General features: G+C 48.7%; 56 protein-coding genes (1 of these 56 running past the window's edge). 31 read left to right on the plus strand and 25 right to left on the minus strand.

The annotated features are described in order from the left end of the window. Positions 1–703: peroxidase family protein (locus tag ACI955_RS13125; protein ID WP_415244196.1), on the plus strand; the 703-nt coding region annotated here is incomplete at its 5' end. 156 nt (positions 704–859) lie between these two features. Here ACI955_RS13125 and ACI955_RS13130 read toward each other — a convergent pair. Both ACI955_RS13130 and ACI955_RS13135 read right to left on the minus strand, forming a co-directional pair. Further along, positions 860–1,243: a hypothetical protein gene (locus ACI955_RS13130; RefSeq protein WP_415244197.1), complete on the minus strand. Its 384-nt coding sequence runs from the start codon at positions 1,241–1,243 to the stop codon at positions 860–862. Between the two features lie 683 nt (positions 1,244–1,926). Continuing rightward, complete coding sequence (locus ACI955_RS13135) at positions 1,927–2,142, minus strand: TIGR02450 family Trp-rich protein (protein WP_415244198.1); 216 nt, start codon at positions 2,140–2,142, stop codon at positions 1,927–1,929. 187 nt (positions 2,143–2,329) lie between these two features. Between ACI955_RS13135 and ACI955_RS13140 the strand changes: the two genes are divergently transcribed. Beyond that, a complete protein-coding gene (locus ACI955_RS13140) occupies positions 2,330–3,214 on the plus strand; it encodes an AEC family transporter (RefSeq protein WP_415244199.1) in 885 nt (294 codons plus the stop codon). Positions 3,215–3,275: 61 nt separating this feature from the next. On the opposite strand, the gene ACI955_RS13145 is transcribed toward ACI955_RS13140, so the two are convergent. Continuing rightward, on the minus strand, positions 3,276–3,761 hold the full coding sequence (locus ACI955_RS13145) for a DUF3806 domain-containing protein (RefSeq protein WP_415244200.1): 486 nt from the start codon (positions 3,759–3,761) through the stop codon (positions 3,276–3,278). Positions 3,762–3,941: 180 nt separating this feature from the next. Here ACI955_RS13145 and dapA point away from each other — a divergent pair, with 180 nt between their 5' ends. From dapA to hrpB, 10 genes are all read left to right on the plus strand, one after another. Beyond that, complete coding sequence (gene dapA / locus ACI955_RS13150; protein WP_415244201.1) at positions 3,942–4,820, plus strand: 4-hydroxy-tetrahydrodipicolinate synthase; 879 nt, start codon at positions 3,942–3,944, stop codon at positions 4,818–4,820. Further along, the gene (gene bamC / locus ACI955_RS13155) at positions 4,821–5,858 is read left to right on the plus strand and encodes an outer membrane protein assembly factor BamC (protein ID WP_415244202.1); all 1,038 of its coding nucleotides are present in this window, start codon (positions 4,821–4,823) and stop codon (positions 5,856–5,858) included. Next, the gene (locus tag ACI955_RS13160) at positions 5,858–6,616 is read left to right on the plus strand and encodes an MBL fold metallo-hydrolase (RefSeq protein ID WP_368376593.1); all 759 of its coding nucleotides are present in this window, start codon (positions 5,858–5,860) and stop codon (positions 6,614–6,616) included. Before bamC ends, ACI955_RS13160 begins: the two co-directional genes overlap by 1 nt. A gap of 25 nt (positions 6,617–6,641) precedes the next feature. Further along, positions 6,642–7,361, plus strand: coding sequence for a phosphoribosylaminoimidazolesuccinocarboxamide synthase (gene purC, locus ACI955_RS13165; RefSeq protein ID WP_415244203.1), 720 nt, complete (start codon positions 6,642–6,644; stop codon positions 7,359–7,361). A gap of 99 nt (positions 7,362–7,460) precedes the next feature. Further along, positions 7,461–7,751 (plus strand): hypothetical protein, encoded by a 291-nt coding sequence (locus ACI955_RS13170; RefSeq protein ID WP_415244204.1) that lies wholly within the window; start codon positions 7,461–7,463, stop codon positions 7,749–7,751. 194 nt (positions 7,752–7,945) lie between these two features. Continuing rightward, positions 7,946–10,018 carry a TonB-dependent receptor gene (locus ACI955_RS13175; RefSeq protein ID WP_415244205.1) on the plus strand — a complete coding sequence of 691 codons (2,073 nt, stop codon included), beginning with the start codon at positions 7,946–7,948 and terminating at the stop codon, positions 10,016–10,018. 242 nt (positions 10,019–10,260) lie between these two features. Continuing rightward, positions 10,261–10,464: a CsbD family protein gene (locus tag ACI955_RS13180; protein ID WP_415244206.1), complete on the plus strand. Its 204-nt coding sequence runs from the start codon at positions 10,261–10,263 to the stop codon at positions 10,462–10,464. Beyond that, a complete protein-coding gene (locus tag ACI955_RS13185; protein ID WP_415244207.1) occupies positions 10,461–10,679 on the plus strand; it encodes a hypothetical protein in 219 nt (72 codons plus the stop codon). The genes ACI955_RS13180 and ACI955_RS13185 overlap by 4 nt, the downstream gene beginning before the upstream one ends. A gap of 167 nt (positions 10,680–10,846) precedes the next feature. Beyond that, the gene (locus ACI955_RS13190; RefSeq protein WP_415244208.1) at positions 10,847–11,554 is read left to right on the plus strand and encodes a 16S rRNA pseudouridine(516) synthase; all 708 of its coding nucleotides are present in this window, start codon (positions 10,847–10,849) and stop codon (positions 11,552–11,554) included. A 123-nt stretch (positions 11,555–11,677) separates the two neighbouring features. Next, complete coding sequence (gene hrpB / locus ACI955_RS13195) at positions 11,678–14,212, plus strand: ATP-dependent helicase HrpB (RefSeq protein WP_415244209.1); 2,535 nt, start codon at positions 11,678–11,680, stop codon at positions 14,210–14,212. A 104-nt stretch (positions 14,213–14,316) separates the two neighbouring features. On the opposite strand, the gene ACI955_RS13200 is transcribed toward hrpB, so the two are convergent. The 5 genes from ACI955_RS13200 to ACI955_RS13220 all read right to left on the minus strand — a co-directional run bounded on the left by ACI955_RS13200 (position 14,317) and on the right by ACI955_RS13220 (position 17,850). After that, positions 14,317–15,114 (minus strand): putative porin, encoded by a 798-nt coding sequence (locus ACI955_RS13200; protein WP_415244210.1) that lies wholly within the window; start codon positions 15,112–15,114, stop codon positions 14,317–14,319. A gap of 223 nt (positions 15,115–15,337) precedes the next feature. Further along, on the minus strand, positions 15,338–15,985 hold the full coding sequence (locus ACI955_RS13205) for a class II aldolase/adducin family protein (protein ID WP_415244211.1): 648 nt from the start codon (positions 15,983–15,985) through the stop codon (positions 15,338–15,340). After that, positions 15,985–16,869: a protease HtpX gene (gene htpX, locus ACI955_RS13210; RefSeq protein WP_415244212.1), complete on the minus strand. Its 885-nt coding sequence runs from the start codon at positions 16,867–16,869 to the stop codon at positions 15,985–15,987. Before htpX ends, ACI955_RS13205 begins: the two co-directional genes overlap by 1 nt. A gap of 66 nt (positions 16,870–16,935) precedes the next feature. Then, positions 16,936–17,289, minus strand: coding sequence for a hypothetical protein (locus ACI955_RS13215; RefSeq protein WP_415244213.1), 354 nt, complete (start codon positions 17,287–17,289; stop codon positions 16,936–16,938). Between the two features lie 78 nt (positions 17,290–17,367). After that, positions 17,368–17,850 carry a J domain-containing protein gene (locus tag ACI955_RS13220; RefSeq protein WP_415244214.1) on the minus strand — a complete coding sequence of 161 codons (483 nt, stop codon included), beginning with the start codon at positions 17,848–17,850 and terminating at the stop codon, positions 17,368–17,370. Positions 17,851–18,192: 342 nt separating this feature from the next. On the opposite strand from ACI955_RS13220, the gene ACI955_RS13225 reads away from it, so the two are divergent. Both ACI955_RS13225 and ACI955_RS13230 read left to right on the plus strand, forming a co-directional pair. Next, positions 18,193–18,315: a hypothetical protein gene (locus tag ACI955_RS13225; protein WP_415244215.1), complete on the plus strand. Its 123-nt coding sequence runs from the start codon at positions 18,193–18,195 to the stop codon at positions 18,313–18,315. Positions 18,316–18,330: 15 nt separating this feature from the next. Next, a complete protein-coding gene (locus tag ACI955_RS13230) occupies positions 18,331–18,687 on the plus strand; it encodes a hypothetical protein (protein WP_415244216.1) in 357 nt (118 codons plus the stop codon). Between the two features lie 85 nt (positions 18,688–18,772). On the opposite strand, the gene ACI955_RS13235 is transcribed toward ACI955_RS13230, so the two are convergent. From ACI955_RS13235 to speD, 7 genes are all read right to left on the minus strand, one after another. Further along, positions 18,773–19,834 carry a glycerophosphodiester phosphodiesterase gene (locus tag ACI955_RS13235; protein ID WP_415244217.1) on the minus strand — a complete coding sequence of 354 codons (1,062 nt, stop codon included), beginning with the start codon at positions 19,832–19,834 and terminating at the stop codon, positions 18,773–18,775. 86 nt (positions 19,835–19,920) lie between these two features. Then, positions 19,921–20,100, minus strand: a complete 180-nt coding sequence (locus ACI955_RS13240; RefSeq protein WP_415244218.1) for a hypothetical protein — start codon at positions 20,098–20,100, stop codon at positions 19,921–19,923. Positions 20,101–20,637: 537 nt separating this feature from the next. Next, positions 20,638–22,314, minus strand: coding sequence for a ShlB/FhaC/HecB family hemolysin secretion/activation protein (locus ACI955_RS13245; RefSeq protein ID WP_415244219.1), 1,677 nt, complete (start codon positions 22,312–22,314; stop codon positions 20,638–20,640). A 60-nt stretch (positions 22,315–22,374) separates the two neighbouring features. Next, on the minus strand, positions 22,375–25,047 hold the full coding sequence (locus ACI955_RS13250) for an OmpA family protein (RefSeq protein WP_415244260.1): 2,673 nt from the start codon (positions 25,045–25,047) through the stop codon (positions 22,375–22,377). A 359-nt stretch (positions 25,048–25,406) separates the two neighbouring features. After that, positions 25,407–27,662, minus strand: a complete 2,256-nt coding sequence (locus ACI955_RS13255) for an Orn/Lys/Arg decarboxylase N-terminal domain-containing protein (RefSeq protein WP_415244220.1) — start codon at positions 27,660–27,662, stop codon at positions 25,407–25,409. A 302-nt stretch (positions 27,663–27,964) separates the two neighbouring features. Next, positions 27,965–28,813 carry a polyamine aminopropyltransferase gene (gene speE, locus ACI955_RS13260; protein WP_415244221.1) on the minus strand — a complete coding sequence of 283 codons (849 nt, stop codon included), beginning with the start codon at positions 28,811–28,813 and terminating at the stop codon, positions 27,965–27,967. Then, positions 28,806–29,261 (minus strand): adenosylmethionine decarboxylase, encoded by a 456-nt coding sequence (gene speD / locus ACI955_RS13265; RefSeq protein WP_368376574.1) that lies wholly within the window; start codon positions 29,259–29,261, stop codon positions 28,806–28,808. Before speD ends, speE begins: the two co-directional genes overlap by 8 nt. A 213-nt stretch (positions 29,262–29,474) precedes the next feature. Here speD and msrA point away from each other — a divergent pair, with 213 nt between their 5' ends. Beyond that, positions 29,475–30,119: a peptide-methionine (S)-S-oxide reductase MsrA gene (gene msrA / locus ACI955_RS13270; RefSeq protein WP_415244222.1), complete on the plus strand. Its 645-nt coding sequence runs from the start codon at positions 29,475–29,477 to the stop codon at positions 30,117–30,119. Between the two features lie 80 nt (positions 30,120–30,199). Further along, positions 30,200–31,438 (plus strand): aromatic ring-hydroxylating oxygenase subunit alpha, encoded by a 1,239-nt coding sequence (locus tag ACI955_RS13275; protein WP_415244223.1) that lies wholly within the window; start codon positions 30,200–30,202, stop codon positions 31,436–31,438. A 360-nt stretch (positions 31,439–31,798) separates the two neighbouring features. Here the strand turns inward: ACI955_RS13275 and ACI955_RS13280 are convergent, their stop codons facing one another. The 3 genes from ACI955_RS13280 to acnA form a co-directional block, all read right to left on the minus strand. Then, on the minus strand, positions 31,799–33,385 hold the full coding sequence (locus ACI955_RS13280; protein WP_415244224.1) for a GNAT family N-acetyltransferase: 1,587 nt from the start codon (positions 33,383–33,385) through the stop codon (positions 31,799–31,801). A gap of 85 nt (positions 33,386–33,470) precedes the next feature. Next, complete coding sequence (locus ACI955_RS13285; RefSeq protein ID WP_415244225.1) at positions 33,471–33,818, minus strand: DUF6489 family protein; 348 nt, start codon at positions 33,816–33,818, stop codon at positions 33,471–33,473. A gap of 145 nt (positions 33,819–33,963) precedes the next feature. After that, positions 33,964–36,600, minus strand: coding sequence for an aconitate hydratase AcnA (acnA, locus tag ACI955_RS13290; RefSeq protein ID WP_415244226.1), 2,637 nt, complete (start codon positions 36,598–36,600; stop codon positions 33,964–33,966). A gap of 332 nt (positions 36,601–36,932) precedes the next feature. Here acnA and ACI955_RS13295 point away from each other — a divergent pair, with 332 nt between their 5' ends. The 4 genes from ACI955_RS13295 (at position 36,933) to gdhA (ending at position 43,149) form a co-directional block, all read left to right on the plus strand. Then, positions 36,933–38,714, plus strand: a complete 1,782-nt coding sequence (locus ACI955_RS13295) for an FAD-dependent oxidoreductase (protein WP_415244227.1) — start codon at positions 36,933–36,935, stop codon at positions 38,712–38,714. Position 38,715: 1 nt separating this feature from the next. After that, positions 38,716–40,575 carry a 2-oxoacid:acceptor oxidoreductase subunit alpha gene (locus tag ACI955_RS13300; RefSeq protein ID WP_415244228.1) on the plus strand — a complete coding sequence of 620 codons (1,860 nt, stop codon included), beginning with the start codon at positions 38,716–38,718 and terminating at the stop codon, positions 40,573–40,575. Continuing rightward, positions 40,575–41,627, plus strand: coding sequence for a 2-oxoacid:ferredoxin oxidoreductase subunit beta (locus ACI955_RS13305; RefSeq protein ID WP_415244229.1), 1,053 nt, complete (start codon positions 40,575–40,577; stop codon positions 41,625–41,627). The genes ACI955_RS13300 and ACI955_RS13305 overlap by 1 nt, the downstream gene beginning before the upstream one ends. A gap of 166 nt (positions 41,628–41,793) precedes the next feature. Further along, positions 41,794–43,149: an NADP-specific glutamate dehydrogenase gene (gdhA, locus tag ACI955_RS13310; RefSeq protein WP_415244230.1), complete on the plus strand. Its 1,356-nt coding sequence runs from the start codon at positions 41,794–41,796 to the stop codon at positions 43,147–43,149. Between the two features lie 237 nt (positions 43,150–43,386). Here gdhA and ACI955_RS13315 read toward each other — a convergent pair whose 3' ends face one another. After that, positions 43,387–44,262: a lysophospholipid acyltransferase family protein gene (locus ACI955_RS13315; protein ID WP_415244231.1), complete on the minus strand. Its 876-nt coding sequence runs from the start codon at positions 44,260–44,262 to the stop codon at positions 43,387–43,389. Positions 44,263–45,606: 1,344 nt separating this feature from the next. On the opposite strand from ACI955_RS13315, the gene ACI955_RS13320 reads away from it, so the two are divergent. Continuing rightward, positions 45,607–46,047: a CBS domain-containing protein gene (locus ACI955_RS13320; protein ID WP_415244232.1), complete on the plus strand. Its 441-nt coding sequence runs from the start codon at positions 45,607–45,609 to the stop codon at positions 46,045–46,047. Here the strand turns inward: ACI955_RS13320 and ACI955_RS13325 are convergent. Beyond that, positions 46,044–46,532, minus strand: a complete 489-nt coding sequence (locus tag ACI955_RS13325) for a winged helix-turn-helix transcriptional regulator (RefSeq protein ID WP_415244233.1) — start codon at positions 46,530–46,532, stop codon at positions 46,044–46,046. The genes ACI955_RS13320 and ACI955_RS13325 overlap by 4 nt on opposite strands. Before the next feature lie 104 nt (positions 46,533–46,636). On the opposite strand from ACI955_RS13325, the gene ACI955_RS13330 reads away from it, so the two are divergent. Together ACI955_RS13330 and ACI955_RS13335 are read left to right on the plus strand one after the other, a co-directional pair. Then, complete coding sequence (locus tag ACI955_RS13330) at positions 46,637–47,377, plus strand: SDR family oxidoreductase (protein ID WP_415244234.1); 741 nt, start codon at positions 46,637–46,639, stop codon at positions 47,375–47,377. Between the two features lie 13 nt (positions 47,378–47,390). Continuing rightward, on the plus strand, positions 47,391–47,975 hold the full coding sequence (locus ACI955_RS13335) for a 2-hydroxychromene-2-carboxylate isomerase (protein ID WP_415244235.1): 585 nt from the start codon (positions 47,391–47,393) through the stop codon (positions 47,973–47,975). A gap of 7 nt (positions 47,976–47,982) precedes the next feature. Here the strand turns inward: ACI955_RS13335 and ACI955_RS13340 are convergent, their stop codons facing one another. Next, entirely contained in the window at positions 47,983–48,705 is a 723-nt protein-coding gene (locus ACI955_RS13340) for a 16S rRNA (uracil(1498)-N(3))-methyltransferase (protein ID WP_415244236.1), read from the minus strand. After that, positions 48,705–50,030 carry a 30S ribosomal protein S12 methylthiotransferase RimO gene (gene rimO, locus ACI955_RS13345; protein ID WP_415244237.1) on the minus strand — a complete coding sequence of 442 codons (1,326 nt, stop codon included), beginning with the start codon at positions 50,028–50,030 and terminating at the stop codon, positions 48,705–48,707. The genes ACI955_RS13340 and rimO overlap by 1 nt, the downstream gene beginning before the upstream one ends. 394 nt (positions 50,031–50,424) lie before the next feature. Between rimO and ACI955_RS13350 the strand changes: the two genes are divergently transcribed. From ACI955_RS13350 to ACI955_RS13365, 4 genes are all read left to right on the plus strand, one after another. Further along, complete coding sequence (locus ACI955_RS13350; RefSeq protein ID WP_415244238.1) at positions 50,425–50,601, plus strand: hypothetical protein; 177 nt, start codon at positions 50,425–50,427, stop codon at positions 50,599–50,601. A 110-nt stretch (positions 50,602–50,711) separates the two neighbouring features. After that, the gene (locus ACI955_RS13355) at positions 50,712–50,915 is read left to right on the plus strand and encodes a hypothetical protein (protein ID WP_415244239.1); all 204 of its coding nucleotides are present in this window, start codon (positions 50,712–50,714) and stop codon (positions 50,913–50,915) included. Between the two features lie 167 nt (positions 50,916–51,082). Then, positions 51,083–51,625 (plus strand): SIMPL domain-containing protein, encoded by a 543-nt coding sequence (locus tag ACI955_RS13360; protein WP_415244240.1) that lies wholly within the window; start codon positions 51,083–51,085, stop codon positions 51,623–51,625. 24 nt (positions 51,626–51,649) lie between these two features. Beyond that, positions 51,650–52,468 carry a hypothetical protein gene (locus ACI955_RS13365; RefSeq protein ID WP_415244241.1) on the plus strand — a complete coding sequence of 273 codons (819 nt, stop codon included), beginning with the start codon at positions 51,650–51,652 and terminating at the stop codon, positions 52,466–52,468. 20 nt (positions 52,469–52,488) lie between these two features. Here the strand turns inward: ACI955_RS13365 and ACI955_RS13370 are convergent, their stop codons facing one another. Next, positions 52,489–52,992 carry a DUF2244 domain-containing protein gene (locus ACI955_RS13370; protein WP_415244242.1) on the minus strand — a complete coding sequence of 168 codons (504 nt, stop codon included), beginning with the start codon at positions 52,990–52,992 and terminating at the stop codon, positions 52,489–52,491. 523 nt (positions 52,993–53,515) lie between these two features. On the opposite strand from ACI955_RS13370, the gene ACI955_RS13375 reads away from it, so the two are divergent. After that, positions 53,516–53,920 carry a GreA/GreB family elongation factor gene (locus tag ACI955_RS13375; RefSeq protein WP_415244243.1) on the plus strand — a complete coding sequence of 135 codons (405 nt, stop codon included), beginning with the start codon at positions 53,516–53,518 and terminating at the stop codon, positions 53,918–53,920. Between the two features lie 21 nt (positions 53,921–53,941). Here ACI955_RS13375 and ACI955_RS13380 read toward each other — a convergent pair whose 3' ends face one another. Next, on the minus strand, positions 53,942–55,111 hold the full coding sequence (locus ACI955_RS13380) for an alpha/beta hydrolase (protein WP_415244244.1): 1,170 nt from the start codon (positions 55,109–55,111) through the stop codon (positions 53,942–53,944). 222 nt (positions 55,112–55,333) lie between these two features. Between ACI955_RS13380 and ACI955_RS13385 the strand changes: the two genes are divergently transcribed. Both ACI955_RS13385 and ACI955_RS13390 read left to right on the plus strand, forming a co-directional pair. Beyond that, a complete protein-coding gene (locus tag ACI955_RS13385; protein ID WP_415244245.1) occupies positions 55,334–55,786 on the plus strand; it encodes a MarR family winged helix-turn-helix transcriptional regulator in 453 nt (150 codons plus the stop codon). Positions 55,787–55,920: 134 nt separating this feature from the next. After that, the gene (locus ACI955_RS13390) at positions 55,921–56,589 is read left to right on the plus strand and encodes a YoaK family protein (protein WP_415244246.1); all 669 of its coding nucleotides are present in this window, start codon (positions 55,921–55,923) and stop codon (positions 56,587–56,589) included. 65 nt (positions 56,590–56,654) lie between these two features. On the opposite strand, the gene ACI955_RS13395 is transcribed toward ACI955_RS13390, so the two are convergent. After that, positions 56,655–57,218: a VOC family protein gene (locus ACI955_RS13395; protein ID WP_415244247.1), complete on the minus strand. Its 564-nt coding sequence runs from the start codon at positions 57,216–57,218 to the stop codon at positions 56,655–56,657. A gap of 151 nt (positions 57,219–57,369) precedes the next feature. On the opposite strand from ACI955_RS13395, the gene ACI955_RS13400 reads away from it, so the two are divergent. Further along, positions 57,370–57,671 carry the 5' portion of an acyl-CoA dehydrogenase family protein gene (locus ACI955_RS13400; protein ID WP_415244248.1) on the plus strand. 913 nt of this gene lie beyond the right edge of the window, so 302 of the gene's 1,215 nt are visible here — the first part of the coding sequence; the start codon lies at positions 57,370–57,372; the stop codon falls past the right edge of the window.

Here is a 57,671-nt window from a genome sequence, read left to right on the forward strand (position 1 = left end):
CAAAAGTGTATTGAATTCACTTGAAGATATTCAACAAGCATTCAATAACAGTGCAAGTGACAATAAGCTAATTTCAATGGCTGATTTAATTGTTTTAGCTGGCTGCGCTGCTATTGAAAAGGCAGCTGCTCAGGCTGGTGTTGACGTCGTTGTGCCTTTCGTAGCAGGGAGAATGGACGCTCTTGCAGAGCAAACCGATGAACATAATATATCTTTTCTTGAACCCTATGCAGACGGTTTTAGAAACTTTGTAAAGGGAAATTACGCGGTAGAAACAGAACGGATGTTGATCGACCGAGCACACCTTCTTGATTTATCAGCTCCCGAGATGACTGCACTTGTGGGTGGCCTTCGCGTTCTTGACACCAACTTTGATGGGTCAAAACACGGCGTATTTACACACCAGCCAGGCGTGTTAAGTAATGATTTCTTTGTCAATCTACTTGATATCAATACAAAGTGGGCACCCGTTGACGACGACAAGGAAATTTTTACAGGAACAGATACGGCAAGCGGCGAAACCAAGTGGTCAGCTACTCGTTGTGATCTTGTCTTTGGTTCAAACCTTCAGCTTAGAGCCATTTGTGAGGTGTATGGTTCCTCAACAGGGCATGTAAGGTTTGTAGAAGCGTTTGTAAAAGCGTGGCACAAAGTAATGATGCTTGACCGTTTTGAACTTAAAAATGAAATGTATCGTTCATAATATGCTTGCTTTACTGTTCGCGATACTGTGACAAACAAGTATCGCGGGCAGTAAAACATGTTTAGATAGCTATTAATTGCTGCTGATGAAAATATTACAATTGATGCACCAATTGATTTATTGCGATTTATTTAATGGGTAAAGTAAAAAGGTTTGTTATTGGTGAGAATCGCTCATTCTATCCATGGTTTTTGCAACAGACTCAATAGCTTCTGCATTTTTGAGATACCGTGGTGCTGACAAACGTAAAGAATTTTGTTCATATCCATAGGCACAGGAAAGTATCTGTGCGTCAGTATTTTTACCACCTATAAAAGACAAGCCACTTGAGATGCCATGAATAAGGCCCATAGGCACAGTGCCATGTGGATAACCAGCTCTAGCGGCATGCGAACCATATCCGGACCAGTCGTTGGGCCAAGCATCGCCATTGATGGGGTCGATTCTAGGCACCACCACACGTGAAGGCGTCACAAGCACTTGCGCATGGTATTGCTCCAGCAACTTTTCTATACCATCTTGCAATCTTGCTTTTGGCACCGTAGCGAGTGCCGATCACTATTGCTGGATTTCAAGTGTACCTAAGGCTTGTGAGGCTACGAGTATGCTTTGGTCAAACAAAGCTAGTTCAGTCTCTTTGTTTGCAAGATTGGAGTCTATCGGTTATTACAATGTACGGGTTGTCACCTGTTCGGCTGACGTAGACGCCAAGGAGACATTTAAACTATCTTTAAATTCATATTTAAGAATACCGTAACTCTTTTGACCAAAATTTTTCGGCGTGCTTGGGCTATTAAGCCAAACTGCTATGCTACTTTGTGTCTAAACGGGCTCGACCCGAGTTTTGGCATAGATAAGCCGCCAGTTGCTTTGACGAGGAATCCGCATTGATACTCGCCCTTTGCGGTATCAAGAATATACCCTGAATCTTTTTTTTGATGGAGAGTATTTCGCATTGATTCGTTACTGTTACGCCTGATTTATCGCACTCGGATAACAACATCTTTAAAATGTCTTAGGCACTGTGGTCACAGAACAACTTGTCTAGGGCTTTCTTATGGTAGGGAATGCCGTATTTGGCAACCAAACCAATAAAGTCCCACTGGGTATAATGGCTTAAAGCAGATTTGCAGATTGATAGCCGCTTCTATTGTTTTTGTTGATGGTCGCCGTAATACAATGTCTGGGCCAGATCAATATTAGGTAGAGCGCTGGCTAGGGCGCTAGAGCCAGCCAGCTCGCCATTGTTCGATATTTTTCAGATCGTGCCACTCAATTTCAAACTCTCGCTTGGTCATGACCGCTTGCATTAGGCAGCGAACCATAGCGCCATCTTCGTCGTACTCGGTCTCGATGATAATAAAATGCTTTTCTTTGCGCTCTGGTTTAACAGCAGTCCATTTACTATTGAGGAGTTTTTTCGGATTTAAGGTGCTCATTATAATTAACTACTGTGCTCCACGGTGGCGACGCAAATATGGTGAAAGTAATTTTTGTACGGGTTGCTCGGCATTCCGGATGATGGTGTGATTTATATCCTATCGCTGACCAGCTTGGAAATGTTCTAAGATACCATGATAATGTCGCCTCGCAGCCTGTGGAAGTGACTGCGATGTAGGAGCCTAAATGTCGCTGATTTCCCCGCTATTCCCTATTATTTTACCGGTCATTTTGTGCGCGGCCATTGGCGTATTTTGGGTGCGGTTTCGCCAACCGTTTGATCATGAGTTTGTGCGCCGTATTGTGCTGTGGGTGGGCGCGCCTGCACTCATAGTTGGAACCCTAGGCAAAACCGTTATCTCTGCGGACTTACTTCAGCATGTGCTACTTGCTAGTGTCTGTATGCTGGGATTTACCGCAATATTTGCCGCGTTTGCCTGTCTGTTATTACGCATAGAAATGCGTAATTTTCTGGTGCCATTGGTATTTGGTAATTTTGGTAATATGGGCTTGCCGCTTTGTCTTTTTGCCTTTGGTCAAGAAGGTCTAGCAATTGGTTTAGGGATATTTTTGACAACCACCATTGCGCACTTTTCCTTTGGCGCTGCGGTGCTCAGTGGTAAGGCGATGGTTAAAGGTGTGCTCACTTCACCGATTATTTATGCGGGTATTCTCGCGTGTCTGCTTATTTTTAATCACTGGAGTTTGCCGCCTTCGCTGCAAAATACCCTCAGTTTGCTGGGCGGGCTTTCCATCCCGCTAATGCTGATTACTTTGGGCGTGTCATTGAGTTCACTCAAGCTGCATGCGGCGGGAAAGTCGGTGGGTCTGGGAGTATTGAGATTGCTGGTGGGTCTCGCTGGGGGTTTTGCCGCCGTGCATTTTTTACAACTTGAGGGCTTGGAGCGCAAAGTCGTGCTATTGCAGTCTGCTACTCCTGCAGCGGTATTCAACTACCTCTTGGCAATGCAATATAAGCGGGAACCCGATGTAGTGGCGGGGATGGTGGTTAGTTCAACCCTAATCAGTTTTATTAGTATTCCGATCTTATTGTATATTTTAGGTGTTTAATTTGCTTAACCGCCTGCTTGGGTGGGCCAGCTTTGGCCGCCGCCCACCTTTTGCAAGATTTTTAGCGTACGATGATTTTCTTTTTGGCGCGTTTAATTTCTTCTTCCAGTTTTTGGTATATCGCTTTCACGTCAATGTCTGCACCGACTGCGGCGCGACTCGATATTTGGGTAACGGGGAAAATAGCCTCGTCTTGGAACGGTACTTCGAGCGCTCTGCTGCGGCCTAGTCTATCGACATAAATTACCCATTTGAGGTTGTTTTCTTTGCGCAGATGGTCGCCGATGATAATGCCCATTGCTTGGAGTCGGCGGGTTTGATCGCTGGTGATGATGTCACGGTCTAATAAGGTTTGGATGAGGCGGAGGTCGTTATCACGGCTTTCACCAAAACTCCGACCCAGTTCTATACGGCTAAGGTCGTTGAGATCACTGCGGCTATCCTCCATGTATTGCTCATCGATTTTGGTCATGGGGTTTGTGCGCCACGGATCGGCTATACTCATCGGCGCCAAAATGACCAGTAGTGCGATAGTTAGGAAACGCATAAGGTTTTCTCCTGTCTGAACGCTGCAAAACTCGGCTTTATATAAGGTTTTCGACTGCGCTTTAGTGAATTCGTTTCGCGAAAGTGGCTAAGCCTAACCGTTTTACATTGATTTGTCCCTTGAGCTGCGTGGCACTGGCCAGTACCATTGGCGGCTTGCACCAATTTTGGAGATAGCGGCATGATTTCGGGTAGTGTAGTTGCCTTGGTAACCCCGATGCACAGCGATGGCAGTATTGACTGGCAAGCGTTGTCGCGTCTGATTGAATGGCATATAGAACAGGGAACCGACGGGATCGTGGCAGTGGGCACCACTGGCGAGTCAGCGACTTTGGCAATGGATGAACATAAAATGGTCATCAAGGCCTGTGTTGATCAGGTTGCCGGCCGTATTAAAGTAATCGCCGGCACTGGCGCTAACTCGACTGTTGAGGCGATCGAGCTAACTAAGGTGGCCTGTGAAGTCGGTGTAGATGCCTGCTTGCTGGTGACGCCATACTATAACAAGCCGACCCAAGAGGGCTTGTATCGTCATTACATGGCGATTGCTGATGCGGTTGATATCCCACAAATTTTATATAATGTGCCTGGGCGCACGGCCTGCGATATGCTGAATTCGACGACTATTCGTTTGGCAGAGCACAAGAATATTATTGCGATCAAGGATGCCACCGGTGACCTGGCCCGGGGTAAAGAATTAATTGATGCGGTTGGCGACAAGTTAGATGTGTTGTCTGGTGACGACGCGACTGCAGCAGAGCTGATGTTGCTAGGTGGTAAAGGTAATATCTCAGTGACTGCTAATATAGCACCAGCAGCGATGAAGGCCGTCTGTGTGGCGGCAATGTCTGGCGATAAAGAGGCCGCAGTAGCGGCTGATGCGCCATTGCGTATACTTCATGATCGTTTATTCGTAGAAGCCAATCCGATTCCGGTAAAATGGGCTTTGTTGATCATGGGCTTGATGGAAGACGGCATTCGTTTGCCCTTGACTGTATTGAGTGAAGCGGCACAACCAGGCGTTAGGGAAGCCCTAACGCAAGTGGGATTACTAGACTAAATGAGCACTTTTATGCGCAGTACCGGTTTTCGATTAACTATAGTGAGTCTAGGACTGGCAGTTTTGTCGGGCTGTTTTGGTGGCGATGGTATGTTTCGCGACCGCGGGCAAGATTATCGTCAGGCAAAATTATCCGCGCCGCTGGAATTGCCACCGGGGGTGAGTTCAGAAACCCTCGATGACCAGTATGTGGTGCCGGGGATACAAACTCATAAGCCCCTCCCGGGTAAGTTTGAGATACAGCGACCTGAGCCCTTGGCGAAAAATGTTGGTACCGCCGAGGTTAAAATTCAAACCTTGGATAACCAGAGCTGGATTTTGTTAGACGGCGATCCAAATCAGGTGTGGCCGCGGATGCGGATATTTCTTGACCGTGCGGGCCTAGAGATCGCCAAGGCCGATGGCAAAACTGCGATTATTGACACTCAGTGGCGCGATCCAGTTGGCGATGGCGCTAGCCGTGAACGTTTCCGCTTCCGTCTGGAAGAAGGTGTTCATAAGGGCACTAGTGAAATTCACGTTCTTGTGCAAATCAATGGCAACGACCAGTGGCCAAAAAAATCTGATGACTTCAAACGTGAATCGCAAATGGTTCGGATTGTTGCACAATATCTTGCTGATCAAGATACCGCCGGTGCGGTGTCTATTCTCGCCCAGCGCTCCGATAGTAAGGGTAAAATATTCATTGAAGGCGGTGATGGCGGTTTAGAAAGTCGTCATTTGCGTTTGCAGCTTCCGCTTGATCGCGCATGGGCTGCCCTTGGTCTGGCGTTAGTGAAAGCGGGCTTTGAAATTGAAGACGATCGCCGCGAAGTGAATAAATATTCGCTCATCTATACTGATCCCGAAGCGGAGCAGCCGGGCTGGTTTGCGCGGACCTTTGGTACACCCCGCGATGACTTAAGTCGCTACGTGGTTGAAATGAAGGAAGTAGGGCCTGAAGAGGCGCGTATATACCTGAACTATCAAAAAGGCCGCCGGCTTGGCGAAGACGAGCGTGAAAAATTACTGAGCCGCATTATGGGGTATTTGTATTAGTGCGCTTTGCATCCCTGGGTAGTGGCAGTAAAGGTAACGCTACCCTGCTTGAAACTGATCAGAGCTGTGTACTGATTGATTGCGGATTTACCATCAAAGAAACCGAGCGGCGCATGGCTAGATTGGGTCGCGCGCCGACTGACTTGGCGGCTATTTTGGTGACCCACGAACATAGTGATCACATTAAAGGCGTGCTGCCACTGGCTCGAAAGTACAAGCTGCCGGTGTATTGCAGTTATGGCACTGGCGAATATGGCCAGCTGCGACTATCGCATCATTGGCAGAATCTAGAGCTCGGACAGGAGCTGGATATTGGTGGAATCACCGTCACCCCAGTCGCGGTGCCGCACGATGCACGTGAACCCTGCCAGTTTGTGTTTAGATACCAAAAAAAAACATTTGGGCTGCTGACGGATTTAGGTAGTATTACGCCCTTCGTTCGTGAGCACTATCGCCGCTGTGATGCCTTGCTCTTAGAATGCAATCACGATGTGACGATGTTGGCCAATGGCCCCTATCCTTACTCCCTGAAACAGCGGGTAGGCGGTGACTGGGGACATTTGAATAACCAGCAGGCGGCGAGTTTGCTGGCCGAAGCAGAAGTGGGTCATTTACAGCATGTGGTGATGGCCCATTTGAGTGAAAAGAACAATACCCCCGCTTTGGCGAGGGCGGCAATAGAGCCGATGTTAGCAAACAGTGACGCGCTGCTGTCTGCTGATCAAGAAGCTGGTTTTGGCTGGCTTGAAATAGCGTGATCTTCTTGTGCTAATGAGGCAAACCATGGAAAAACGCGAAGAGTTGTATTCCGGCAAGGCAAAATCAGTCTACAAAACTGATGACCCTGACCGGTATATCCTCAATTTCAGAAACGATACCTCGGCTTTTGACGGTTTGCGGGTAGAGCAACTGGATCGCAAGGGCATGGTGAATAATAAGTTCAATGCCTTCATTATGCAGGCATTGCAAGTCGCTGGCGTGCCGACCCATTTTGAAGCGTTATTGTCTGATAACGACGCCCTAGTTAAAAAGTTGGATATGCTGCCTATCGAGTGTGTCGTTCGTAATATTGCCGCTGGCTCTATTGTGAAACGCTTGGGCGTAGAGGAAGGTAAGGAACTAAATCCGCCGACCTTCGAAATGTTTCTTAAAAATGACGCTCTGCACGATCCAATGATTAACGAGTATCACATTCGTTCTTTCGGATGGGCGAATGATGCGCAGTTAGATCGCATGAAAGAGCTTACCTTCAAAGTGAATGATGTTCTAAAAAACATGTTTGCTGATGCCGGTATGCTGCTGGTTGATTACAAGCTAGAGTTCGGGGTGTTCAACGACGGAGAGATATATCTTGGCGATGAGTTTTCACCTGATGGTTGCCGCCTATGGGATGCTGATACCCGAGAAAAGCTGGATAAAGACCGCTTCCGTCAGGGTCTGGGTAACGTTGTTGAATCCTATGAGATTGTTGGCCGTCGCTTGGGTATAGACTTTGACGCGTGACCCGAAAATGCTTGGCATTAATATGATTGTAATATAAGTTCACTATCTTATCGGATCATTTAACGGCTGAATGATTTTTCTCAAAAGACCTAATACTAAATGACTAGATTGGCCCACAAACATCGCTTATCGCTGCTGGCAGTATTATTGCTCTGCCTAAGTTGGGCTGTGTGGTTAACGGGTAGCCATGTCCATGTTGCTGAACACGCGGCGCTAGACGCTTGTGTGGTCTGTCATTATAACGCGGCGGCGTTGCCGGCTACGGCGACAAGTGCGGAGATTATCCGCATCGTTGTCGCGGTTAGCAATGTTGCCGCAGTTGCACTGGTTTTGCCGCTGCTCACATTACGTCCTCCAGTTCGCGCCCCACCTGTAAACATCCTCGTTTAATTATTTGGAAATTTCGAATCGCTCAAGGCTCTTCGTGACGTTTTTTTGTCGTTCGCTGTGTGCCTAGGTTTAATCGGATATAGCGCGGTTATATTTCATAGCTTTCGATTTTCGTAATTTCCTAATCAACAAAATGACTCAGCAGCGTATTGCGCCGCCGATTGAGATGATGTGATACACGGGAAAGTTTTCTAATGAAAAAATATTTATTACCGCCACTGGCGTTGCTTGTGGCCGCGCCGGTTTTTGCTGTCGAAAATGATCGCATTGAACATATATTAGTAACCATGCCAATGCATAAGAAAGAAGCACAAACCGCCTTGCCGGTTACCGTGTTAGATGGCGATGAGCTTGTACGCCAAGCTGCGAGGACCATCGGCGAAACCTTGAACAACTCCCCGGGTTTAAGCGTTGCTAGTTTTGGTCCAGCGGTCGGGCAGCCAGTCATTCGAGGCCAGCAGGGGCCGCGAGTGCAGGTCTTACAAAATGGCTTGCCGGCCCTAGATGTGTCTACCAATAGTGCGGATCACGCGGTGTCGGTAGAGCCCATACTGGCAGATAGCATCGAAATACTGCGCGGACCTTCGACACTGCTCTATGGGGGCGGCGCCATCGGAGGAGTGATAAATGTGATTGATGGCCGCATTCCTGTTAAGCCCGTAAATGGTGTTAATGGGGTCGCAGAGCTGCGCAGTACCAGCGTCGATGATGGCCGTAGCGGTGTGTTTCGTATTGACGCTGGCGACGGCACTTGGGTAGTTCATCTTGATGCTTTATATCGAGATTGGTCAGACCCAGATATTCCAGGTTTGGCGACTAACCCACGTAATGTTGATGACGTAGATGAGAGTACCGACGGATTTATCGGCAATGCCGACGGCAGAACCCGACGCTTGACTCTGGGTACGAGTTATCACTTCGACGAAGGCTATTGGGGTTTGAGTTACTCCGAACTGAGTAACCAATATGGTATTCCATCTGGCGTACATCACCATGATGAAGACCACGAAGAAGATCACGAAGAAGACCACGAAGAAGATGACCATGAACTTGAGGAGAATGGCGAGGAAGGTGTAAATCTTGTTATTGATCAAACCCGCTGGGATATGGCCGGTGATCGCCATTTTGACGGGCCGATCAACCTTCTGCGTTGGCGCCTAAGTTACAGTGATTATCAGCACCAGGAATTGGAGCCCACAGGTGAGGTTGGCACCACATTTAATAAAGAGGCTTGGGCTGGGCGTTTGGAACTTTCCCATAGTCCACTGGGGGCTTGGCACGGTGTGTGGGGCTTGCAGTGGTTAAATGCTGATTTCTCAGCATTAGGGGAGGAGTCGTTTGTACCTGAAAATACCACGCAAAGCTTAGGTCTATTTTGGCTTGAGGACTACCATGCTGATAAGTGGTCCATAGAAGCAGGCTTGCGTGCAGATATTGATCGACTCGAACTTTCACAAGGCGTCGCGGACAACCATAACGAAACCAACTTTGGCGCTTCATTAGCGGGTTTATACGATATTAGCGAGGAGTGGACGCTGTCTTTGGCATTGTCAGAATCTCAGCGAGCGCCAAATGCTGAGGAGCGATACGCGAATATCGGAAATACGGTAGACAGCTATGTTGTGCATGGCGCCACTGGCGCTATTGAGGTGGGAGACGAACGTTTAACAACAGAGAAGTCGCGCAATGTCGATCTAAGTTTGCGAGGAGATATTGGCGACTTCAGCGGTAAATTGACGCTATTCCATAATCAATTTTCTGACTTTATCTATCTCGATAACACCGGTTTGCTAAGCGACGATACTGATATTCTGCAATACCGCCAGCAGGACGCGATATTCGAGGGCTTGGAGTATGAGCTTAGCTATAGTTTGTCAGCAGCAAACGCTGAGCAGCAGTATTTGCTTAAATTATTTGGTGATCGAGTCAACGCAGAGTTTGATGATGGTCAGAATGTGCCACGTCTGCCACCGGCACACGATGGTATTAGTGTTGCATGGGCTTGGCAGGCTTGGCAGGCAGATGTTAGCTACGTGCATGCTCACGCGCAGAATAAACCAGGCTTAAACGAAGCGCCCACCGCCGCCTATGATCGGGTGGATGCGAGTATTTCTAGGGACTTTGAATTGGCTGGCAATGACTATACAGTGATGCTGAATGGTCATAATTTAGCCGATGAAGAAATACGCAGCAGTGCGTCTTTTATTCGAGATTACGCGCCGGAGGCGGGGCGTAATATTGAGTTGGCTTTACGTGTTCGGTTTTAAAAAAATCTAAGTATTTTTTTGGTGACGAAGAATCCGCCCGGACCTGTTCCTGGCGGATTTTTTTTGGTTTGCAGAGATCATTAAATCAATGGAATTAGACCTTGTATAAATAAGTCGACTATTTCATTTGATCTGGAACAAGAGTGATACTTGTCTTGTCAAATCCCACGAATAGGGAAATAAGGCATTTTGGTCTTAAATGGTGAAGCGCGTCTATCGTGAATCTAAGGGAGTAATGAATAATGAACAAAGATAAGATGAAAGGACGGTTGGATGAGTTAACTGCTAAAGTAAAACAGCAGTGGGGCGACCTTACTGATGATGAGGTATTGCAGGCAAAAGGCAATCTCGACGAGATTTCAGCAAAAATTCAGCAGAAATATGGCGAGTCTAAAGAAGTCGTCGCCAGAAAACTGAATGAAATCATAGAGAGGTTTGATAAATGAGAAAGTTATTTTTAAGTATGCAATCCACCCAGAGTAGTAAAATACTTGTCGCGTTCTTTCTGCTATCAACCACCATATTTGCCCTGAGTGCTTGCGAGGACAAGGGAGCCGCTGAAACGGCTGGCGAAAGAATTGACCAAGGCTTCGAAAGTGTCAGTGATGCCTATAAAGAAGGTGTTGAAGAAGTAAAAGATGAAATAGACGACCAGAGTTAAGTCTATATTGGATTTCCTAGGGCGCCTCAGGCGCTGCCTTTAGACTCGCGAACGCCGGCTGAGGCGTCACTAGTTATTAGTGATTCCATCTTAGCCGGCTTTTTAATGGGTAAATACGCGGCTAGGTTATACAATCAGGTCATTGTTTTTATTACGTGAGTGACTTAGTGCGATCTTATTCTGCTCGTCTCGATCGGTTTCTTAGTGTTGGTTTGAAAATAAAGCGGGCCGATGTTCGCCTGCTTCTGGCTCAAAAAAGAGTCAAGGTCGATGGATTATTCGCCACCGATATTAGCCAGTGCGTTGGTCAGTTTTCGCATATTAGCGTAGATGGCGAAGTGCTGCAGAGCGATTTGCCGCGTTATCTGATGATGAATAAACCTGCCGGTGTGGTCAGTGCCACCAAGGACACTAAAAATAAGACGGTATTAGATTTACTGTCCCCTGAAGATCGCGCAGGGCTCCATATTTCCGGTCGTTTAGATTTTAACACCACGGGGCTGCTGCTACTGACTAATGATGGTCAATGGTCGCGTCAATTAAGTTTGCCTGAGCGAAATGTAGCCAAAGTGTATACCGCTACATTGTCCCAGTCATTGGATCAATCCTATATTGAAGCGTTTGCCGCGGGGATGTACTTTGAATACGAGAACATCACTACTCGTCCGGTTACTCTAGAAATATGTTCTGACTATATTGCAAAACTTCACTTGGTAGAGGGGCGCTACCACCAAGTTAAGCGGATGTTTGGCCGCTTCCAGAATGAGGTATTGGCGTTACATCGCGATGCGATTGGCCCCCTGAGCATGGATCTCAGTTTGGCGCCTGGCCAGTGGCGGGCTTTAACACCAGATGAAGTGTTGAGTTTAAGCTAGTGATTAGTGCTGGGAGTTAGCGCTGGGTCTGAGTTTATCAAGATCACCCGATACATCTTCTTCATGCTTTATACTTCCCCGCTAAAATAATCGCCACCCGCTACTTTGGAGCGTGCGCCAATTATGGCTGAGTTACCCATTCAATCTGTGATTCCTGATATTCGCCTGGCCTTAGCTGCGGGTCATGAACTTGTTTTAGAAGCGCCGCCTGGCGCGGGTAAAACGACCGGTGTGCCACTGGCATTATTAGATGAGCCATGGCTACGTGAGCAACGCATTGTGATGTTGGAACCCCGCAGAATTGCAGCTAAATCAGCCGCAATGCGGATGGCTGATATGTTGGGTGAGCGGGTGGGGCATACTGTCGGTTATCGCATGCGCATGGAAACCGTGGTGAGTCAGGCCACCCGCATTGAGGTCGTCACCGAAGGCGTGCTTACTCGCATGTTGCAGGACGACCCATCACTTGAGGGTATCGGTCTTTTAATTTTTGATGAGTTTCACGAGCGCAGTTTAGACGCTGACCTGGGCTTAGCGTTAACGCTTGAAAGCAGGAAATTATTCGGTGATCTGCGGGATACGCCGCTGAAGTTATTACTTATGTCGGCGACCTTAGACGGTAACCGCGTTTCTGAGTTGCTTGGCGCGGCACCAATACTGCGAAGCCTCGGTCGCCAGTTTCCGGTAGCCTTGCGATATGGCTCGGCGTATCGCCCAAACCAAGATTTGATTGATAGAGTGTGCCACACGGTTACCCAGGCACTGGATGAAAACAGCGGTAGTATTCTGGTGTTTCTGCCGGGACAAGCTGAAATACGGCGCTGCGTAAGTCGACTCGCTGATGCCTGCGCTTCTGAGTCGGTGCTACTTACCCCACTGTATGGTGATTTAAGTCTTGCCGATCAGCGCCGCGCTATCGCGCCAGCGGCTGACGGTGTCCGCAAAGTGGTATTGGCCACAAGTATTGCTGAAAGCAGCTTAACCATAGATGGCATTACTGTGGTGATTGATTGCGGTTTGTCGCGGGTGCCAACATTTGATCCGCGAACCGGAATGAGTCGCCTGGACACGCGGCGCCTTTCTCGGGCCTCTGCGGAGCAGCGCGCGGGGCGAGCCGGACGATTGAGCGAAGGGGTGTGTTATCGGCTTTGGAGTGAATCGCAGAATAATGAATTGCTTGCCTTTAGCGAGCCCGAAATTACGCAGGCCGATTTAGCGAGTCTGTGTTTACAATTGCAGCGCTGGGGGATTAGTGACACCGCAGAATTGTGCTGGATGGACGTGCCGCCAGCGGCTGCTTTTCAGCAAGCGGTAGATCTACTCTTGAAGTTGGGCGCCCTGGTGCAAAAAAGTGACTCGGTTGCTATGACGTCTCACGGCGAGGCGATGGCGAGTTTGCCAGTACACCCGCGTTTAGGACATATGTTGTTAAAAGGTCGTGAACTGGGTCATGCCAATCTCGCGTGTGAGTTAGCGGCTCTATTGAGTGATCGTGATGTTGGCCCTAAGGGCGATGCCGATATTCAACTGAGATTGGCCCTATTGCATGGCAGTTTGCCAGCAGACCGCAAGTCTGGCGGTCTGATCGCTAGACTGAAAAAGCAGCAGCAACAATTCTTGCGGATATTGGCGCGGAGTGCGGTTAGTGAGGCCAAGATCCCTGCGGTTGGCGTGGATGCCGGCTTGTTGCTGGCCTTTGCCTATCCAGATCGCGTTGCGAAGCAACGTCGCGAGCGGGGCAGCGATTACGTTTTGAGCAATGGTCGTGCTGCAATGTTGCAAGAGTCAGATGGCTTGAACGCGTCCGAGTATCTTGTCACCGCCTCCTTAGGCGGAAAAGCGGGAAATCGCAGTGATACTATTTACTTGGCGGCGGCGCTGCCCGCATCACATTTTGAAGATGTGTTGGCGCCAATGGTAGAGACCAAATTTCACGCCGAGTGGAGTGAGGCCAAGGGGCGCTTTATTGCTGAGCGCCGCCGTACTTTGGGGGCAATTGTCTTGCAGACTGAGGTCCTCACTATGGTAGCTGATGAAGAAAAACGCGCCGCCTTACTGGACTTTATACGGCGGCGGGGTTTAGAGGTCCTAGAATGGTCGCAAGCGGTATTGCAGTGGCGAGCACGGGTTAGCTTGGTGAAAAGCTTAAATTGCGCGCCGGGTCATTGGCCGGATGTGAGCGACGAGGGTTTACTCGCACAGTTAGATGAGTGGCTGTCGCCATATTTAATGGGCGTGAATTCACTACAAGACATTAAGCGTTTAGATCTGGCGAGCATCTTGGCGACCCTACTCGATTGGCCGCAACAACAGGCCCTGAAAACACTTGCTCCAGACTCCTTTAGCGTGCCCTCAGGGTCAGCTAAGAAAATAGATTATTGCCAGTCGCCTCCAGTGCTAGCCGTTAAGCTGCAGGAAATGTTCGGCTGCCATGACACCCCGCGAATCGCGAATGGCCGGCAGCCTTTGACCGTCCATTTGCTGTCACCAGCGCGTAGACCTTTGCAGGTAACGCAAGATCTCGCCGGCTTTTGGCGAGGCAGTTATCAAGATGTTAAAAAGGAAATGAAAGGGCGCTATCCCAAGCATCCCTGGCCCGATGACCCCACCACGGCAGTGGCTACTGCGCGTCTAAAACCAAAACCACCCTCTAAGTAAAAAGAGCGCTTGCGCACATAAAAAAAGCCCCGACAGCTGGCGCTGCGGGGCTTTTGTTTTTTAGTCCAAGGATCGAGTTTTTAACTCCTAGAGTCTTGGTTTGCTTAGAAGCGCAGCGAACCACCAATAAGAATGGCGTCAGAGTCGATGTCGACATTATTGGTTTCTTGGCTGCCATCCGAGATCATGACAAAGAGAGAGACCTGTTCTGTTGGAAAGAAGCTGGCTTCAACGCTCACTTCATCAGATGAGGTGTCACCGACATCTGCGATTCCAGCATTTAGACCCAGGCCAAACATAGCGTTGAAGTAGTAAGTGCCGCCGACGGCGATTTGGTAGCCGCTGTCGGTATCAGTGTCGATGTAGCCGAGGTTGACGTCATAGGCGATAGAGGCGCCTTGATTCAGCGGGTTTACGCCGTGGAAATCGACATTCAGATAGTCAACATCGTTATTGTTGTCATCTTCTTCACTACTGTAACTTACAACAACATCGCTATTGTCATTGAGGTAAGTACCTACACCGACGCGAATAGTGTCGGTGTCGTTATTGCCGGCATCTAGGGTGCTAAAGTCAGCTTCAATGATAATGTTTGTCGCTGTAACAAAACGGCCGCCAACATTAGTGACGTCAATATCGTTGGCGTTTGGTAAATCTGGCTCCAAGCTCAGAAAGGCGAAATTTACAAATGAAGATTTGTCGAGAAAGCTAGCTTCAGCCAGTGGCCCTTTGCTGGTATCGACTTTATCGAAGTGGAATTCGCCTGCAACGCCAAGACCGTCAAAATTAGTGTTGGCGATTTCCCCGTCTGTGTAAACGCCGCCGACTTCAAATTGGTAATCTGCGTAGGCTTGGCCTGCTGCAGCTAAGGCGATGGCACTTGCCAATAAAAGTTTTTTCATTTTGGTAACTCCCCGTAAGAATTTTTCACAACAATAAGCTTGGCCTGTGACACGGTTATTACTTTTGTGTGATATTTTTATATCGACCTGTATGTTGGCTGCACCAAAATAAAATTAATGCTTTTTTTTGGTGCAGTCGAGAGAGAGCGTAACACAGGATATTTCAACTGGGGAGTAGGTGATTTCTGGTAATATTGCCGCAAAATAGTGCGGCTCTAATTGTTTATTTTTGGCAGCCGTAATCCGCGTACTGAGAGAGCACATCGGCCATCTCTTGCTTACTTAATAGCGTCGCTGGACCACCATTTTGAAGACTTAAGTAGTAATTTGCAGCGAGCTCTTCAACTTCCTTTGCCAGATCCAGTGCTTTCAGGGGATTACTTCCGTATGCAATTTGGCCGTGGTTTGCCATTAGGCAGGCCTTTTGCCCGATCAGCGTTTGGCTAACAAGTAGCGATAATTCTTCGCTGCCGTAAAGCGCATAGGGCGCACAGGGAATTGAGTCTCCGCCGGCTATCGCAACCATATAGTGAAACGCCGGTATGTTCTGGCGCTGGCAGGCCAGAACCGTGGCGTAGCGAGAGTGGCAATGTAGTACCCCGCCAGCGTCGGGGTGATCCTGATAAATTTGCCAGTGCATTCGCCACTCACTAGATGGCTTGGCCTGTTTATCAGTAATACGCCCGGCTGAATCGATGTGCACCAAGTCTGCAGGGCGAACGTTAGATGCGATTTGGCCGGTGGCAGATATCAACATACCGCCATCGGCGGTTCTCGCAGAGGCATTGCCACTGGCGCCGGGGCTAAGCTGCGCATTGTTCATGCCATGTAAAGTGGCAATGAGCTGTGCACGCTGTTTACTCCATGCCATTAGCTGGCGTCCCGCAGAGCTTGAATTCGCGCTTCTAGCGGTGGGTGTGAACTGAACAGCGCTGCTAAATTCGATTTCTTCTGGCTACTAATGGCCAGGGCTGTTAATTCTCCGGGCATATCTATCGGCAGGTCTTGCTGTGCTTGTAGGCGCTGCAGCGCTGCAATCATATTATCGCGACCGGCTAGACTGGCGCCAGCGGCGTCGGCCCGGAATTCGCGCCAGCGAGAGAATCGCATCACTATTGTCGACGCCAGAATACCTAAGACCATTTCGGTAATAAAAGTAACGATATAAAAGCCAATGCCGTGGCCGCGCTCGGTTTTAAATACTACGCGGTCGACGGTGTGACCGATGATGCGTGCAAAGAACATCACAAAGGTGTTCACCACGCCTTGAATTAATGTCAGGGTAATCATGTCGCCATTGGCAACATGACCAATTTCGTGGGCCAATACCGCGCGCACCTCGTTTGGCTTCATTTGTTGGAGCAGCCCGTCTGACACCGCCACCAAGGCGGAATTTCGATTCCATCCGGTTGCGAAGGCATTGGCCTGTGGCGAGGGGAAAATACCGACTTCCGGCATACCAATACCGGCCTTTTCAGCCAGTTCGGCCACGGTTGTCATCAGCCAGCGCTCATTACTATTACTGGGCTCGGTAATAACCTGGGTGCGGGTAGCGCGCTTAGCCATCCACTTGGAGATAAACAGCGACACCAGCGAGCCAGCCATACCGAATACGGCGCAGAAAATCAGCAGTGAGCCTAGGTCCAAATCAATACCATTTTGGGCCATGATGCTGTTAACGCCGAGCAAACTAAGGGAAATACTGGCAACCAATAGAATGGCCATATTAGTGGCCAAGAACAGCAGAATACGCATAGTAGTTTAAGGTTCCGGTAAGTTAATACTGCTTGTTAGACGGTGTTTGCGGCGATCAGTTTCAAGCTAAATGCTAATATTTTCCCTGCTCATCTCAACAGAGATATCGCTACCGGTATCTACCTGCGCGTCTTCTGTCTCGGTCTGGCTAATTTGATGCTCTTCGCCTAGAAAATCGTCTTGCTGGCTGATAATCGTTGGGCAGGCTTCCACTTTGGGCTGCGCGCTTTCATCGGTTTGACATTCAAGTGGATGAGCTCGCAGCTCAATATTTTTACTGCTTTGCTCGAATACCACGTTGATTGCCTCATCGCGGTGAACCGTTCGATATAATGTGCGTTTGTCGTGACCATCAACCCATTCAAGTTGCTTGTTGAGATAATGTCCGTGCTGGTTCTGAATAACAAATACTGTAGTCATTGCGGCCTTGAATCGTCTTTAAACATTTAAATATGAGAGCTAGGTTTTTGCTTGGGTGCTTAAATGCCAAGCCCTAGGTCAGGCTTTTTGGTCGTTCAGCAGCACATCTTTAGCATCATTGATCTGACTGGCGAGAAGGTCATTCCCGCCGCGGTCAGGATGGAATTTCTGCATGAGTTTGCGGTGAGCGCTAATGATTTCTTCTTTACTCGCTCCCGGCTCCAAGCCCAGTGTTGATAAGGCCTGAGCTTTGTTCATTGTGCTTGCCGATGCGCTTGATTGACCCTTATCGGTTCGGTCTTGCTGCTTGTTAGCGCCTATACGACCATAGGCGTATTTAAGCGCTAGCTGCCGCACAAAGGGCAGTGCGCCACCTATAATCCCCGCGATCCAGGGAACACGTCCGGTTACTGACAATAACACCAGGGCGGAAGCGCCAAGGCCAATCAACAGCGTCATGTAATAGCCCCGCCGCTCTTTGGCAGGCTTGCTTTGAACAAGCTTCACAAAGCGATAGAGTGCGTACAAAGCAGCTGCGGCGAAAAATAAACGAATAATCATGTTGGTCCCTAGGTTAGACGTGCTTGCTATTATGCCCGTCATCGGAGTTTTTAGCTGTGATAAAGTATAAAGTCTCGTGCATCACATACTTACTGTTGTGATGATTACGCTCTGAAGCTTATAACGGATTATTACATGGTTTCCCGATTTTCTCCTGCGCAACGTTTCGGGTTGTTTCAATCACTTTATTAGGCTAGCGAGTCTGGTGAGAATAATTGGGATCAGGTTGTTGCCCTACTAAGTAAAGGCCAGCAGGCTGCGCAGCGCGCTCAGCTCAATAGTGTGGCGGCGCAGTTTGCCGATGGCCAGCGGGTCATGTGAGAGGAGTTGCGAGAGGGCGGTGTGTTTCTCGACTGGGAACTACAGTTCTTGCAGTTAGGTCTGGCGGTGGGGAATCTCGCCAAAATGTATTTGCGCCTCGCCGAGCACTACCGTTTACAGGCAGAGTTTCAACAGAGTTTGTAAATTCAGATACACTGATTGCTAGCTATTGTTGCGTTGCTGCATGTAGCGGCGTCGTATTCGATGGCGGGAGTGCTTGCTCTGGGTGAGACCGCGCCTATTAGTATTGTCAGTTTGCTGCACTACGGTTTTTTTAAAATCAATATCTGCAGTACATTGTTGATAGGGGCAGAAGGGGATACCAACGATGAAATTGATACGTGCTTCTTACCACTCGTCTGGAGTTTCCCAAAATCGAATTCGACTACCTTTGTTACGCGCGTCATCAATCCATTGCTGCATATTTTTCGCGTTGTTCTAAGGGTGTTTGCCGTTCACATCCCTAGCAAACTCACTGCCGTAGTTGTCGCTGAGTGGCTATGGAGTAAGGTGTAATAGGGTTCTGTATTTGGCGATTAAAAGCCGAAGAACATGGGTGGCTGAGGTCACAGAATGCTCTTCGGCTTTTGAGGTGCTGGGCTTACTGAGTAAAGTCGGCCGCTGGTGTGGCCATTGTCACACCCAGTTGGCCGTCCAAGTTTTGCCAAACGTCTCCAGGTCCTTGGTTAGAGGTGACACGGCCTGCAACGCCTGGACAACCACGTTCGAAGTCGGTTGGGTTGTTGCGATAGGCTTTGGTGGTTCCGCTGCCTAGATCATCGATTGCTTCACGAAGTAGGTCTGGGTTGTTGGTGAAAATCCCGTCAACCCCAAGGTTTAGTAGCTGATCCATTTGCTCGCGAGTGTTGACTGTCCAAGTATGAACGTCGTGCCCCGCTGCGTGGTAGCGGGTGACTAATGTTGCGTCTGAAGTGATGGCTGCGCTATTGGGCGCGAAGGCGTCAATATAGTCTGGGCCTTGGCCTGTGATGTGCCATTGGGCTACGTCGGCATCGGTGGGCACAGCGTAGAGGAATGCGGTTGGCAATGTGGGTGCAAAGGCTTTGATATTTTGCAGGCTGTCTTTGTCAAAGCTTTGCATTAGTACTGTTGAAGTGCGCTCGTCGCCAGTATTGATCAATCCTTTGCGGGTAAGCATGTCGGCAATAATTTGCTCTGCCAAGCCCCCAGCAGAATCCTTTGTTTCCACGTGAAAGCGCATACGCGGGTTATGGCGCAGGTAGCAATCTAGCTGTTCTTCAAAGGGAACAATTTTGGCGCCGTTGTATTGTTCATCGCCAAACCAAGTACCAAAATCTTGTTCGCGCAGTTCGGCCAAAGTGAAGCTGTTAACCTCACCACTTTCGTTTGAAGTGCGGTCCACGGTGGTGTCGTGAATACACACCACCACTTCATCCTCGGTTAGCAGCGCGTCGCACTCAAGCATGTCCACGTCCATTTCCATCGCTAGGTCGTAGGCGAAGAACGTGTGCTCAGGTGCATAGGCCGACGCGCCGCGGTGTGCGATAGAAATTTGTGGATCGGCTACTTGAAAACCGTAGTCTGGCGGTGGCGGACTTGCCGGATCAACAGGCTGATCTTTCTCACCAGACGGGCCGCTGCCACCACAAGCGGTAAGGAGTAGCGAGAGAGTGGGTACCAATAGAAATCTTTTAATTTTGTTGTTTCCTTCATGGAATGTTAAGAACCAACCACGCCGCCATCTAATATAGTCGTATATTGTCGTGCTTAATGCATGGTTTCTCGGCCGCTGAGTTGCTCTAGTTCTTTTACGTAATGGCGACGATCTGATAGCTCGCTTTCAATCGCAAAACGTTCGGTGTTGCTTTGCCATTCGGCGTTTTTCAGTAGTTCCCACAATTTACGACTACATAGATTTTTTACGTTCACATTAGTTTGTTTGTTCACTTTTTTCTCCTTCGCGCTCTCTGCGCCTTCTTCCATCATCATATCTGTCTTGCTTCGGTATTCTCTTTACCGCTGACTACTATCTCTGTTGTCGGTGACAGCCTTATGACAAGACTATTTTTTAATTAAAAATACGCTGATTTATTGACCTTCGTTGGTGCAACTAACTTATTCTTAGTCGCCGAGGTCACAGGTATACGGTTTTTCCTAGCTACCAGTTTTGGTGACGAGGAGAAATCCATAGTGTCTTGAGCAACTGATTTAAAACGCGGGCGTTGCCACTTGAATGCGGTTACAGCCTGTGTACGTGGGGTTTTGCGGGGAAATACCTAGCCCAAAAACTGTTTTTATCAATTGCTTAAATCTGCCTACTAAATACCCGAAATCACGTTTTGCGCGATTCAGATTAAATGATAAGACATCCTTAGGCTAGCAAAGTTCAGGCCAGTTAGTAAAGAGGGGAAAAACAACTTTAAACCCTTTAGGGCTGAGTGCTCGGCACTAAGGGGGACTTAGGCCGAGCATCTTAGAGCAGTTTTAGAAAGTAAAGCGAATACGCCAGAAGAAGTCAGCTTCCAAGCCATTTAGTTCTTCGCTGTTAGCGACGTCATCATAGACTGGCAGCGCAGCAACTAATTCAGTGAATAGATAGTCGGAGAACTCAATGCGTAAGCGTACACCGGCGTCGGCAATACTTTGTATATCGCCAAATTCACTATCGGTTTTGTTAAACCAGCTGGCGCCATATTCGGTGAATACCGCAGGTGAAATTTTAAGGTCGTTCCAGGTGAAAGCTTTTTCTAAGCTCGCGCTCAAGAAATAGCCTTCATCACCGATTAATACACCCGGTAAGTAGGCGCTCAGGGTATTCATACCACCTAAAATAAACTGCTGCTGCTGGGGGACTTGTTCTTCGGTAAATTGGCCTTTCGCAGAGATTGTCAGAAGGGTGCTGTCGCTAATGCGCATTAGGTAGCGGGCACTGGGCTGCAGCGCAATAAATTCGGCGGTGCGGGCTGCGGGTGCGACGTCCGGTGCGCTAACACCGGGATTTTTTGCCGCAAACGTGGCCTGATACTCTGCGTAGTTATCGAGGGTGCCGCCATCGCCGAAGCCGGCGAGAAAGTTAATGCCCACATTTAACTGTGCGGCAGATAGTTCTTCGGTCTTATAGCGTGCCTTTTGATATTTTAGACCGATGTCGACAACTTGATAGGTTTCCTCAAGCAACTTACTGCTGCTGCCTGCTTGCTCAATTTTCGAGTCAATATGTGAAAGTCTTTGGGTCAGAGAAACGCGTGATTCTACGTCGCTGAACAGTATCTGTTCGCCACGAAAGGCCACTTGCAGAATTTCCGCATCCAAATTTTCAGTGGTGACAGAGGTAGTGATTTGGCAGTCAAGGATGCCCAATAAGCACAAGCCGCTTTGAGCGCGAGTCGTTACCGTAGGGTCTCTGCTGTAATCAACATAAGATAAGTCAATGCCGTAAAGACCGTTCACAAAAGGATGATCAAGGCTGACACTGAATTGGTCTAGGTTTTCGCCGTCACGGGATTCACCCAAATCGGTAAATGCCGTCTGGTAGGCAAGCGACAACTCGGTGCCGTCTTCGAAGCGATGTTTTACCCCGGCTAAGCCGAAGTAGCGACCCAAAAATCGACTGCCCTTGTTATTGGCTTCAAGAATATAGTCGGTACTGTCGTAGTCTTCTGTATCTGCTTTGGTCATGATTAAGGCGACCGCGTTGGCGCCCGTTTCTTGATAAGACATGCTGTATTCGTAGCCGCCGCGTTCGGCTTTGAGATCTGCGAGTATGCGTGCGCGATCAAATTCAGCAATGCTCAGATCGCTATCGCCAACTAGGCCCTCGAAATAGGGTTGCATGTCAGCGTCAACCCGGACTTCTGCCAATGTAAGTTGCTCTACAAATACCACAACATCATCGCCTTCTCGGGCGTAGCGTATTCTGACCAGTAAATGACCGCTTTGGTAATAGCGTTTGGTGAGATTAATAATGCCTTCTGCAGGAGTTCTAGCGCTACTGAGAATGCTTTTAACATCGGCTTCGGCAAGGTAGCGGTTGCCCAATACACGAACATTGGTGCCATTTATTGTGGCAGATATCTCAGCCGCAAAGACCGCGCTATAGGCGCTGATTTGTTCGCTTGTGGCTAGTTGTGGTGGCATTACGGGGGGCAAATCTATTGCCATGGTGCTCTCCCTAAATAGTAAGGTTCCGTTAACCCGCGAAAAGGCGGGCGGTTAAGGTGATTATTGTTCGGTGTCAATAATAGCTAGTTCAACTCGGCGGTTTTCCGCGCGGCCGGCGTCAGTATCGTTGCTTGCGATAGGCGTGCTCCGACCGTAACCTTGTGCACTTAGACGAAGGCTATCTACGCCTTGGTCTGCTATGTAACGCTTCACTGATTGCGCGCGGTTTTGCGATAAATTCAGATTGTAGCTGTCGCTACCTTTGCCGTCAGCATGACCGGCGACTTCGATTTTCTTCGCATCAGATTGCTGAATAACAGGTATCGCTGCGTCTAAAATTGTCTTTGCATTTCTAGTCAATGTTGCGCTATTAAATTCAAAGAAGACACCGTTTAAACGCAGTGGAGCAGATTCGCTCAGGTGGCAGCCGCTGGCTAGCACGGCTTTACCTATCGGGGTTTCCGGACATTCGTCTTGCTCGTCACACACACCGTCGGCGTCTTGATCTGCGCAGCTACTCGGACCATAGGGATTATTGCTCATTAGGTCGCGATCTAGCAGCGCGATAAGTGCTGGTTGATCAAGTGGGCCGTTGCCTTGTCCGCCATTGCCGTTGTTATTTCCGCCACCCAATAAATCATTAACAAGACCATTACCGTCTGCAGTATTGTCGTCGTTATTGGTCAACGAATCTTCTAAACTGCCACCGGTTAGGTCGGCAACAGCGCCGTCAAGCGGGTCAGTAATAGGCTCTACTAGTGCTAAAACGGGCTCGGTGAGTGGTGCTAGCACGCCCAATAAGACATCGCCAATTTCACTGTCAACAACGTCAGTGAGCGGATCTAAGCCTTGATCTAAGGAATCGATTAATGGAGCTACAGCATCACCGACTAGGGTAGTGACTAGCGCTACCGGTGATGTCTCGCCGGTATTGCCAGCGCTGCCGTCTAGCAGGTCGTTCACAATGCCATTGCCGTCTGCGGTGTTGTCATCGTTATTTGTTAATGCATCTTCTAAACTACCGCCGGTAACGTCGGCAAGAATACCATCAACAGGGTCGGTGATGGGAGCTGCGCCATCTAATACTGGGTCTAAAACAGGCGCGAGGGCATCCAAAAGTACCTCACCAATCTGGTCGTCGACGACATCAGTAATAGGATCAAGGGTAGTATCAAGCGCAGTGACTAAGTTGTTGATAGAGTCGCCCAGTGGTCCGGTAATGGGTTGCAGTGCAGAACTTTCGCCAGCTTCTGTACCGCTGACCGTGCTCTCTTCGCCACCGCCAAGCAAATCATTAACCAGACCATTGCCATCGGCGGTATTGTCGTCGTTATTGGTCAAGGCATCTTCTAAGCTGCCACCGGTAAGGTCGCCGATAAGACCGTCAATAGGGTTAGTAATAGGCTCAAGCTGCTCGAGAAGTGGCTCAGTTAATGGTGCAAGCTGTTCTAATACAGGCTGGAGAATCTCATCATCGATAACATCTGTTAATGGATCTAGACCAGTGTCAACGGAGTCGATAATCGTCACTAAGCCTTCACCTAGACTGGCAGAAATTCCACCGAGCGGAGAGACTTCGCTGCCATCGTTGCTAGAGGGCGCGCTTGTGCCACCCAATAGGTCATTAACGATGCCGTCGCCATCGGCGGTATTGTCATCAGTATTGCTGAGGGCATCTTCGATACTGCCGCCGGTGAGGTCGTTAAGTAGTCCGTCAACAGGGTCTGTGACCGGCTCTAAGGTTGCTAGCAGCGGGTCGGTGACAGGTGTTAAAGCACCAAGTAGCGATTCACCAAGCTGGTCATCGACCGTATCGGTGATGGGGTCTAGGGCCTTATCTATCGCGGTGATAAGGTTGTCTAGCGAGCTACCAAGTGGGCCGCTAATTGGCGCGAGAATGGAGGCTTCGCCCGCTTCTGTGCCGCTAGCGGTGTTTTCTGATTCGCCACCAAGTAGGTCATTTACCACGCCATTGCCGTCGGCGGTGTTGTCATCGATATTGGTGAGGGCATCTTCAAGGCTGCCGCCGGTGAGGTCAGCAATAAGGCCGTCTACTGGATCGGTAACAGGTTCTAGAGCCGCGAGCAGCGGATCAGTGACCGGTGCCAAAGTGTCAAGAATAGGTTCTAAAAGCTGGTCATCAATCACATCTGTCAGTGGGTCTAAGCCAACATCAATCGCGCTGATAAGAGGTTCTAAGCTTGCGCCTAAGCTAGCACTGATCGAACCCAAGGGGGATTTTTCTCCAGCCTCGGTGCCACTGCCGGGAACCTGTGGACCACCGAGTAGGTCATTGACGATGCCGTCACCATCAGCGGTGTATTTGTCTATATTGCTCAATGCATCACTGACACTGCCGCCGGTTAGGTCCGCAACAATGCCATCAATAGGATCGGTTACTGGCTGTAAGGCGCCGAGAAGTGGATCTGTAACTGGCGCTAGTGCACCAAGCAAGGGCGTGCCTAATAGCTGGTCAATGGGATCTGTAAGGGGGTCTAGCGCAATGTCTACGGTATTAATTAAGGGTGCTAGTGAGTCGCCGAGAGGCTTGGTGATCGGCGCGAGAATTGACTTGCTGTTTGCAATATTTTGGCCATTTTGAGGGCTAAGCAAGGCACTGATGTCAATAATTTTGGTAAGGCTGTTGGCATTTACCGCAGAGCTCAAAGGCAGGCTGGCTGCGGTGGTGAATATGATTACGGACGCAAGTCCTCTTGACGGTCGTAAAGTCATCACATTTTTCATCCTGAGTTGTCAAAAATTCTAATTTCCATATTAGCGGTTTTAATAGGCTAATAGCGTTTTATTTTGATAAAAACGCGTCAGAGATCATAAGTAATTATCTTTACGCGTGTAAACAAGAGTTAGCGTGAATATTATGTGACGCGAGGGTCTTTTTTTGTGACGGCGATCACAGGTTTCTTTAAAACCGTCGATTTGGTATGAGAAATTTCTAAATTTAACGCTGATTTCAGGCGCGGCTACACAAGGTCTTGTTTAGCGGGCGTAAAAAAGGCCGGAGCACATTGTCTGTGTCCGGCCGTAAAAGTAGGTAAGCATTGCCCGCTTTATAAAGCGTTTATAGAAGTGGTTTAGCCATCGTTGACGACATCGACAAAGTAATGGTCTACACCATTGACGCGCTCTTTAACTAAGCCGTGGCAATCAGTTTCGAAGCCTGGGAAGCGAGAGTTAAAGTCGCGTACAAACTGTAGGTATTTGACGATGGTTTTATTGAAGCGCTCGCCAGGAATTAATAGCGGAATACCAGGTGGGTAGGGCGTCACTAGCATCGCGGTAATGCGACCTTCTAATTCATCAATGGCAACGCGTTCAACTTCGCGATGCGACATTTTAGACCACGCCTCGGCGGGAATCATTGCTGCTTCCATTTCTGACAGGTACATCTCTGTGGTGATGCGGGCCAGATCGTACTCTTTATAGACGTTGTGAATATTGCTGCACAGGTCGCGTAGACCGACTTTGTCATACTGTGGATATTTGGCTGCGAATTGCGGCATTACCCGCCACAGAGGTAGGTTTTGATCATAGTCGTCTTTAAATTGCTGTAACTCGGTAACCATGGAATTCCAGCGGCCCTTGGTGATACCGATGGTGAACATGATAAAGAATGAGTACATGCCGGACTTTTCAATGATGATGCCGTGCTCAGCTAAATATTTGCTGACTATCGAGGCTGGAATACCAAAATCATCGAAGTTACCGTCGACATCCAAACCGGGGGTAATGATGGTGGCCTTGATGGGGTCGAGCATATTAAAACCCGACTCAATTTCGCCAAAGCCGTGCCAACTATCATCTGAGTGGATGACCCAGTCATCGCGGTCACCAATACCTTCTTCGGCGAGAGCCTCTGGCCCCCACACACGGAACCACCAATCGTCGCCATAATCGGCATCAACTTTGCGCATAGCACGGCGGAAATCCAGTGCTTCAAGAATCGATTCCTCTACCAATGCTTTGCCGCCGGGGGGTTCCATCATTGCCGCAGCAACATCACAGGACGCAATGATCGCGTACTGCGGGCTGGTTGACGAGTGCATCAGGTAGGATTCGTTAAAGCGATGGGTATCAAGTTTTCGCTTGGTGCCATCTTGAACCAGAATTTGCGAGGCTTGTGACAGGCCGGCCAGTAATTTGTGGGTTGATTGGGTGGCAAATACCAAGGTGTCGTCTGAGCGCGGGCGGTCAGCACTGATGGCGTGCATATTGTGGTAGAAGGTGTGGAAGGCGGCATGGGGCAGCCAGGCTTCGTCAAAATGCAGGGTGTCGATGGTTGAGTCGAGAATATCTTTTATTTCCTCGACGTTGTACACGATACCGTCATAGGTACTTTGGGTAATAGTTAGAATCCGTGGTTTTTTGTCTTTAGCATGACGGGCAAAGGGGTGTTCTTCGATCTTTCTACTAATTGCAGCAGGGTCGAATTCGCTTTTGGGAATAGGCCCGATTATGCCGTAGTGATTGCGCGTTGGCATGAGAAATACCGGAATTGCACCAGTCATGATAATACTGTGCAAAATCGATTTGTGACAGTTGCGATCTACCACCACAATATCGCCGGGGGCTACGGTGGAGTGCCATACCACCTTGTTTGAAGTGGATGTACCGTTAGTGACAAAGAATAAATGGTCGCAGCCAAAGATACGCGCTGCATTGTTTTCGCTGGCGCTAACGGGGCCGGTATGGTCTAGCAGTTGTCCAAGCTCTTCCACTGCATTACAAACGTCGGCGCGCAGCAGATTTTCACCGAAGAATTGGTGGAACATTTGGCCAACCGGACTTTTTAGAAATGCTACGCCGCCAGAGTGGCCCGGGCAGTGCCAAGAGTATGAGCTGTCGCTGGCGTAGTTCATTAACGCTTTGAAGAATGGCGGCGCCAGCGATGAAAGATATTTATTGGCTTCGCGAATGATATGACGAGCGACAAATTCCGGGGTGTCTTCAAACATATGAATGAAGCCGTGCAACTCACGTAAAATCTCATTGGGAATGTGGCGAGAGGTGCGGGTTTCACCGTAGAGGAACACCGGGATATCAGTATTGCGTTGACGTACCGCCGTCATGAATTCAGCGATGGACTCCAATGCCTGGCCGACTGTCTCGTCGCTGCCGTCACCGAATTCTTCATCATCTATAGAAAGTATAAAGCAGGACGCGCGGCTTGCTTGTTGCGCAAACGCGGTAAGATCGCCGTAGCTTGTTAGCCCAACAATTTCCATGCCTTCTTTACTAATGGCATCGGCAAGGTCGCGAATGCCTGAACCGGATATATTTTCGGAGCGAAAATCTTCGTCAATAATGACAACGGGGAAACGAAATTTCATTTATATGGCCAGCGTTAGTTTTCGGCTATACCCAGATTATGTCTGGACTCGTTTGCGCACATTGTAAGTCAGATCGCGGATTTTAAGTGCATAGTCTGATTCATGTTACGCCCTGATTTTGATACATTTTTTACGGTTTAGGCCCGTAATATTTTCACCCTAACAATATCTAAGACAACTGTCAGCTATGCGGTTTCTTTTTGCTGCAGGAGTCTGACCATTTTAAGGGAAAATAATTACAGAAATAAATAGCTATGCAATGGCATCCGGCCTGCTGTTTTGATCGTTGCAGTCCGGGATGTCTAGCCCAAAATCTCCACGAGATATTGGGGCAGTGCAAAAGCGCCGATATGCAGGGCAGGGTTGTAGTAGCGAGTCTTGATGCCACTGTCGACAAAACGAGTTGTCAATGTGGCTAAATCTTGCTCACGCGCCGTGCCGCTGTCACTAGCCCATGCAAATGTCATCACGCCGCCAATATAGGTAGGCACTGCTGCTGCGTAAAACGCGGTATCCGCAAACAATGGTGATAGACGCTGATGGGTTGTGCACACTTCGTCGGGTTGCATAAACGCCACGCCGTTCTGTGCAGCAAAGATGCCGCCAGGTTTTAAGCAACGTTGAATGCCTTGGTAAAACGGAGAAGTGAATAAAACTTCGCCGGGACCAATGGGGTCGGTGCTGTCAGACAAAATAACGTCAAACTGGCGGTCACACTGGGTGACGAAATCAATACCATCGCCAATTACTATTTCTGCGCGGGGATTGTCGTAGGCTCCTGCCGAATGATTCGGTAGATATTTCACGCACATATCGATAACGGCTTGATCTATTTCAACCTGCACAACGTGCTCAACTTCCGAGTGTTTGAGCACTTCGCGAAGCAAGCCCCCGTCGCCGCCGCCAATAATGAGTACATTCTTGGCATTGCCGTGGGCAAACAATGGCGTGTGCGCTAACATTTCGTGATAGATGAACTCGTCTCGCTCGGTGGTTTGAATAATGCCGTCTAGCGCCATTACCCGACCAAAGCTGCCAGATTCAAAAATAATAAGATGCTGATGCTCGGTCTTGCTTTCAAACAAGACCTCACTGACTTGGAATCCTTGGTGGTAGGCGTCGTGGAGTGTTTCGTCAAACCACTCAGACATCGTCCATTCTCCCGCGCAGGTTTTCACCGACCTCGATACGCGAGGGCGAGAAGGCCTTTTGAAGGATTTCCACGGCCAATTCAGGCTTGGCGTCACCACACATAAAGACATCAAACGCAGCGTAATCGCGTTCGGGCCAAGTGTGTACACTAATATGAGATTCAGCTAAAACTGCGACACCAGAAATGCCACCATTGGGGGTAAAGTGGTGCATATGGATGTGCAACAGGGTGGCACCACATTCTTTGACACAGTCAATAAATGCTTTTTCCATGCGGGGGAGTTCATCGAGATGGGAGGCGCCCCAAAGGTCGATGATAAGATGCGTGCCAGCGTAAGCAACGCCGTCACGAATAATGACGTGGTCAAGATTTTCATCCGATTGTGTAATCGGATTACAGTTAGCTGCGCCGGCCTCCAGAGAAGGCATATGATCTAAGCTTTTCATTTAGCATAAATCCTCCGCGTTGGTTAAAGAGCCGGCGATTTAAACGTGTTTTATGCTAAATAGCAATAAAAAATCCCGGAAAAATCCACCATTCGGTGATGCTAAAGTCATTGAAGTCGCAGTGCTTTTTCGTGATTGGCGGGGCTAGCGGAATATGGGTGAATCAGGGCATAGTAGGCGCAGGTTGAGAATGTTTTAACAGGAGCCCAAAAAATGAGTATTTTTGATCGTTATCGTAAGCCAGCAGTTATTCCCACAGCGGAGCAAGCACTGCCTGGTAGAGCCCATAAAATAGCGGTGCCATCCTTGCATACCGTGCTTAACACGCCCCTGCAGCCGCCGTTTCCGGCAGGAACTGAGCGGGTTGTCTTTGGTATGGGCTGCTTCTGGGGCGCAGAGCGTAAATTCTGGCAACAAGAGGGCGTTTGCACTACCGCTGTTGGTTACTGCGGTGGCCATACGCCCAACCCAAGCTATGAAGAGGTATGCTCAGGCATGACTGGGCACAACGAGGTGGTATTAGTGGCATTCGACCCCGCTCGAGTCAGCTTCCAAGAATTACTGAAGTTGTTCTGGGAAAGCCATAACCCCACCGAAGGCATGCGTCAGGGCAACGACGTTGGCACCCAGTATCGTTCGGGTATTTATTGTTCTACCGCTGAGCAGAAAGCGGTGGCGGCGGCATCGCTCGAGTTGTACCAAGGGGCGCTCGCTGAAGAGGGCTTGCCTGCGGTGACGACTGAGATAGTCGATATAGACGAGTTTTATTACGCCGAGTCCTACCATCAGCAGTATCTGGATAAAAATCCCGGTGGTTACTGCGGCTTGGGCGGTACTGGGGTAAGTTGCCCACTATAAAAACCGCCTCTAATTTGTAGTGTGCATAGTCTATCTGCTGCTGATCCTATCAAAAATAATAATTAAAAAGGTATTTTATAATGGAGCACAGTCTACAAGTTCTCATCCTTAAAGAGCTCATGCAGCAAATAGATGAGAGCAAAAATGTTGATGCCCGCGTGCAATATAAAATGCCCACTTCTTCTTACGTCTGCCCAGATCTTGCGGAGAAGGAGTGGCAGGCTTTCTTTCAAAACCATCCACAGCTGATTGGTTTTTCCGGCGATCTGACCGGTCCAGGTTGCTATTTTACTAGTGATGACTTTGGCGCACCGGTGCTGGCAACGCGTGATAAAAATGGGAAATTTCACGCTTTTCTAAATGCGTGTAGGCACCGTGGTGCCCGCATTGCCGATGAGCCGAGGGGGGAGAAGAATCTATTCGTATGTCCTTTTCACTCATGGAGTTATTCTGGTCAGGGCCAACTAGTGGCTATTCCGCAGAGCGAACACTTTGGTGAGATCGATAAGGCGTGCTTCGGTCTCGTGGAGTTGCCCTCAGTGGAGAAAGATGGATTCCTTTGGATTCACCCCAAGCCTGATGGTCATTTGGATGTAGATGCTCTGCTCGGGCCTTTATCAGAAGAGCTGGCTTCCGGAAAATTTGGTGACTTGATCTTCAGTGGTGAATCGACCATCGATATGAAATTAAACTGGAAGCTGGCTAACGATACCTTCGGTGAAACGTATCACTTTCAAAAATTGCACAAGAATACGCTGGGTCTTGGCTTTTATGGCGATAATCTGTCCTACGAAGCGATAGGTCAGCATCATCGCTTTGTGTTCGCACGCAAAGCCATTGATCTTCTTAGAAGTGTGCCCGAGGAACAGTGGCAGCTCTGTCAGGGCGCAATACTTCTTTACTATCTCTTCCCGAATATTCAAATTACGGTAGGCGAGGGGCGTGCTACGCTGATTCGTATCTACCCCGATCCAAAAAATGCTGGCCGCTCCATAACTCGCATCAGTCATTATTTTTCTCAAGAGATGATTGATGCAGTGGAGGCGGCGAAGATTGATAGTAAAACAACTCTTGTCACTGCTGATAATGTTTTTCAGAAACGCGATGGACTGAACGTGGTGTTCACTTTGGATGCGATAATGAAGATATTCAATGACGCCATTGAAAAAGAAGATTACATGATGGGCGAACAGCAGCAAAAAACTGCTGAAAGTGGCCTGATGCAATATAGTATCTTTGGCCGCAATGAAGCGCCGCTGCACCACTACCACAACACCTTTCGTAAAGCCTTGAACATGCCCTTACTCGAAAAGTTATAGTTTTTCGACGCTGCGCCTAAATGAATTTAGGGAGGCCGGACTTTGGGTTATAGGAGGTGTGAGTACTTTAATGTTGTGGTCGTCTAAAATAAAAGTGCCTTAGATTTTTCTGTCAGTGGTCTGAAGTAGTATGAGTGCGCTAAGTAATTTGAGATCTATTCTATCGACGGTATGTAAAATAATTAGATTTTATTCGATGGTATTGGGGAAGGATTGTTGCCTGCGCTAGATGTTCGTCGTCGCGGAATAAATATTATTTTTAAAATAAAATAGACTCTCAATACAAGAGCCCATTCCGACAAGTTCTGTCGTGCCTTATTTTAATGCTTGGGCGTTAGGAGTTTGCCTTCGCCCATGATGCTAGTTTCCTCGCCATTTCATTTGATATAAGTCGTGGCGGCGGTCGCGCAGATTTTGCACGGTGCCGCTATTACGGGCTATACGCAATGACTCTGGTCGTAAATCGGCAATAGCGACTGTTTCCACATTGGGCGTGGTATCAGCGGCGATACCGTCGCGGGCAAAATGGAAATCACAGGGCGTTAAGATACAGCTTTGTGCGTATTGAATATCCATATTGGCGACGTTAGGCAAATTACCGACATTGCCAGACATGACCACATAAACCTGATTTTCAACGGCCCTAGCCTGACAACTGTAGCGCACGCGCATATAGCTTTGGCGCTCATCGGTGCAGAAGGGCACAAACAGGATCTCAGCGCCTTGATCTACTAAGTGACGGCCGAGTTCGGGGAACTCGGAGTCATAGCAGATTAATATGCCAATGGGGCCGCAGTCGGTGTCTATAACCTGCAGCTCATTGCCGCCTTCAATATTCCACCAATAGACTTCATTGGGGGTGGGGTGAATTTTTGCTTGTTCATCGACACGTCCGTCGCGGTGAAACACGTAAGAGATATTTTCGACCCGGCCGTTGGCGACGCGAGTAGGGTGTGATCCGCCGATAATGTTGATGTTGTAACGCACGGCTAAGTCTTGCATGGCTTCGACGTAGCGGGGCGTGTATTTGGTGAGTGCCTCTATAGACTGAATAGGTGTTAGCTCCTGGTCTTCAATAGACAGTAGCTGCAGGGTGATGAGTTCGGGGAAAACCACAAAGTCGCCTTTATAGTCGGCTACTACATCAACAAAATATTCTATGAACGACATGAACTCGACAAATGAAGTGACGCGTCGCTGCATATATTGCACGGTACCAATCCGCACGGTGTCGGGTTGGCGGCCGCCGTGGCGTTTGGTGTGGGCGACATTGGCAGCAGTTTCTACTTTGGGATTGTGCCAGACAAGATGCACGCCATAACCCATAGAGCCGGTGTCGTCGACCAAGTAGTTCGGCATTAGATCTATGACTTCAAAGTTATTGCGAAGCTGGAACGACAGTACTGGGTCGCGGGTGCGTTGGTGCACCACCGCGTCAAGATAGTTTTCAGCGCTGCCGTATTTTTTAATACGACGCGACAAGCTGGGCAGGCGACCGACAAAAACAATCCCCTTTAAGCCTAGCTCTTCGCACAGCTTTTTGCGCGCATTGTAGAGTCGCTGACCGATACGATAGCCACGCACGCTGCTGTCTACACACACCTCCATACCATATAACCACTCGCCGTCGGGATCGTGGCGGGTGCCGTAGCCATTAGCGGTGATCGCAGCCCAACTATGTGGCTTTAGGCAGACTTCGCCGCTGACCCGAAATGTTGCGCAATAGCCGACTATTTCGTCCTCAAGGGTGACGACAAATTTGCCTTCGGCGAAATTATTAAGCTGGCCGCGCAATTCTGCGCGCGAATACGAATCGATGCCGGTACCTGTGTAAACGCGTTTAGATAGGGCGCTAATAGCGGGTATATCGGCTAAAGTTGCGTTTCGAACTCGCAGTACTTTGCCCGAGGCAGCAATGTTTTTGCTGCCCGGTGTGATGTTTGCCATGGTGGTGTCACTCTGAAATTCTTAATAAGGATTAAGTGAGAGCTAAGCAATGCTTTAGTGGTATTGGGTGCCAGCTGAAAACAATTTAGCTTTTACTTTTGCTGGATGCGCTGCGACGCGCGGGCGCAGCTTTGCTCGGTGTTGGTTTTTGCGGATTGCCATCGCTGCTTTCAGGATCTTTACCTTCGGCAGTCGCTTTGTCAGAATTTTTGCGATTGCTGGCTAAGCCGCTCAATGATTTCAATACTCGAGCAGATAAATCGATGGTTTTCATGCCTTCAGTAAATGCGGTTTTCGCCATTTGTTGAATCATTTCTGAGTCACCTTCGCCGATGCGTTTGTAGACCGCGTCCCAAAGTGGTTGGGCGTCTGGAAGACCGACTAGGCGGCGCATTTCTTCCGGACTGACTTCAACCTCGACATGAATTTTCATACACCTGACTCCGTATTATCACTGAATTTAGTATGGTATTAATTAGTTCGGATGCGCTAGTGCCAAAGCAGCTCTACTGGCGCTAATATAATCGCGAATCTGGATAAAAACCAATCAAATAGCGCCCCAGAGTCAGGTAATGGCATTATTTACCCAGCTCCGCTAAAACATATTGCAGGATGCCGCCGTGACGGAAATAGGCCATTTCCTCACTGGTATCTATTCTAAGCCGACCTAGCACTTCATGACGGCTGCCGTCGCTGCGCGACAAGATGATTCTGACTTTTTGCTTTGGCGCCAATACAGGGTCGCAAGAGATAATATCAACGCGCTCGTCGCCTTGTAAATCTAGCATCTCCTGCGGTATTTCCTTGTCGAACTCTATTGGCATTACTCCCATGCCGACGAGGTTGGAACGATGGATTCGCTCAAAACTTTCGGCGATCACAGCTTTTATACCCAGCAATAAGGTACCTTTTGCAGCCCAGTCCCGACTGGAGCCAGTGCCGTATTGCTTGCCGGCAATAATAACTAAGGGCGTATTACTTTCTTGATACTTCATAGCCGCTTTGTAAATTGAGACGACGCTTTTACCATCTGGGGATAAAGTGTAACCGCCTTCGCGATCCACCAGCTTATTGTGCAGCCGAGTATTGGCGAACGTGCCGCGGAGCATGACCTCGTGATTACCTCGCCGCGAACCATAGGAGTTAAACTCCGCTGGCGAAACACCATTACTTTGCAAGTAATGACTGGCTGGACTGTCTAGGGCAATTCCACCTGCGGGCGAAATATGGTCGGTGGTAATGGTGTCACCAAATAAGCCTAGAATTCTGGCGCCGCGAAGCGCAGGGAATTCTTCGCCCGCCAATGTGGGTGTGTCAAAAAAAGTGGGTAGGCGAATATAGCTAGAGTCTTCTTGCCACTGATAGGTTTCAGTGGTGGCAATATTGATGGCCTGCCATTCAGCGGTACCCGTATAGACATCTTGGTAGGCCTCGTTAAACATATCGCCACTGACAATTTTGCGAATATCTCGAATTTCTTCGTTGCTCGGCCATAAGTCTTTGAGATAAACCGGTTTGCCTTTTTGGTCCTTAGCTATTGCGTCGTCCCGCAGATTCAATAGGGTGCTGCCTGCGAGCGCATAGGCAACAACCAGTGGAGGCGATGCCAGCCAGCTCGCCTTTACTTGAGGATGGATGCGGCCCTCGAAATTGCGGTTGCCTGACAATAGCGCAGACACCACCATATCTTTACTGTCGATGGCGGTGGCGATGGGGTCTGGCAGGGGGCCAGAATTGCCAATACAGGTTGTGCAGCCGTAGCCAACTAAGTCGAAACCTAGTGAGTCTAAATCCTCTTGCAAGCCGCTGTCGCTTAAGTATTTACTGACCACTTTGGATCCGGGTGCCAAGGAGGTCTTAACCCAAGGTTTAACGCGCAAACCGCGCTCTCGAGCTTTGCGGGCAACAAGGCCTGCGGCAATCATTACATCGGGGTTGGAGGTGTTTGTGCAGCTGGTAATAGCGGCAATAACCACATCGCCGTGATGTAACTTTAAATCCATATCAGGAATCGCGACGCTTTCAAGTAGGTCGCGCTTACTGGCTTTAAGAAAGTCGCGCATCGCGTCGCCTAAATCGGCCAACGCAACCCGGTCTTGCGGGCGAGTGGGTCCGGCGAGACTTGGCTCTACGGCATTCAAATCCAGTGTCACGGTACGCGTAAACGTCGGCTGGTCGCCGGTATGCCGCCATAGGCCTTGGGCTTTGCAGTAGGTTTCGGTAAGCGCGATATTCTCGCTACTGCGTCCGGTCAGCTTCATATAAGCGAGGGTGGCGTCATCCACGGGAAAGTAGCCACAGGTCGCGCCATATTCAGGGGCCATATTGGCAATGGTGGCACGATCGGCCACGCTCAATTCAGCCAGGCCGTCACCGTAAAACTCAACAAATTTGCCGACCACGCCTTCTCTGCGCAAGATCTGCACCACGGTTAATACCAAATCTGTTGCAGTGACACCCTCATTTAATTTGCCGTTTAATTCAAAACCAATCACCTCCGGCAATATCATCGAATAAGGCTGGCCGAGTAGGGCCGCTTCGGCTTCAATGCCGCCAACGCCCCAGCCCAGTACGCCTAAGCCATTAACCATAGGCGTGTGGCTGTCAGTACCTAACACTGTGTCCGGGTAGGCTACACCGTCACTATTCCACACCACCTGAGCTAAGTATTCTAAATTAACCTGATGACATATACCTGTGCCTGGCGGTACAACATTAAAGTTCTTGAAAGCCGATTGGCCCCATTTTAAAAAGCGATAGCGTTCGTCGTTGCGTGCCATTTCATTGGCTACATTCTCGCCAAAGGCTTGGGGTGAGCCAAATTGATCTACCGTGACGGAGTGGTCGATAACCAAGTGAACGGGGATCTGTGGATTGATGGCGGAAACATCGCCGCCGCGTTTAGCAACGGCGTCACGCATGGCGGCTAAATCGACAATAGCGGGTACTCCGGTAAAGTCTTGCATTAACACGCGGGCCGGAGAGAAATTGAGATCTTCACCGCCAGTGGGCTGATCTAGCCAGCGCGAGAAGGCCACAATGATGTCTGAGTTTACTGAATCACCGTCAAAATGACGGAGCTGGTTTTCCAGTAGTATTTTCAATGATTTTGGCAGATTGATGAGGCGATCATCACCGAGTTTGTTGAGGTCAAAATAGTCGTAATTGCTGCCGTCAACATTGAGTGTTGCGCGCAGATGGTCAGTAGATTGCATTACAAACTCCTTGGACTGGAAAGCTATTCATAGTCTACCCTAGCACAGACCGCAGAAATTGCCGGACGATCCCCTCGTATAGCGTCTTTTTTAATATTAAATCCCCGCACCAAGGTCTTCTTAAGGGCTTGTTAAGACTGGGTGTGCTCAGCGCTTTTGGCGCCAGCGAAATAAAGATGAGATGTGGCAATATTTGCCAATATGGCGCTATTTTTCTAATGAATTTGTATTGTTACTGTGTTGTAATCTATAGGTTTTAAGGGGTCTCGGTCCTCAGTAGTATCACCGATATCGGCAACCCAACTCGCTAATAATAATATTGAGGGGGCGCATTGAAAACCACTAACACCCTAGACCCTGAGTATTTTCACAAGGTGGTCGACTGTCAGTATGCCTGTCCGGCTCATACGCCGGTTCCAGAATATATACGTTTAATTGCCGCTCAGCGTTACACCGATGCGTATATGATCAACTGGGAATCGAATGTATTCCCTGGGGTGCTTGGGCGCACCTGTGATCGGCCCTGCGAGCCGGCTTGTCGGCGGGGCCGCATAGACGATGAACCGGTTGCGATTTGTCGACTTAAGCGTGTTGCAGCCGACAATAAAGGCGATATCACTAATCGCCTGCCGATTATTCCCAAACAGAAAAATGGCAAACACATCGCGCTTATTGGTGCTGGCCCGGCGTCATTAACGGTAGCCAGAGACTTGATGCCATTGGGTTATAGCGTCGATCTGTATGATGATCAGCGTGCCGGTGGCGGTTTTATGCGCAGTCAGATCCCGGCTTTCCGACTGCCCGAAGAAGTCTTGAATGAAGAGGTCAATCTTATTCTTGATATGGGCGTAATGTCCCATTTCAATCATTATGTGGACAGTCTTAAAACGGTATTAGACAAAAATTATGACGCTGTCTTTATAGGCAGTGGTGCGCCGCGTGGACGAGACCTTGATCTGCCGGGCCGCCAGGCGGCAAAGGCCAATATTCATATCGGCATAGATTGGCTATCTAGCGTGGCATTTGAACATCTAGAGAGTATCGGTAAAAAAGTGATTGTACTCGGTGGTGGTAACACCGCCATGGATTGCTGCAGAACCGCGCGGCGCGTGGGTGGCGATGAAGTCAAAGTGATTGTCCGCAGTCCTTTCGTTGAGATGAAAGCCTCACCGTGGGAAAAAGAAGATGCCCAGCGCGAGGGCATTCCTATCATGGATAACCACCTGCCGCAGGAGTTTATTGTTGAAGATGGTTGTCTGGTGGCGATGCGCTTTGATCGCGTGAAAGCGGTGTATGAGGAGGGCGGCAAACGTCGTTTGGTCTCGACCGGGGAAGAGCCTGTCATTGTGCCCTGCGACGACGTACTTGTTGCCATCGGTCAAGAGAATTCCTTCCCCTGGATTGAGCGTGATGTTGGCGTTGAGTTTGACAAATGGGATATGCCGGTGGTCGATGAGATCAGTTTTCAGTCCAGTAATTCCGGCGTATTCTTTGGTGGCGACTCCGCCTTTGGACCACAAAATGTTATCACCGCGGTTGCTCACGGCCACCAAGCGGCAATCTCGATTGACTTACACTGTCAGGGAGAGTCTGTCGCGAAGCGGCCACCACCAGGGGTGACTCTAGTCAGTCAAAAAATGGGGATCCATGAGTGGAGCTACGACAGCGAAGTCGCCAACGATATTCGCTACCACGTTCCTCAAGCAGAGCTGGAAAATAGCCTCAGTAATCGTAAATTAGAAGTGGAGTTGGGCTTTGATGCGGCCACCGCATTTAAGGAGGCGCAGCGTTGTCTAAATTGCGATGCCCAAACCGTGTTCTCAGAACAACTGTGTATTGAGTGTGATGCCTGTGTCGATATTTGCCCCACCGATTGCCTTAGTATTGTCGTTAATAGCGCTGAAGAAGACCAAGTTCGCCAGATCCTAAAAATGCCTGCTAATAATACTGAGCAAGACATTTATGTGTCTGACGGTTTGCGCACGGGTCGCGCCATGATTAAAGACGAAAATGTGTGTTTGCATTGTGGATTATGCGCTGAGCGCTGCCCAACGGCTGCGTGGGATATGCAGAAATTCTATTACTCGGTGACTAAAGCGGGGCAGTGCGGCTGATATGAAACGCATTGAAGCAGTAAATGATTTTGTTATTAAATTTGCCAATGTAAATGGCAGCGGCTCCGCCAGTGCGAACAATATGTTTGCAAAGTCTTTATTTCGGATGGGGTTACCGATAAGCGCTAAGAATATTTTTCCCTCTAATATTCAGGGTTTACCGACGTGGTATGAAGTGCGGGTAAATGAAAAAGGCTATCTGGGTCGACGCGGCGGTGTCGACATGATGGTGTGCATGAATCCGCAGAGTATGGTGCGCGACATCCAAGAAGTGGAGCCGGGTGGTTACTTTTTATATGACTCTAGTAAACCCTTAGATTTACGTTTAATGCGCAGCGATATTCATTTCATTGGCGTACCGTTAAAAGATTTATGTCAGCGCGAATACAGTGATGCACGACAGCAGCAACTATTTCGTAATATTATTTACGTTGGCGCATTATCGGCCTTGCTAGATATTGAATTCGACGTGCTAACCGGCTTGGTGTCAGACCAGTTTCGCGGCAAAGAAAAATTGATAACGCCAAATGTACGAGCTTTGGAAATTGGTTATCACTATGCTGCTGAACATTACCATTGCCCAATAAGTATTCGTGTTGAACGTTGCGACGCGGTGGGCGATCAGATCTTGATTGATGGCAATACTGCCGCCTCGCTTGGTGCAATTTACGGCGGTGCTACGGTAGCGGCATGGTATCCCATTACGCCCTCTACCTCAGTGGTAGACGGCTTCGATAAATACTGTAAGCGCCTGCGTATCGATCCCGGCAGCGGTAATAAAAATTATGCCATTGTGCAGGCCGAAGACGAGTTGGCGGCAATCGGCATGGTAATTGGCGCTAGCTGGAATGGTGCCCGCGCTTTTACGGCAACCAGCGGCCCCGGTATTTCCCTGATGAGTGAATTTTTAGGGCTAGCTTATTTTGCTGAAATTCCCACTGTCCTCATCGACGTCCAGCGCGCCGGCCCATCTACCGGTATGCCGACCCGTACCCAGCAGTCTGATGTGCTCGCCTGTGCTTATGCCTCGCATGGCGACACCAAGCACGTCTTGCTATTCCCAGCAACACCGCGCGAATGCTTTGAAATGACGGCCGAGGCCTTCGATTTGGCGGAAACCCTGCAAACGCCTGTCATTATGTTAAGTGATCTCGATCTTGGCATGAACGACACCATGTCTCCGCCTCTGGTATGGGACGATGAGCGCGAATATCAACGAGGCAAGGTATTTAACGAAAAGCAGCTGGAGGCGATGAGCGACCGCTTTGGTCGCTATCTCGATATTGATGACGACGGCATTCCCTACCGTACTTACCCCGGCACGCACCCCAATAAGGGCGCGTTTTTTACCCGTGGCACCTCGCGAGATGAGTACGCGGTGTACACCGAAGACGGTGATGTCTACGAAAAGAATATGCAGCGGCTGCTGAAAAAATGGGACACAGCCAAAAACCTTGTTCCTATGCCGGAGTTGGTCGGCGCGGCGAAGGGCGGGGCTAAAGTGGGTGTAATTCATTTTGGCAGCAGTCGCCATGCCACCCTTGAAGCGGTAGATTCCTTAGCCGCTCTTGGAATTGCGGTTGATACTCTACGTATAAGGGGCTTCCCCTTCCACAAATCTGTCGACGCCTTTATTGATCAACACGATACGATGTTTGTGGTGGAGCAGAACCGAGATGCACAGATGCGGACACTGCTGGTAAATGAATGCTTGGTGTCGCCACGAGATTTAATTTCGATTTTAAATTATAACGGCACGCCGATTTCTGCGCGTAAGATCTTCGATGAAATTATGATAGTTTTACGGGGCGATAATGTGCGATCACTGCATAAGGTAAAAATCGTCAAGGAGTCTGTTTAATGACTTATATTCGGCCTGCATTTCGGCATCCAGAGCTACCACGCAATGGTCTTGGCTTTACCCGCAAAGACTATGAAGGTGCAATATCAACCCTTTGCGCGGGTTGCGGCCACGACTCGATTAGCGCCGCTATCGTGCAAGCCTGTTTTGAGTTATCTATTGCCCCCCACAAAGTGGCCAAGTTATCGGGTATTGGCTGCTCGTCGAAAACACCAACTTACTTTCTTGATAATTCCCATGGCTTTAATTCAGTACATGGCCGTATGCCGTCGGTGGCAACGGGGGCTAATCTTGCCAATCGCGATCTGATTTATGTGGGTGTGTCTGGCGATGGCGATACTGCCTCAATCGGCATGGGGCAGTTTACCCATGTTGTGCGTCGCAATTTAAATATGATGTACGTCGTTGAAAATAATGGCTGCTACGGTTTAACTAAAGGGCAAGATTCGGCGACCGCCGATATTGGTTCCGCTAGTAAAAAAGGTGAGCCCAATCCCTTTGAGCCTATCGACTTGGCGAGCATTGCCCTTCAGCTCGGTGCAACGTTTGTGGCGCGAAGTTTCTCTGGAGATCGAGAGCAGTTGGTGCCGCTCATTAAAGCAGCTATCAGTCATCGTGGATTCGCCTTTATCGATGTGATCTCGCCCTGCGTGACCTTTAACAATAATCCTAAATCTACCAAGGGTTATGACTATGTTCGCGATCATCTTGAGGCCACCGGCACAGTTGACTATGTTCCTTTTAAACACGAGATTTCAACGGCGTATGAACAGGGCCAATCTAAAGAAGTCACCTTACATGATGGCTCGATGGTACATCTTCATAAAGCCGACCCTGAATTAAATTTAGCCAGCCGCCGCTCTGCCTTGCGCCTGATTAAAGACTATAAGGCCAAAGACCAAATTCTTACCGGCTTATTGTTTATGGATGAAGACTCTCAAGACCTGCACGAAATCTTGGGCACCAGCAAAACTCCACTGCGTGACTTGGGAGCTGCTGAGCTGTGTCCGGGGCAGAAAGTGCTGGATAAATTGAATGAGAGTTTACGCTAATATTAGTCCGGATCGCGGAACAAACGACTCCTCTGATGCTCGCTTTTAGTGTTCCGACTTTGACGTTCAGCGAAGACAGTTTTTAGTGCGAGGTAGTAGTATTTACTGAAAATTGAGTATAGGGTTTTTTTCTCCAGTAACTTAAACCATATGGTGGTAGCGACTTATGACCGAATCAGATCATGTCGATCTCGAACAATTCATGGACGGTGTTATACGCCGCAACCCCGGCGAACTAGAGTTTCATCAGGCGGTGTACGATGTCGCGAGCGATATCTTTGAGTATATGGAAGATAAAACCGTATACCATGAGGCGCAAATTCTACGTCGCTTAGCGGAGCCTGACCGAGTAATATCGTTTCGAGTATGTTGGCAGGATGATCTTGGCAATGTCCGCGTTCAGCGTGGCTACCGGGTTCAGAATAGTAACGCGATTGGCCCCTATAAAGGCGGCCTCCGATTTCATAAAAGCGTAAATCAAAGTATTTTGAAATTTCTTGCTTTTGAGCAAACCTTTAAAAATAGCCTTACCGGACTGCCTATGGGTGGTGGCAAGGGGGGGAGTGATTTTAACCCCAAAGGTAAGTCCGATAATGAAATAATGCGTTTCTGCCAATCCTTTATGACCGAGCTTTATCGCCACGTTGGCGAGGTCACTGATGTGCCAGCCGGTGATATTGGTGTTGGAGCTAAAGAGATTGGGTATATGTTTGGGCAGTATAAACGGATTACCAACCGCTACGTCGGAGTGCTTACTGGTAAAGGTTTAAGTTGGGGGGGAAGCCTCGTCCGTACCGAAGCGACGGGTTACGGGCTGATTTATTTTGTTGAAAATATGCTTGAGCATCGTGACGATACGTTTAAAAATAAAACGATTTGTGTGTCCGGCGCCGGCAATGTTGCTCTTCATGCTGCTGAGAAAGCCATTAGTCTTAGTGCCAAGGTGATAACGCTGTCAGATTCTAGTGGATTCATCCACGACCCAGAGGGATTTGATCAAAACAAAATCGATTGGTTAAAAGAACATAAATCCAACCAGCAAGGCAGCATTGGCGAATACGTAAAACAATTTCCTAAAGCGACCTTCCATCAAGATGAAAAGCCCTGGCATACTCCCTGTGATATTGCGCTACCTTGCGCCACCCAAAATGAGATTGACCAGGAAGACGCCCTAGCGCTAATTAATAATGGTGTCATGCTCGTTGCTGAGGGGGCCAATATGCCCTGTACCTCTGAGGCTGTGCACACCTTTCGCGAAGCTCGTATTGGCTTTGGTCCGGCCAAAGCGGCCAACGCCGGTGGGGTTGCTGTGTCTGGCTTAGAAATGAGCCAAAACAGCGCGCGGATGTCGTGGGAAGAAGATAAATTACACGAGCTGTTGCGCGACATAATGAAGGATATCCATGAGCGCTGCCGCTCCCACGGTCTTCTCGCTGATGGCTATGTCGACTATGCCAAAGGGGCGAATATTGCGGGCTTTAAAAAAGTTGCCGATGCCATGCTTGCGTTTGGTATTGTATGAGTTGCGGCGAATACTGGCGGTATTTGCCTACTTGCTTAGTTTTTAAGAAGGGGCCGAGATTGCCATATAGAGGGATTCAGGCAGCGAGACTTTAATATTGATCGACACAATAAATTCTAGTTTTGGATGTGTAAAAGCTTTCGATCTCGCGACCGAAAGCTTTTTGCTATGTGCTTAGTTTTAAAAAATCGCATTTTGCAGTAACAGTATTACTGTCCGCAGGCGTAGTTTTAAATCTTATCGTGTCAGTAGGCGACGAAGGCGTCCTTTGCTAGATTTTTCCTCTTCCTGCAGCAGTAATAGTGACTCGACCATTGTATTAATACTACCTGCGACTTGCGCACGTAAATCAACCATCGTAGCTTTGCTTAGGATTTCACCCTTATATAGGCTTAAATCTAATGGCTCTCCAAACTGCAGGTAGCATTTTTGGGGTTTGGGAATAAGGGTGCCGAACAAGCCCATAGGAATAGGTCCTATCAAGTCTGTACGGGTGTTTTCATTAATAATGCCGAGTCGCGTTAGCGTGCGGCCAACTAGTGTCTGTGGTAAATCCTCACCTTCTATCATGTGTTTGTAAAAATCTTCTGGACCAACAATCGCCGTCGGTACAATGGTGTAGCCATGTTTAGCGGCAAGCTTTATAAAGCCGTAACGCTCCTTCCACAGCAGTTGGTATTTTTTATCAGCTGATTTGGTGGCCTCGTGAGCGCCACCTGGAAAAACCAGCAAGTCACTGCCGTTTTCCATTAGGGCGGAGCATACCTCGGGATGGCCAATGACTGCCCCTTGGTCTAACAGTAACTGCTCGTTAACCGAATTCCACATGAATTTATCGCTAAGCGGTCGCAGAAAACGGCCTTGCTCAGCTAACATTGGCAGTCCGATAATAGGGCCGTCAACTGCGTACATGGCGTGGTTTGCAACAAATAAGCAAGGCTTAGACGGAATGTTTTCTACATTAATCAGTTCCGGCTGAAAAATGCGCTTGATTATCTTATAAGCAACATTCCGGATTTTAGAATTCGGTGGCGAAACCCGCATAGCCTTTTTTATATAGCGGACTAAGTGTTCGCCGCTGTAGGGTTCAGCATTTTTATCGGTAAAAGCCATGATTGATCCTATGGTATTGCCTCAGCTAGACCTTGTTGCACGGCAGTGGGCGAATAGTCATGTTGTACGTTGTTAGGATTCAGGCATTTTAGGGTGTGGTGGTCATACAATACCACCTTTCTTTGTGATGGTTTTTTTACTACCTAGCTATTCAGTCCAACGGCGCGCGTGCATTATTGGCTCTGTTTGTTATGCTTAAAGGTGCTGTTGCACCGCATTTATCTCTTTATATCATTGAGTATCAACAAATATAGGGTAGTTCAGATTATCCGAAGAGATTGAAAGTTGGTGACATTACGCAGTTAAGCCAAATGACAGTCGCTGCCGATATTGCTAACTCGATGTCTTTGCATCTACCCTATGATTAAGCTTTGAGTCGATTTGGCACGAGGCTGGGGATTCCTGTAATACGCGGAAAAACCCCAACAGCGGATGTGGCTGATAGGTGTTTTAAAGTTGGAAGTTGCTACTATAATAAGATCGAGATAAAAGTCCGAGGACTAATTATCGTTACTATTTACCCATGAAGTTACTAATGTGGGGAAGCTTATATTGTGTTTTGAACTCATCGTTAGCAAAAGTTCGTCAGACTTTTTCTTAGCGCTGGCACTCTACCTATAATAAAAATGGAAAGTCTGTGTCACCCGTTTGGTCAAGCCGGGTTCCCCCTAAACTAAGTTAAAGGCTTGATGGTTTTAAATAGAGGCTTAACTCTGGTGGTGGGTTCCGAGGAATCGGGAAAATCTACTACCATGGCATCGATGCTAGATGACAGAAATCAACAGACCTCGGGTCATATATTGTGTATCGAGGTGGCTGATATGATTATTATCGGGTAAATTTATGATCAACAGACTATTCTGTAGGCCATTATCTACGCAGAAACGGAGCATTTATGTTTGGCGGACTGTTATGCAAATAACGCTGATCAGGCGCACCATACCGCTGTAAAATTTTTTCCGGATACTGCGAACAAACAATGGTTTATAGATTTAGCTTTAAACGTAAAAGTGGTCATTAGTATGTTGCTGCTAGCGGGTGTTAGCGGGTGTTTGCGAGTGTTAGCGAGGTTCTAAGCTTCGCTGTGGAGGGGCTGTTGCCATTAGCCTAGACCTCGGCGCTGATCGAGAACGGTGAAATCGATTGGATTAAGGGCACCATGTAAAAGAGTCAGAGCATGGGTATGGCAGCCATTGATTACGCTCTATTCTCACTTTATAAGCAAGGCTTGATCTCTCGAGACCATGCCTCTAAACATGTAGATTCCGAGCACAATATAATGGTAAAAATACCTTTAGTTGGCGAGGTGTCGGACACTAAATTTAATATGGAGGATGGCGAGGCATGACAGTGGTAATTAGGGCAGATGCCGTTATGACTAAGCCGGTCGTTACCATTACGGCGGATGACAGGCTAAGCAAAGTTAGCCGCATTTTCAGAGAAAAAAAATTACATCACCTTTTGGTCGTAGACGGTAAAGAGTTTGTCGGTATTGTTTCTGACCGCGATTTTTTCAGATCCATCGGTCCTAGGGCTGAGTTGCCTGTGGCGACGGAGGCTGAGGCAGCCTCCTTGAATAAACGCGTGCATCAAGTGATGTCACGGCATCCAATTTGTGTCCGTGAGAATCAAAGCGTCGATGACGTAATGGACTTGTTTATTAAACATGAAATTTCTTGCGTACCAGTGATAGATGTAGAGGGCTTTCCAATAGGTATTATCAGTTGGCGAGATATCATAAAACTACTTCATAGTCGCTCGAAGACGTCGCCGTCAAGCACTTAAGGGTTTCTGATGGGAAGTAGCTGACCTAGGCTGTTATCCCAGTTCGCCCCCAATTCTAGTTTTATATCCTTGGCGGTAATGGCTTCACCACATTCAGGGCAGCTGGTGATGGGGTGTATTTGATGGCCGCAGGATTTGTGGACGTGCAAGATTGGCGCACCGCGCTCATCACTCATGTATCGGTCCCCCCAGCTCACTAAGCCGAGAATAACCGAGTGCAACTCCAAGCCTTTTTCGCTTAGACGGTATTCCTCGCGCAGCGGGCGCTGCTGATAGGGAGATTTATAAAGTACTCCATAGCTGAGCAATTTCTTGAGCCTGTCAGCAAGGATGTGACGGGTAATGCCAAGCCGCTTTTCAAAGACGTCAAAGCGCCTGACGCCAAGAAAGCAGTCTCTGAGTATCAGTAAGGTCCAACGATCACCCACCACGGCAAGGGTGCGTGCAAGTGAACATGGCTCTTGGTCAAGGTCTTCCCACCGCATAGCGCAATCCAATTCCTATTTAATAAGCAGTCTAGAATAAATTGACAAGTTCCAAAAAGGAACTTATGTTTTAGGTCTATCTAAAATAGGCCTTATGGGGATGTATGACAATAATCAAAAATTCAGCCCCGGTTGCTGTGGTGATAGGTGCGGGTGATGCCACTGGCGGTGCGTGTGCTAGACGGTTTGCCCGTGAGGGCTTTACGGTCGTTGCCACCCGAAGAAATGCAGATGCGTTGCAAGCTTTGCTTAAAGATATTGAATCTGAAGGTGGTGTCGCTCACGCGATGGCGTGTGACGCACGGCAAGAAGAGGCAATGGTCGATCTCTTTAAGGGTATAGAGCGTGATATTGGCTGTGTTGAGGTTGTGGTTTTCAATATCGGCGGTAATGTTTACTTTCCCATTATCGAGACTACGGCGCAGGTCTATAGAAAGGTCTGGGAAATGTCAGCGTTCGCGGGATTTTTGACCGGTCGCGAGGCTGCCAAGGCGATGTTACCAAGGAAAAAAGGCACGATTATTTTCACTGGTGCAACCGCGTCTCTGCGCGGCGCTAGTGGCTTTAGTGCCTTTGCCAGTGCCAAGTTTGCTCTGCGCGCCTTGGCGCAAAGTATGGCTCGTGAACTTGGTCCACAGGGTATTCATGTTGCACATTCTATTATTGACGGTGCTATTGATACCGCATTTATACGCGAGATCTTCCCCGATAAATACGCAACCAAATCCGAGGGTGGGATTATAGATCCTGAACATATTGCCGAGCAGTATTGGCAAATTCATTGTCAGGCAAGAGATTGCTGGAGTCATGAGTTTGATCTACGTCCTTGGATGGAAACGTTTTGAGAGAGTTAACATAATGAGTAAATTGATAGAGTTCTATTTTGATGTGGGTAGTCCGGCAAGCTACTTGGCATGGACGCAATTACCGAGTTTGGCTGATCGTAATCATGCGGAGATAGTGTATAAGCCAATGCTACTCGGCGGGGTATTCAAGGCGACGGGCAATCAATCTCCGGCGGCAATTCCTGCCAAGGGACGGTATATGCTGATTGACTTGCGACGTGCCGCCGCGGTCTACGCTGTAGCAATGAATTTTAATCCGTATTTTCCTGTCAATACCTTGATGTTGATGCGCGGCGCAGTGGGGTATTTAGACACGCCGAGATTCCATGACTACTTAAGCGCGATTTTTACTGCGCTGTGGGTAAATGAAAAGAACATGGCTGACCCCGCGGTGGTAAGTGCGGTTTTGTCTGAGGCTGGCTTTGATCCTGCTGAGGTGGTTGCGCTATGTGACGACGATGCGGTCAAAGATCGCTTGAAAGCAATTACCAACGAGGCGATATCTCGCCATGTGTTTGGCGCGCCAACGTGCTTTGTTGATGATGAGATGTTCTTTGGCCAAGACCGTTTGGATTTTCTGGAGCGCGCTCTGGGCTAAGGGCTCGCTATAAAAACAGTCGGCCAATTAGGGTAGAAACCGCTGTTTCTGTTTTTAGAATGCGGGGGCCAAGACTAAAACTTTGCAGTCCTGCGGCGATGAGTTTCTCGCATTCATAGGGAATGAAACCGCCTTCAGGACCAACGGCGAGCAGGCAAGCTTGGCTTACTGAATGCGGTGGTCCTTGGTCGGCATAAGGGTGCGCTAATAAACCTATTTTATTTTTTAATAGGTTTGGCAAGTGGTCTTCAACAAAGGGCTTAAAGCGAGTGGCTCTTTGCAATATTGGCAAATGGGTATCACCCGCCTGCTCAATGCCTTCCAACATGGCTTTATGGAGTGTCTCGTCGCTTACCAGGGGGCTCTGCCAGTAACTTTTATCGACGCGATAGCTATTTAGGAGAATGATCTCCGCCGCGCCCAACTCTGTGGCGGCGCGAATTATCCGTCTTGCCATTTTGGGGCGGGGCAGTGCCAGTAACAGTGTGAGCGGCAGTTTTGGCGGCGGCGGGGTATGCAGTTCAAACTCAAGACTCACGCTGATATTGTTAATTGCCGTGATACTGGCGGTGCCAATAAGCCCATTGAGAAGGCCCACCTTTAGAGTGTCGCCGATTGATGCGCGCAACACCTCGCTAATATGTTGCGCGCGCTGGTCGCTCAGCGTGACATGATTAATATCGCCAGGGTGACTGCCTAAATCATCAGGCTGCAGCAGCAGCAGGTTCATTAGGCGGGTTCAGCCCAGAGATCATAGTCGTCTGAATCAATGATATTGACGACCAAGGCGTCACCGGGGTTTACGTCGGTGAATCCGTCTAAGTAAACCTTGCCGTCAATTTCGGGGGCGTCGGCGACGCTGCGACCAATGGCGCCTTCTTCATCGACGGAGTCGATTAAAATTTCTTGTTGGCTGCCAATCTTGGCACGCAGACGCTTGGCTGAAATTTCTTGGGCGACCACCATAAAGCGCTGCCAGCGCTCATTTTTAACCTCGTCGGGCACTTGATCCTCAAGCTCGTTCGCCGTTGCGCCTTCGACCGGTGAGTATTCAAAACAGCCGACACGATCAAGCTGCGCTTCTTGCAACCAGTCCAGCAATATTTGGAAATCTTCTTCGGTTTCGCCGGGGAAGCCGACGATAAAGGTTGAGCGAATGACTAAATCCGGACAGATTTCACGCCATTTTTTAATGCGCTCCAAGGTTTTTTCTTGGTGAGCGGGGCGTTTCATCGCCTTTAATATTTTGTGGCTGGCGTGCTGAAAGGGAATGTCTAAATAAGGCAAAATTTTGCCTTCAGCCATTAAAGGAATAACATTGTCTACGTGTGGGTAGGGATAAACGTAGTGCAGACGTACCCACACGCCCATTTCTCCCAGCGCTTCGCAGAGCTCCAGCATACGAGTTTTAATCGGGCGGCCATCCCAAAAATCGAGCTTGTACTTGGTATCTAAACCATAGGCGCTGGTGTCTTGTGACACCACTAAAATTTCGCGAACACCGGCGTTGACCAAACGTTTGGCTTCTTCTAATACGCTGCCAATCGGACGGCTGACTAAATCACCCCGCATTGAGGGGATAATGCAGAAGCTACAGCGATGGTTGCAGCCTTCGGATATTTTTAAATAGGCGTAATGACGTGGCGTTAATTTAACGCCCTGAGGGGGTACTAGATCAATAAAGGGGTCATGCTGCTTATTTGCTGGCGCCCATTCGTGGACTGCGCCGACGACTTCTTCGTATGCTGCTGGGCCGCTCACGGCGAGAACATTGGGATGAACAGCGCGAATTTTTGCGTCATCCCCCATGCAGCCGGTGACGATTACTTTACCGTTTGCTTTTAAGGCCTCACCAATGGCGTCAAGCGACTCTTGCTTTGCGCTATCAATAAAGCCACAGGTGTTGACAACGACAACGTCGGCATCGTCATAGTTTGGCACAATATCGTAGCCGTCAATGCGCAATTGGGTGAGAATGCGCTCAGAATCGACTAATGCTTTTGGGCAACCCAAACTCACGAATCCAACCCGTTTTCTTGTTTCTGTTGTTGTCATAGCGTGTTCTTACCTTGCGGGTTGTGGTGAGGGTGAGAAAGCGCGCAATTTTAGCACGCCAGCCCCCCCAGCCATATATGACTGGCACTTGTTTCTGCTACGCATACCGTTAATAGTGCTGAATGAAGGCGCTATTGGGGCTGTAGCGAGGTCATAAAGGCTGGTGCATCGATCTAAAACCAGCTTAATTGTTAATTGCCTAGGCTGAAATTCTTGTTCTAATTAACGTATAGCTACTTTGCAGCCTTTGGGTCTACCCCCATAGTAAGCCCTTGCTTATCTTCGTATGCGCTGCCTACACCCCGGCTATGCGGGAACTAGAGCGGTTTGTGACGGTCAATCGCGGAGCCTGAGAAAGGCTGCTGGAGAGTGTACGACTCCGGCGATAAAGTTAGTGAAAAAGCAGAAACTTACCCACCATGTCCATGAATATGTGCACGATCCTGCCAGTGCACCCTGTAGACTGGAAGCGGCAGAGAAGCTCGGAATCGCCCCTCAACAGGTGTTTAAAACTCTAGTAATCACTTTGGATGCTAAGGGCTTTGGCTGTCGCGGTATTACCTGTTTTTGAGCAACTAAGTATGAAGCAGGCCGCTAAAGCGCTGGATGTAAAAAACGGCGATGGCCCCCTAAGTAGATGTTGAGAGAAGTACTGGCTATGTACTCGGTGGCGTTAGTCCCTTGGGGCAGAAGAAATTATTAGCGACGGTAATTGATGAGTCTGGGTTGCAGTTTTCTACCGTCTCTATCAGTGCTGGTCGTCGAGGCTTAAAATTAGAGCTCATTAACGCGGGGCGTATTTGCCAAAGTCGTTTAAAAAGTAAGCGACCAAACCATGGCCGATATTACAGAATGAATAGGGAAAGGCGCTATGACTGGTTCTAATAACTCAACGGCGAATGCGCTGATATTGGGTGTGTCACTGGTGTTAGGGCTTGCTTTACTCGGCCTATTGCAGGGACTGCGGTGACGCAATATCGGCAGTTTGAACGCAGTGTGACGGTAAAAGGTTTAGCTGACGTAAGTTTGTCGCGGATATCGCTATCTGGCCATTGCAGTTTACCGAGGCCAATAATGATCTGCCAAAGATCTATGTGCTGGTAGATGAACGTATCGTTACGATAAGATCTTTTTTACTAGATGATGGCTTTTCCAGCGACGAAATATCTTTTTCCGCACCTGCAATTACTGATAAATCAGCACAACAGTACGGCAACAATGTCGGTTCACCCTTCCGCTATAGCGCGGAGCAGACCGTGACGGTGTACTCTGAAAATATCGACAAAGTGCGTGAAGTAAGTCGCCAGTTATCAGATCTTGGTAAAAAAGGTATTGCCTTCAACGGTAATCATTATCAGGCTCAGACTGAGTATTTTTTTACCAAACTCAATCAAGTTAAACCGGCGATGATTGAGGAAGCTACTCGCCAAGCACGCGCTGTTGCCGAGAAGTTCGCGGAGGATTCGGAACGTATGCTGGGCAAGATTAAACGCGCTTCCCAGGGGGAATCTTCGATTAGTGATCGCGACAAAGATAACCCGCACATTAAAAAGGTTCGAGTTGTTTCAACGGTTGAATACTACCTTTATGATTGATGTTAAAACGGGTTTGAAAAATAAGTGATTTGGTTTCTGGTGGTCTTGAATATGCGGCGCGTGGTTTTAAATCTTCTATTTGTACTCAGTTTGCTGAGCCTTGCTTCCACAGGTGTTGCAGAAACAGATGATACTCTATCCCCGGAATCGTTAAACGCCCTGCGATGGCAGGGCGCTTATCAATCACAAAAATTAAGTCTCGATAAGAAATTGGGCGGCCGGCTGCCTGAGGGATTTAAAGCCGGTCTTACCTCGCTGGGCTCGCAAAAGAAATTTCGCAGTGATCGCCCAATCATGGGAGTGCTGCTGCCCGGTGCCGGTTTAGATTCGGTTCAGCCAATCAGTTTATCGAATTTTAAAAAAGGTATGCTTGAGGTGGAGTTGGCCTTCCGTCTTAAACGGCCTTTAAATCACAGTGTCGCGGATGTGGCGAGCTTAAAGAAGTTGGTTGCTGTGGTGGCGCCCGCCATCGAGCTGCCTGACATCGGCTTTAAAGCTCAGGGAGTACCTACAGTTTTTGATATTGTTCGGGCGAATGTTGCGGCCCACAGTTTTATAGTTGGCACACCTGTGGCCATTGCGAGCATTGACGTTGAAGCAGTAACAGTGGAATTGAATTTAAACGATGTACCGTTATTTGCCGCCCAAAGTGATTCATTAATTGGCGGCCAGTGGCAGATGCTACTGAATTTAATTAATGAGCGTATTGAACAGGGCTGGATTGTTTATCCTGATCAGTGGTTATTAACGGGTGCTATTGGGCCTATACAGCCTCTAGAGGCTGGGCGTTATAATGTGTTTTACTCTGATTTGGGTGAGTTGTCGCTGCTGCTTGAGCCCTAAATCCCGCGACGCAGAGCCAGTCAAATGCCGACAGTAATCTCTGGACAGTAATGCCTGATAGGCAAGTGTCGACGCAGCTCACTCAGCAGTTGCTGGCTGTCATCTTTGTTTAAAAATCCACCTATGGACACCTGTTCGCCGCAGTGGCTAAGGCTAATCTGCAGTGGGTCCCAGGGGTGAGAACGAACTGAAACTAGCACGCAGCTCCCGTCTCTTGGCCACTGCCAGCGCTGTTCGCGGTGCTGGTGGCCGACATCAATACTTAGGGTTTGCGAGGTTAGATTCACAATTTGCTGTATTTGCAGATTTTGAAATACTCGGCTCAATATTAGCCACATCACTAGCAGCTCGATTCCCATAAAGGGTAGAACCATCCACGCGCCAATAGCGATAAAGCCCCCGCTAAACACGGCGTTCACTGCCATCACGGCAACGATGATGCGCCGATTCTGATTCCAGCTGGCGGAACAATTTGGACGCAGAATAATTTCGGCACTTTGATCCTTATCACTTATATCAATCATGATACGCAGCTCCTAGTCGTACTTTGAGTCTAGCAGCCAGCGCGCAAAAATCCTGCTGGGGCCGTTAAATACTGGGTGGCGTAGTAGTGATATTTCTGCCAGTCAGCATCGGTCGGCGTGGGGATTAGAAAATAAAACCATAGATACTCAAACCATAGATACTCAAACCATAGATACTCAAAATACAGATGAGGTCTGGCGTTTTGTTTGGACGTGCTTTTTAGCACTTGCCATTGTTACTCTTTACGCAAACGCAGGTTTCATTGTTCAGTCTATATCAGAGAACTCGCTGGCTTGCTAAGTTTTTCAAAGCTGCTAGTCTCGGGTTTATGAATACCCCATCTTTTTATGGACTTGAAATTTTTAATGTCGGCGCGCTCTGCGCTGGAATTTTTGCCGGATTCCTCTCATAGGTAGATTGGGTTTACCCAGTCGCCTGCAACATTCCCAGTCTAATCATTTCACTATTAAGCTCTGGCCGATATATTCATCAGTGTCGCCGGGCCTTGCCATGGAGAAAATTATGCAGGACCTATCGCATATCCCTATTTTTGTAAAAGAGTCAGACCATCAGTTGTTAAGCGAATTTGTTCGTCGCAATCGCTCAGAGGCGGCTCAAGATTTACAGTCGGAGTTAGATCGCGCAGATATTATTGCAGATGGCGACTTCGCCAATGACTTTGTGTGCGTGGATTCTTTGGTGACCTTTGTCGACTTAGATTCCCAGGCGCAGACCCAACTAGCTTTAGTGATGCCACGGCAGGCGAATGTGACCGAACTAAAAATATCGGTATTGTCACCGGTGGGCTGTGCTTTGCTGGGCCTGCAAAAGGGTAATGAAATCGAGTGGCCACTATTAAATGGACAAGCGCGGCGTTTATCAGTCCAGAGTATCGATATTCCGGAGCCTAAAAATAAGCGCCAATAAGTGAGTGGCACCGGCTAGGTTTTATACCAAGCCTTGGCGCTGCATCCAGTCGCCACACAATTGTATTGCTTCATTTAATTGTTCCGGCTGGCCAAAGTAGTAGTGGGTAGCGCCTTTGATTTCGTGCATCTCTTTGTTGTCGTGAGTAATCGCATCAAAGATCCGCGTGGTGTGGCTGGGCGTGCAGGCATCGTCGGCGCCGTTACCCACAACCAAGGCGGGTACCGTGATGTTTTGCGCGCAACGCAGGCCATCTGCATTGGAGTCGTCGTAGCTCCACTGGGACAGCCAACTGCGCAGCGTGCAGAAACGAGCTAAGCCCACTGGTCCGTTGTTAACGACTTCAGGGTCGCCCAAGTAACACCAGCGAGGCTGGCGCTCATTGGCGTCGATGGTGGGGTCTAGCCAGCGCGGATCTGCCATGGTGCCATGAACCACAAAGGCGAATTCATCGTTGGGACGGCCGCGCTCTTTTAAACTCGTTAGTTTGCCTTTAACCCAGGCGGTAATTTTGCGATTACGGGCAATTTGCGCGGCGCGGTAGCGTGCTAGAAACTCAGCTGAATAGGGTGCTTGATTGGGATTCTCGGGATTATAAAGATCCAGCTCTGGATCGCGCTGACTGGGGTCTTGTTCATCTAGAACCGAGGCGTCCATCCACTCAGTTAAAGTATGCGTGCGACTGACGTGTGCCGCTAGCATCATAATGCCGTCGGCGGGAATGAGGTCTTGAATCGTCAGATCCACAGCATCACCGGCGGGTGTTGCGGTGATGCTTGGGTTTTCAGCCTGACTTTGATAAAACATCGACAGCGAACCACCGCCACTCCAACCCGCTAAAATGACCTTGTCGAAACCAAGTTTTTCTTTGGCGTGACGAATACAGTTGCCGAGGTCGATAACGACTTTTTCCATAATGAGCGCAGTGTCATTGCCTGGATAGCGGCTTTGGCAGTAAATAACAGGGTAGCCGGCTTTTGCCAGCTCGGTAATCATCGGCAGGTATTCGCCGCCACCGACTGGGTGCATAAACACAATAACATTGTTTGTTTTGGGCTCTGCAGGACGCAACAGATGCGACTTCAGCGCACCAAAATCTATGGGGCCGCCGTAGGTTTCTTTGAACGGACTTTTGTCCTGGTAGAAAATTAAATAAGGTACGCGCTCGTAGGCTTTTTTCTTATTGGTCATGACGATACTCGCTGTTTACGCATAGAAAAAGTATGGATGGCAGTAGAGCAACTCCCAGATAATATGTCAATTATCTTTACTAAAGTGAGTGCTGTTAGGCTAGGTTTTTAGTATCGATAGCGCATACAATAGCTTGCCAACATTGAGCGGAAGCATAATTGCCCTATTCTTGCGGGGCGCGAACAGAGCGATTTTTGAGCGCAGTACCTACTTGGATAAAGAATGAAAAAAATAGCGGAACATCAGGATTTTTTGATTGGCACACTGGCTTACGCTTTGTTCTGGATGGACGAGAGCCTGCAGGCGAGTCTCGAAGCCGCTGGCTGGGAGCGAATGAACCGCACCAAGTCTATGATCATGATAAGCGTCACTGTCGGTATAAATCGTCCCGCTTCCTTAGCGCGTAATTTGGGCGTAAGCAGGCAAGCTATTCATCAGTTACTGCAGGGTATGCGCGATGATGGCCTGCTAGAGCTGGTGCCGGATCCGGCAGACCGTCGCGCGAAAATTGTTCAGTTCAGCGCCAGCGCCAATAAAATTAGGCAGGATGCTGAGAAAGCGATTGTCGGCATCGAGATTGAGCTTGCTAATCGCATTGGTGGAGCCCAGCTAAAGCAGCTTAAACAAGTGCTTCATAAAGGCTGGGGCCCCATTGTTGTGGTGCCGCCGGTCTAAGTAGATACTTGTCATAAGATCGGCTTGGTGTATCTGCCCTTATTTTTATATTGGCAAAAACCGAGCGTTATGGCTTTGCACCCATGCTGGCTGTTTAAGGCGTTTGCTAGCACTGCTAGGTTTAAAGGGTTTATGTGATTTCAAAATTACCCCGCTGGGTAGAATACGGCTCCTTTGTTCTCGCCCTAGTGGCCGGATTTGTGAACGCAGTCGGTCTATTAGGTTTTAAGCACCAATCTATTTCTCACCTCTCCGGTACCGCTACCCTATTGGGTACGGGTATTGTTAATACCGACTTTGCTGATTTTTTTCATTTGATTGCGGTTTTGTTTAGCTTTCTTATTGGCGCGGCAATATCAGGCTACTTCTTACGTGGTGGGGCATTAAAGTTAGGCCGAAATTACAGCGGTCTGCTGACTTTAGAGGCCCTGTTTCTTTTTTGCGCGGTGTATTTTTTAACGAGAGATTCTTATCTCGGCCATTATTTGGCGTCTGCGGCCTGCGGTTTACAGAATGCCCTTGCGACCACTTATAGTGGAGCTGTTCTGCGCACCACCCATGTCACCGGTATATTCACCGACTTAGGTATTATGCTGGGTGAAAAGTTTAGGGGCGGGTCTTTCGATAAAAGAAAGGCGTTGTTGTTTCTAATTATAATCACAGGCTTTATTTCTGGTGGGGCTTTTGGGGCCTATATTTTCAGTATGCTTGGATTCAATGCGCTATTTATTCCTGCGGGTATTTGCATAGCGTTGGCGCTGTCTTACTCGGCTTACGCGGCGAATAGCCACCGCCGACAATAAGCGCCTGCTCTGAACGTTCGGATTCATGCTGCAAGATCCTCAAGGCCCGAACGGTCAGTATTTGATCATCGTCCTCGCTTATCAATCTTTGCTGCGCCGAAAGTATCTTCTTTCAGCGGGCGAGTTTTCTGTGTCCACGCGCTTAAAGAGCTGCGAGCGTTGTCGGTGTGCTGTTGCATAATTGCTGGGTCGCTCGCGCGGCAGGTGATTTCTACTTGTATGCCGTTGGGGTCATACATATATACCGAATGTACAAAGCCGTGATCAACGGGACCAAGACAGGTTTTACCAGCCTCGTTAATGTGTTTGTGCCAAGCAATTAGGTCTTCCATGCTGTCGGCCTCTAGCGCCAGATGCATGTCGAAGCTGTCTTTGCGGGCGAAATTTTCTTCTTTGGATATACCTGGCTCATCAAAAAAGGCGAGGTAGCTGCCGTCATCCATTTCAAAGAAGATGTGCAAGAAATTGCGGTTGCGGCCAAGATTTTCACCAAAATCAATATCTTCTTCAAAGGCTGCGGCCAGTTTTAGCCCCAAGATATCTTCGTAAAACCACCGTGTTTGCTCGGCATCGCGGCAGCGGTATGCTGCGTGGTGGATGTTGTTTAAAGCCTTGAGTGATGATGTCATGGGTATCTCGCTGCGTATAATTTGGCTATTGTGATTATTGTTAGATTGTCTCGCCGATGTCTTCATCATATATAAAGTCAATTTACTTGACAATAAAAAGGCGTCTTGTTTGTATTGTCAGCAGTTAAAATGATAAAAATTGGAGTCAACTGTGAGTGCAGCGGTAACGTGGATAGAAGTTCGTCAACAGGTTTTGGAGTTTTTGGAACAGCGCATCTACCCCGCAGAGTCGGTGCTACAAGGGGCCGATAAAGCGGCGTCTGAGCGCAAGCTTACCGAATTGGTGAAAGAGGCAAAAGCGGCAGGTTTGTGGGCGCTGGGTCATCCCAAAGATATTGGCGGTCAGGGCATGCCGTTTCTTGACTATGTGTATATCAATGAAGTGATAGGTCGCTCTGAGTATGCCCAGCGCGTGTTTGGCACCTACTCTTTGCAAGACTCCATTATGCTCAA

This window comes from Zhongshania sp. (assembly GCF_047636175.1).
Classification (GTDB): Bacteria; Pseudomonadota; Gammaproteobacteria; order Pseudomonadales; family Spongiibacteraceae; genus Spongiibacter.

Bases quoted from the DNA above. Each gene is read 5' to 3' on its own strand.
- ACI955_RS13220 (WP_415244214.1), bottom strand. From the start codon at position 17,850: ATGATTATTCGTTTATTTTTCGCCGCAGCTGCTTTGTACGCACTCTAT.
- ACI955_RS13320 (WP_415244232.1), top strand. From the start codon at position 45,607: ATGACAGTGGTAATTAGGGCAGATGCCGTTATGACTAAGCCGGTCGTT.
- ACI955_RS13170 (WP_415244204.1), top strand. From the start codon at position 7,461: ATGACTAGATTGGCCCACAAACATCGCTTATCGCTGCTGGCAGTATTA.
- ACI955_RS13340 (WP_415244236.1), bottom strand. From the start codon at position 48,705: ATGAACCTGCTGCTGCTGCAGCCTGATGATTTAGGCAGTCACCCTGGC.
- ACI955_RS13255 (WP_415244220.1), bottom strand. From the start codon at position 27,662: ATGAAATTTCGTTTCCCCGTTGTCATTATTGACGAAGATTTTCGCTCC.
- rimO (WP_415244237.1), bottom strand. From the start codon at position 50,030: ATGACAACAACAGAAACAAGAAAACGGGTTGGATTCGTGAGTTTGGGT.
- ACI955_RS13335 (WP_415244235.1), top strand. From the start codon at position 47,391: ATGAGTAAATTGATAGAGTTCTATTTTGATGTGGGTAGTCCGGCAAGC.
- ACI955_RS13325 (WP_415244233.1), bottom strand. From the start codon at position 46,532: ATGCGGTGGGAAGACCTTGACCAAGAGCCATGTTCACTTGCACGCACC.
- ACI955_RS13375 (WP_415244243.1), top strand. From the start codon at position 53,516: ATGCAGGACCTATCGCATATCCCTATTTTTGTAAAAGAGTCAGACCAT.
- ACI955_RS13135 (WP_415244198.1), bottom strand. From the start codon at position 2,142: ATGAGCACCTTAAATCCGAAAAAACTCCTCAATAGTAAATGGACTGCT.
- ACI955_RS13200 (WP_415244210.1), bottom strand. From the start codon at position 15,114: ATGAAAAAACTTTTATTGGCAAGTGCCATCGCCTTAGCTGCAGCAGGC.
- speD (WP_368376574.1), bottom strand. From the start codon at position 29,261: ATGAAAAGCTTAGATCATATGCCTTCTCTGGAGGCCGGCGCAGCTAAC.
- ACI955_RS13370 (WP_415244242.1), bottom strand. From the start codon at position 52,992: ATGATTGATATAAGTGATAAGGATCAAAGTGCCGAAATTATTCTGCGT.
- acnA (WP_415244226.1), bottom strand. From the start codon at position 36,600: ATGCAATCTACTGACCATCTGCGCGCAACACTCAATGTTGACGGCAGC.
- ACI955_RS13185 (WP_415244207.1), top strand. From the start codon at position 10,461: ATGAGAAAGTTATTTTTAAGTATGCAATCCACCCAGAGTAGTAAAATA.
- speE (WP_415244221.1), bottom strand. From the start codon at position 28,813: ATGTCTGAGTGGTTTGACGAAACACTCCACGACGCCTACCACCAAGGA.
- ACI955_RS13205 (WP_415244211.1), bottom strand. From the start codon at position 15,985: ATGGCATGGAGTAAACAGCGTGCACAGCTCATTGCCACTTTACATGGC.
- ACI955_RS13250 (WP_415244260.1), bottom strand. From the start codon at position 25,047: ATGACTTTACGACCGTCAAGAGGACTTGCGTCCGTAATCATATTCACC.
- ACI955_RS13215 (WP_415244213.1), bottom strand. From the start codon at position 17,289: ATGACTACAGTATTTGTTATTCAGAACCAGCACGGACATTATCTCAAC.
- ACI955_RS13275 (WP_415244223.1), top strand. From the start codon at position 30,200: ATGGAGCACAGTCTACAAGTTCTCATCCTTAAAGAGCTCATGCAGCAA.
- ACI955_RS13145 (WP_415244200.1), bottom strand. From the start codon at position 3,761: ATGCGTTTCCTAACTATCGCACTACTGGTCATTTTGGCGCCGATGAGT.
- dapA (WP_415244201.1), top strand. From the start codon at position 3,942: ATGATTTCGGGTAGTGTAGTTGCCTTGGTAACCCCGATGCACAGCGAT.
- ACI955_RS13285 (WP_415244225.1), bottom strand. From the start codon at position 33,818: ATGAAAATTCATGTCGAGGTTGAAGTCAGTCCGGAAGAAATGCGCCGC.
- bamC (WP_415244202.1), top strand. From the start codon at position 4,821: ATGAGCACTTTTATGCGCAGTACCGGTTTTCGATTAACTATAGTGAGT.
- ACI955_RS13180 (WP_415244206.1), top strand. From the start codon at position 10,261: ATGAACAAAGATAAGATGAAAGGACGGTTGGATGAGTTAACTGCTAAA.
- ACI955_RS13380 (WP_415244244.1), bottom strand. From the start codon at position 55,111: ATGACCAATAAGAAAAAAGCCTACGAGCGCGTACCTTATTTAATTTTC.
- ACI955_RS13305 (WP_415244229.1), top strand. From the start codon at position 40,575: ATGACTTATATTCGGCCTGCATTTCGGCATCCAGAGCTACCACGCAAT.
- ACI955_RS13300 (WP_415244228.1), top strand. From the start codon at position 38,716: ATGAAACGCATTGAAGCAGTAAATGATTTTGTTATTAAATTTGCCAAT.
- ACI955_RS13140 (WP_415244199.1), top strand. From the start codon at position 2,330: ATGTCGCTGATTTCCCCGCTATTCCCTATTATTTTACCGGTCATTTTG.
- htpX (WP_415244212.1), bottom strand. From the start codon at position 16,869: ATGCGTATTCTGCTGTTCTTGGCCACTAATATGGCCATTCTATTGGTT.
- ACI955_RS13280 (WP_415244224.1), bottom strand. From the start codon at position 33,385: ATGGCAAACATCACACCGGGCAGCAAAAACATTGCTGCCTCGGGCAAA.
- hrpB (WP_415244209.1), top strand. From the start codon at position 11,678: ATGGCTGAGTTACCCATTCAATCTGTGATTCCTGATATTCGCCTGGCC.
- ACI955_RS13395 (WP_415244247.1), bottom strand. From the start codon at position 57,218: ATGACATCATCACTCAAGGCTTTAAACAACATCCACCACGCAGCATAC.
- gdhA (WP_415244230.1), top strand. From the start codon at position 41,794: ATGACCGAATCAGATCATGTCGATCTCGAACAATTCATGGACGGTGTT.
- ACI955_RS13385 (WP_415244245.1), top strand. From the start codon at position 55,334: ATGAAAAAAATAGCGGAACATCAGGATTTTTTGATTGGCACACTGGCT.
- ACI955_RS13175 (WP_415244205.1), top strand. From the start codon at position 7,946: ATGAAAAAATATTTATTACCGCCACTGGCGTTGCTTGTGGCCGCGCCG.
- msrA (WP_415244222.1), top strand. From the start codon at position 29,475: ATGAGTATTTTTGATCGTTATCGTAAGCCAGCAGTTATTCCCACAGCG.
- purC (WP_415244203.1), top strand. From the start codon at position 6,642: ATGGAAAAACGCGAAGAGTTGTATTCCGGCAAGGCAAAATCAGTCTAC.
- ACI955_RS13330 (WP_415244234.1), top strand. From the start codon at position 46,637: ATGACAATAATCAAAAATTCAGCCCCGGTTGCTGTGGTGATAGGTGCG.
- ACI955_RS13315 (WP_415244231.1), bottom strand. From the start codon at position 44,262: ATGGCTTTTACCGATAAAAATGCTGAACCCTACAGCGGCGAACACTTA.
- ACI955_RS13245 (WP_415244219.1), bottom strand. From the start codon at position 22,314: ATGGCAATAGATTTGCCCCCCGTAATGCCACCACAACTAGCCACAAGC.